This window comes from Prevotella sp. AM23-5 (assembly GCF_003473645.1).
Lineage (GTDB): Bacteria > Bacteroidota > Bacteroidia > Bacteroidales > Bacteroidaceae > Prevotella > Prevotella copri_A.
Window position 1 is genome coordinate 1 of record NZ_QUCG01000031.1, and the last position, 40,927, is coordinate 40,927.

Annotated in this window: 34 protein-coding genes, 1 tRNA gene and 1 pseudogene; 3 read left to right on the forward strand and 33 right to left on the reverse strand. The window is 47.7% G+C overall.

The window, feature by feature from the left end; translation table 11 throughout:
• The first annotated feature begins 215 nt into the window (after positions 1-215).
• A complete protein-coding gene (locus tag DW657_RS09035; RefSeq protein WP_118312269.1) occupies positions 216-1,946 on the forward strand; it encodes a glycoside hydrolase family 9 protein in 1,731 nt (576 codons plus the stop codon).
• Between the two features lie 225 nt (positions 1,947-2,171).
• Here the strand turns inward: DW657_RS09035 and DW657_RS09040 are convergent, their stop codons facing one another.
• The 26 genes and pseudogenes from DW657_RS09040 to lptB all read right to left on the reverse strand — a co-directional run bounded on the left by DW657_RS09040 (position 2,172) and on the right by lptB (position 32,997).
• Entirely contained in the window at positions 2,172-3,521 is a 1,350-nt protein-coding gene (locus DW657_RS09040) for an ATP-binding protein (protein ID WP_118312270.1), read from the reverse strand.
• 500 nt (positions 3,522-4,021) lie between these two features.
• Positions 4,022-4,165 (reverse strand): hypothetical protein, encoded by a 144-nt coding sequence (locus DW657_RS17755; RefSeq protein WP_158573456.1) that lies wholly within the window; start codon positions 4,163-4,165, stop codon positions 4,022-4,024.
• Between the two features lie 9 nt (positions 4,166-4,174).
• Positions 4,175-4,378 carry a hypothetical protein gene (locus DW657_RS09045; RefSeq protein WP_118312271.1) on the reverse strand — a complete coding sequence of 68 codons (204 nt, stop codon included), beginning with the start codon at positions 4,376-4,378 and terminating at the stop codon, positions 4,175-4,177.
• A gap of 42 nt (positions 4,379-4,420) precedes the next feature.
• Entirely contained in the window at positions 4,421-6,430 is a 2,010-nt protein-coding gene (locus tag DW657_RS09050; RefSeq protein ID WP_118312272.1) for a family 20 glycosylhydrolase, read from the reverse strand.
• Between the two features lie 80 nt (positions 6,431-6,510).
• Positions 6,511-7,059, reverse strand: a complete 549-nt coding sequence (locus DW657_RS09055) for a 2-oxoacid:acceptor oxidoreductase family protein (RefSeq protein ID WP_118312273.1) — start codon at positions 7,057-7,059, stop codon at positions 6,511-6,513.
• 5 nt (positions 7,060-7,064) lie between these two features.
• A complete protein-coding gene (locus DW657_RS09060) occupies positions 7,065-7,829 on the reverse strand; it encodes a thiamine pyrophosphate-dependent enzyme (RefSeq protein WP_118312274.1) in 765 nt (254 codons plus the stop codon).
• Positions 7,826-8,908 carry a 3-methyl-2-oxobutanoate dehydrogenase subunit VorB gene (locus DW657_RS09065; RefSeq protein WP_118312275.1) on the reverse strand — a complete coding sequence of 361 codons (1,083 nt, stop codon included), beginning with the start codon at positions 8,906-8,908 and terminating at the stop codon, positions 7,826-7,828. The genes DW657_RS09060 and DW657_RS09065 overlap by 4 nt, the downstream gene beginning before the upstream one ends.
• A gap of 3 nt (positions 8,909-8,911) precedes the next feature.
• The gene (locus tag DW657_RS09070; protein ID WP_089544973.1) at positions 8,912-9,142 is read right to left on the reverse strand and encodes a 4Fe-4S binding protein; all 231 of its coding nucleotides are present in this window, start codon (positions 9,140-9,142) and stop codon (positions 8,912-8,914) included.
• 77 nt (positions 9,143-9,219) lie between these two features.
• The gene (locus tag DW657_RS09075) at positions 9,220-9,399 is read right to left on the reverse strand and encodes a tetratricopeptide repeat protein (protein WP_089544974.1); all 180 of its coding nucleotides are present in this window, start codon (positions 9,397-9,399) and stop codon (positions 9,220-9,222) included.
• Between the two features lie 197 nt (positions 9,400-9,596).
• Positions 9,597-10,883 (reverse strand): annotated as a pseudogene (locus tag DW657_RS09080) (MATE family efflux transporter).
• Between the two features lie 26 nt (positions 10,884-10,909).
• Positions 10,910-11,995, reverse strand: a complete 1,086-nt coding sequence (gene trpS / locus DW657_RS09085) for a tryptophan--tRNA ligase (protein WP_089544976.1) — start codon at positions 11,993-11,995, stop codon at positions 10,910-10,912.
• Positions 11,996-12,168: 173 nt separating this feature from the next.
• Positions 12,169-13,596 (reverse strand): asparagine--tRNA ligase, encoded by a 1,428-nt coding sequence (asnS, locus tag DW657_RS09090; RefSeq protein WP_118312276.1) that lies wholly within the window; start codon positions 13,594-13,596, stop codon positions 12,169-12,171.
• Positions 13,597-13,662: 66 nt separating this feature from the next.
• The gene (locus DW657_RS09095; RefSeq protein ID WP_118312277.1) at positions 13,663-15,213 is read right to left on the reverse strand and encodes a pseudouridine synthase; all 1,551 of its coding nucleotides are present in this window, start codon (positions 15,211-15,213) and stop codon (positions 13,663-13,665) included.
• 117 nt (positions 15,214-15,330) lie between these two features.
• Positions 15,331-16,677, reverse strand: coding sequence for an adenylosuccinate lyase (gene purB / locus DW657_RS09100; RefSeq protein WP_117662344.1), 1,347 nt, complete (start codon positions 16,675-16,677; stop codon positions 15,331-15,333).
• Between the two features lie 129 nt (positions 16,678-16,806).
• Positions 16,807-16,884 (reverse strand) — tRNA-Val (locus tag DW657_RS09105).
• Between the two features lie 159 nt (positions 16,885-17,043).
• Positions 17,044-17,949 carry an OmpA family protein gene (locus DW657_RS09110; protein ID WP_118312278.1) on the reverse strand — a complete coding sequence of 302 codons (906 nt, stop codon included), beginning with the start codon at positions 17,947-17,949 and terminating at the stop codon, positions 17,044-17,046.
• A gap of 92 nt (positions 17,950-18,041) precedes the next feature.
• The gene (gene mutL, locus DW657_RS09115; protein WP_118312279.1) at positions 18,042-19,919 is read right to left on the reverse strand and encodes a DNA mismatch repair endonuclease MutL; all 1,878 of its coding nucleotides are present in this window, start codon (positions 19,917-19,919) and stop codon (positions 18,042-18,044) included.
• A gap of 14 nt (positions 19,920-19,933) precedes the next feature.
• Entirely contained in the window at positions 19,934-21,763 is a 1,830-nt protein-coding gene (locus DW657_RS09120; protein WP_118312280.1) for an OstA-like protein, read from the reverse strand.
• Positions 21,760-23,214: a peptidylprolyl isomerase gene (locus DW657_RS09125; protein ID WP_118312281.1), complete on the reverse strand. Its 1,455-nt coding sequence runs from the start codon at positions 23,212-23,214 to the stop codon at positions 21,760-21,762. The genes DW657_RS09120 and DW657_RS09125 overlap by 4 nt, the downstream gene beginning before the upstream one ends.
• Before the next feature lie 28 nt (positions 23,215-23,242).
• Complete coding sequence (locus DW657_RS09130) at positions 23,243-24,673, reverse strand: peptidylprolyl isomerase (protein WP_118312282.1); 1,431 nt, start codon at positions 24,671-24,673, stop codon at positions 23,243-23,245.
• Between the two features lie 16 nt (positions 24,674-24,689).
• Positions 24,690-26,174: an IMP dehydrogenase gene (guaB, locus tag DW657_RS09135; protein ID WP_117662332.1), complete on the reverse strand. Its 1,485-nt coding sequence runs from the start codon at positions 26,172-26,174 to the stop codon at positions 24,690-24,692.
• A gap of 103 nt (positions 26,175-26,277) precedes the next feature.
• Positions 26,278-28,461 (reverse strand): DNA helicase RecQ, encoded by a 2,184-nt coding sequence (recQ, locus tag DW657_RS09140; protein ID WP_089544986.1) that lies wholly within the window; start codon positions 28,459-28,461, stop codon positions 26,278-26,280.
• A gap of 109 nt (positions 28,462-28,570) precedes the next feature.
• Entirely contained in the window at positions 28,571-29,800 is a 1,230-nt protein-coding gene (gene clpX / locus DW657_RS09145; RefSeq protein WP_117662330.1) for an ATP-dependent Clp protease ATP-binding subunit ClpX, read from the reverse strand.
• A 59-nt stretch (positions 29,801-29,859) separates the two neighbouring features.
• Complete coding sequence (gene clpP, locus DW657_RS09150; protein ID WP_089544988.1) at positions 29,860-30,522, reverse strand: ATP-dependent Clp endopeptidase proteolytic subunit ClpP; 663 nt, start codon at positions 30,520-30,522, stop codon at positions 29,860-29,862.
• Positions 30,523-30,657: 135 nt separating this feature from the next.
• The gene (tig, locus tag DW657_RS09155; RefSeq protein ID WP_118312283.1) at positions 30,658-32,016 is read right to left on the reverse strand and encodes a trigger factor; all 1,359 of its coding nucleotides are present in this window, start codon (positions 32,014-32,016) and stop codon (positions 30,658-30,660) included.
• A gap of 162 nt (positions 32,017-32,178) precedes the next feature.
• Positions 32,179-32,997 (reverse strand): LPS export ABC transporter ATP-binding protein, encoded by an 819-nt coding sequence (lptB, locus tag DW657_RS09160; protein ID WP_089544990.1) that lies wholly within the window; start codon positions 32,995-32,997, stop codon positions 32,179-32,181.
• 132 nt (positions 32,998-33,129) lie between these two features.
• Here lptB and DW657_RS09165 point away from each other — a divergent pair, with 132 nt between their 5' ends.
• Both DW657_RS09165 and DW657_RS09170 read left to right on the forward strand, forming a co-directional pair.
• Positions 33,130-33,876, forward strand: a complete 747-nt coding sequence (locus tag DW657_RS09165) for an ABC transporter permease (protein WP_089544991.1) — start codon at positions 33,130-33,132, stop codon at positions 33,874-33,876.
• An 11-nt stretch (positions 33,877-33,887) separates the two neighbouring features.
• Entirely contained in the window at positions 33,888-34,655 is a 768-nt protein-coding gene (locus DW657_RS09170) for an ABC transporter ATP-binding protein (RefSeq protein ID WP_117662328.1), read from the forward strand.
• 257 nt (positions 34,656-34,912) lie between these two features.
• Here DW657_RS09170 and DW657_RS09175 read toward each other — a convergent pair whose 3' ends face one another.
• From DW657_RS09175 to DW657_RS09205, 7 genes are all read right to left on the reverse strand, one after another.
• On the reverse strand, positions 34,913-35,311 hold the full coding sequence (locus DW657_RS09175) for a hypothetical protein (protein ID WP_118312284.1): 399 nt from the start codon (positions 35,309-35,311) through the stop codon (positions 34,913-34,915).
• A 49-nt stretch (positions 35,312-35,360) separates the two neighbouring features.
• Positions 35,361-36,674: a ribosome biogenesis GTPase Der gene (gene der / locus DW657_RS09180; RefSeq protein ID WP_118312285.1), complete on the reverse strand. Its 1,314-nt coding sequence runs from the start codon at positions 36,672-36,674 to the stop codon at positions 35,361-35,363.
• A 149-nt stretch (positions 36,675-36,823) separates the two neighbouring features.
• Positions 36,824-37,705 carry a GTPase Era gene (era, locus tag DW657_RS09185; protein ID WP_089544995.1) on the reverse strand — a complete coding sequence of 294 codons (882 nt, stop codon included), beginning with the start codon at positions 37,703-37,705 and terminating at the stop codon, positions 36,824-36,826.
• Positions 37,706-37,826: 121 nt separating this feature from the next.
• Positions 37,827-38,840: a beta-ketoacyl-ACP synthase III gene (locus DW657_RS09190; RefSeq protein WP_089544996.1), complete on the reverse strand. Its 1,014-nt coding sequence runs from the start codon at positions 38,838-38,840 to the stop codon at positions 37,827-37,829.
• The gene (gene rpmF, locus DW657_RS09195; RefSeq protein ID WP_006848356.1) at positions 38,840-39,025 is read right to left on the reverse strand and encodes a 50S ribosomal protein L32; all 186 of its coding nucleotides are present in this window, start codon (positions 39,023-39,025) and stop codon (positions 38,840-38,842) included. Before rpmF ends, DW657_RS09190 begins: the two co-directional genes overlap by 1 nt.
• 29 nt (positions 39,026-39,054) lie before the next feature.
• Positions 39,055-39,573 carry a DUF177 domain-containing protein gene (locus DW657_RS09200; protein WP_089544997.1) on the reverse strand — a complete coding sequence of 173 codons (519 nt, stop codon included), beginning with the start codon at positions 39,571-39,573 and terminating at the stop codon, positions 39,055-39,057.
• A gap of 146 nt (positions 39,574-39,719) precedes the next feature.
• Positions 39,720-40,889 (reverse strand): HAMP domain-containing sensor histidine kinase, encoded by a 1,170-nt coding sequence (locus DW657_RS09205; protein ID WP_118312286.1) that lies wholly within the window; start codon positions 40,887-40,889, stop codon positions 39,720-39,722.
• Positions 40,890-40,927 lie beyond the last annotated feature (38 nt).

Sequence of the window (40,927 nt, forward strand, 5' to 3'; positions counted from 1 at the left end):
TAAATTATAGTGTTGCGGAATTAAGGGTTTTGTGAATCAGACTTCCTGTCACGATCATCTGCATCTGTTCGACATTTGCCTTGTTGAATTCGCGATCAAGGAAAAGTAACACGAAATGTTAAATCTTAAGAAAACAGAAACAATTTCCAACTAAAATAACTATCTTTGCAGACAATAAGCATAAAACAACAATAACACTTTAAAAACAAGGAAAAATGAAAAAAGTAATCTTAACCACTATGGCGCTGCTGACAGCATTAACGATGCCTGCTTCTTCTGAGAAGAATCCCATCAAGGTTAACCAGGTTGGCTATTTGACCCATGAAAGCAAGATAGCAACCATAGAGCCGGAGGCAAAGACCAAAAGCTTCCTCATCAGAGACCAAGAGGGTAAAACCGTCTGGCGCACAAAACATGCAACCACCAAGAAATCCCCATTCTCCAGCAAGATCCGCCAGGAGATAGACTTCTCCTCTATCACCAAGCCTGGCAGGTATACCCTGGTAGCAGGAAGACATCAACAAAGCTTCATCATTTCCAGCGATCCCTATACGGAAGCCTTGAAAGCATCCATCAAAGGCTACTACTATCAGCGTTCTGGGGAGAGCTTGGAAAGAAAGTATGCTGGCGAGTATGCACGCCCGGCAGCTCACCTGGACACTCATGTCATGGTGCATCCTTCGGCAGCAAGCCCTAAAAGACCGGCGGGAACCATCATATCCTCTCCCAAGGGATGGTACGATGCTGGCGACTATAACAAGTATATCGTCAATTCAGGATTTACCCTCGGACTGATTCTGCAGTCCTACCAGCTCCATCAGGATAGATTCAATTCTCTCAATCTTCAAATTCCGGAATCCGACAATAAGATACCGGATATCCTGGATGAGATGATGTATAACCTGGAGTGGATGCTCACCATGCAGGATCCAACCGATGGAGGAGTGTATCATAAACTCACCACCCCTAACTTTGAGGGATTCGTGATGCCAGAAGACTGCAAGCAGCAACGCTATGTGGTACAGAAAACCACCACCGCTACTCTCGACTTTGCTGCCACCATGGCACTGGCCGCCAGAATCTACCAAAAATTCCCTGAGTTCCAAAGCTTCTGCCAACAAGCCATAGAATCAGCAGAAAAAGCATACGCATGGGCTGTGAAACACCCCACGGTGTATTATGACCAGGATGGAAACAACAAGAAATTCTCTCCAACCATCCAAACGGGTGGTTATGGTGACAACCACACCGAAGACGAGTTCTTCTGGGCAGCTACAGAACTATACTTCACGACTTCTGAAACATCCTACCTGGAACAGGCAAAACAGTTTGTTCCAGATGAATTCAGCATTCCATCCTGGGGTAACGTGGCAGGTCTGGGCATCTTCCAATGGGTAAACCAGGAACTCCTTGGCACACCTGATGCCGGCAAGCTCCCTATGAAAGAGATCAAAGAATCTCTTAAGAAAAAATGTGATGAGGATATCCAAAAACTGGCTACCTCTTCATTCCACAGTATCTTCGGCAACAGCGCCCAAGACTTCCTCTGGGGAAGCAACTCTGAAAGCTGCCTGGGAAGAGGCATTGCCCAAATGTACGAGTATGCCCTGACAAAGGACAGCAAGTATAGGCAAGCCGCCCTTTCTACCTTAGATTATTTCTTTGGACGTAACGCCACAGGCTATTGCTACCTGACAGGCTTCGGCACCCAGAGGGTCATGAATATCCACCACCGTATCTCTGCAGCCGACAATATCAAGGAGCCAGTACCTGGTCTTGTGGCTGGAGGAGCCAACAAGGGACAGGAAGATGCCGAATTCGTACCAGCCTATGCTTCCAACATACCAGATGAATCCTACCAGGATAACGTCGGCAGCTATGCCTCAAACGAGATTGCCATCAACTGGAACGCCTATCTGGTGTCCCTGCTTGGATGGATAAACTAACAGAACATTGGAGATTATCCATATAAAGACCAAAAGGGGGAGATCTTCAAAGAACTACAACATGCAAAAGCGTAAGCCTAAGTAAAATCAGGTTTACGCTTTTAGTTTGTTGTCACCTTCCCCATCTACATCATCCCTACTCATCCATTCTTCAGTTGTTTCTTTCGTACCAATTCTCACAATCAAAAGGTACTCCAAAATTTAAAGGTTAGTTAAACCAACTCCTTAAACCAGTCCGCTTAAATCAAGGGTGTATTGGGTAGGAAGTTTCTGTTCATTCTTGATAAACATCAGCATATAAATAGGGAGATAAGTGATTTTTCCCACCTTCTTCACATTATCGTTACACAACACATAGGCTTTTGAAATCTGATAGGTTGTAGAGTTCATCACATTCGTAAGCGCTTTGTGACGCTCATAATCCTTGCCCGATTTAACCTCTAAAGGCAACACCTCACCATCTTGCTCTATCACAAAATCCAGTTCACCCTGCCGCTTGTTGTTATAATAATACAGCTGGAAACCTTGCGCCCAGAGTTCTTGTGCCACCGCATTCTCATATATCGAACCAAAGTTGATGGACGGTTCGTTATCCAAAATCTTCAGCTGAATGCCATCTGCATAAAGACATGCCAAAAGACCAATGTCAGCCATAAACAGTTTGAATAAGTTTCGGGAGCTCGACAAAATCAAAGGCACAGTAGGCTCCTCAACATTATATACCGGCAGAGCAACACCAGCATCCTTCAACCACAAGAAACTATTCCGATAACGTGAAAACTTGATGTTTTCATTCAGGTTCTTCAATATGAAACGCTTGTTCTTGGCATCAAGCTCAGCAGGAATCCTGTCAAAGATTTCTTGAATATACAATTTATGGTCAGGGTCATATTTCGCTATATCCTGCTTATAAAGACGTATGATAGCCTGCTGCTCTGCCATTACATCTTGCAGATTATTAGTAGTCAGATATTTATCAACAGCTGCAGGCATTCCACCTACAATAAGATAAAGGCGGAATACCTCCATCATCTTTTCATGGATGAATTCATCTACAGACGTCCCTTCTGTAAAATGTTTCCTCAAAACATCTATAATTCTATCGTTGATACCAACGGCAGTTGCAAACTCCTCCAAATCAAGCGGATACATATCTTTCACATCCATATATCCCACTGGAGCTGAACGGAGATTCTTAATTTCCACACCCAATAAGCTACCACTTAAAATATAGCGATAACTCCCCTCCTCCACCAAAAACTTGATGGCAGTTACAATTTCCGGGCATTCCTGCACTTCATCAAAAAACACAAGGGTATTACCCTTTATTAAATCCTGGCTGGTCACTGTGGAGAGACGCAATAAGATGTCTTGACAGTTCTTCGCCTTGCTGAAGACCTTTACCAAACCCGGATTTTCAATGAAATTGATTTCAACGAATCTTTCAAAATGTTCATGACCGAAACGACGGATAGAATATGTTTTTCCTATCTGTCTTGCTCCTGTCAACATCAACGCTTTCTTATGGGTATCGAAAAAGTCAGCTAAATATCTGTCTATCTTACGCTTAATCATTTTTTGTCCTCTTTTCTAATATTAAACGGATGCATTTTGTCCGTTTTTCCAAGACAAAAGTACTATATTCTGTCCGTTTTTCCAAGGAATTTACACATATTTTTGTCCGTTTTTCCAAGTTTTAACGCTTTTAACACACTTTTCATTCGCGCGAATTCCGCGAATTCAACAAGCAACTGCCAAATATCCTGCAGATCTCAGTGAATAAAGTCATCATCACCATTTTCTATATCCCAGTTTTTCCACTCATCTGTTGCTTCCCATCATCGCAAGGCATCACAATAACGGTTAAACTGCTCATCTGTCAATACCCAATAATTCAGGCCATATTTTGTATAAAAAAGTATTTTCAAAACGCTATTTGAAATCCCAAACGTCACTTAACTGATCAAACAAAACAAAAAAAAGAGAGAAACCAAGGAGCATAAGCTACTCGATTTCTCTCTGGAGATTCTATTTTGCAGTTGTGATTTAAAGAGGCAACATTCGTAGACGTTGTCCTACAACTCCTTGAGCATAAATATAGTGGTGGCGGTATGTCCTGAGTCACCAAGGCGCAGAGGAATATGCCTGAAGCCATGACGTTCATACATGGCAGCCAACTGTTGCTGGTCCTTCTCTTCAATATGTCTAATCTCAATCATATCAATTTCCTAAATTACATAGTCCACTTCTGAATCAGTCAGAAGATGCTGCATGAAATAAACAATCTGCTTGCGCCACCAAGCCCAGTCATGGTCAATGTCATGTCCCCAGTAGTCTACCCAGGCAGGGACATTCTTCTCCTTGAGCAAGGCATCCATCTGACGGGTACTGTAGAGCAGTTCTTCCTCCCAGGCTCCCTGACCTACACACATGATGACTTTCCCTTCGGCCGGTGACCGTTGGTTCAGGGCGTATTATTTCACGATAATCTCATCAACAAACAGCCAGCCGCCGAAGCTGCTTGGCTTCGCCTGAACACGGATGTAGCGGGCTGTCTTGCCGCCCTTCCAGGTAAGCGTCTTGAAATTCAGAATCGGCTCCTTGCTCGACTCATACTTCTTGTCGAATACCTGGGTGAAGTTCTTGCCATCCTCACTAACTGATACCGTATATTGAGATGGATAGAAAATCTCAGGACCGCTGCTCTGCATGAAATCGGTGCCCACGCTGCTGATCTTGGTAGATTTACCGAGGTCAATGGTTACATCGAAGCAATCCTTGCCGATAAAGCCCTGCCAGCGTCCATCGCCATGAGCCCATCCGCCCATATTGCCATCCACCAGCGTCTTTTCGCCAGCCGCCGGATAGTAGCGGTTGTAAGCATGGTTATAGGTAACCTTGGCACCCACAGCCTTGTGCTGCACCGGCTTCATCTTCTCCTTGCGCTCACCAATCTCCTTCTTCAACTCGAATGGGTTCACGCCTTCAGCCTTCAGATGTTCTATCTGCGCCAGGGCACGGGTCTTGAACTCAGGATAGTTCTTGGTCTTGGTTCCGTTCCAGCCAATCTCTGCCAGAGCCAAGGCACGAGGATAAAGCATGTACTCGGCATACTCTGGAGTAGGAATATGCTCGGTCCAGAGGTTTGCCTGCACACCGGTAATCATATTGCGCTCCGCCTCAGGAAGATCGCTTCCCGGCACGTAGCTATACACCTTCTCGGTAGGAATGAAACCGCCATTTGCCACAGGCTGGGTGCCCGGCGCATCCTGATACATATCGAAGTAGCAGTAAGCTCCCGGCGACATCACCACATCGTAGCCATGCTTGATGGCCTCGTGTGCCAGTTCGGTGCCACGCCAAACCATCACGGTGGTATTCTTGGAGAGATTTCCGGCAATCACCTCGTCCCAACCCACGAGCTGTCTGCCATGCTCGTTCAGGAACTTGCCCATGTGGGAAATGAGATGAGCCTGCAATCCATCCACATGGTCTATGCCCAGCTCCTTCATCTTCTTCTGGCAAAGTGCACAACTGCCCCATGACTTCTTCGCAGCCTCATCGCCACCCACATGGATGTAATGAGACGGGAAGATATCCATCACCTCTTTCAAGACATTCTCCAGGAAATCGTAGGTTCCGATGTTGCCCGGACAGAAATCTGCCTGCTTGTAAGGCTCATGGGTACAGGATAACTCTGGATATGCGGTAAGCACCTCCTCAGAATGACCCGGCATTTCGATTTCCGGAACAATGGTGATGCCACGCTCGGCAGCATATTTCACCAGGTCGCGGAGTTCATCCTGGGTGTAGTAACCACCCTCGGCACCCTCGCTGCCCTGCTCCAGATACTTGTTGCCATTGGCATTCCAGTCTTTCCATAACTTACCCGAACGCCAGGCGGCGAAATTGTTGAGTCTAGGATAACGCTTGATTTCGATGCGCCATCCGGCTGCATCGGTCAGATGGATATGGAGACGGTTGAACTTATATTCCGACATCACATCAATCTGCTTCTTGAGGAAGGAGATTGGGAAGTAATGACGGGAAACATCGAGCATCAAACCGCGCCACTTGTAGGCAGGTGCATCCACGATGTCGCAGCATGCAATGCCTTTCTTGGTGGTAAGCTGCTCCATGGTCTGCCAGGCACGGAGGAAGCCTTCGCTGCTGGCGGCACTGATTTCAATGGCATCAGGTGCCACATGAAGCCGGTATGCCTCTGGCGAAGATGCATTGGCGAGTGGAGTAAACTTCACCACTCGCTTGGCTGCATCATTCACCTTGACATTCCATGCCTTGGTATAGATATTCTCGGCATCAGCGCCTACTTGGTTTTCTACTTTCACACCGTCGCTGGTGTTAAAAACGCCCTTGCCCATCGTAACCTGCTGCGGTTTTGGCAGCAGACTCTGGGCCTGGAGCGGCGAGGTTAGTAAGAGTGCCCCGAAAAGGGACAATAGATTGTTGGATTTTTTAGTCATACGGCTTATCTATAAAAAATTAATATCAGTCCGCTAAGCTATCGACCTATTGTCTCTAACTTAGCGTACTATTTTAAAACTTATCGTTCTACTTTCTCGATAATTTTCATTCCCTCTTCCACTGCCTGCATATTCAATGGAATCAGGTTATGATGGCGCTCTGGCAACGACTTGAAGAGTGCCTTGTTCAAACCGTCGGTGCTCACCACAGGGCAAACCTTCAGCAGTCCACCCAATACAATCATATTGAACACCTTTGAATTCTTCATCTCGGCAGCTTTGTCCATCGCATCAATGCGATAGATGGTGATGTCCTTGCGCTGAGGTGGATTCATGATGCCATAACCATCATAAATCAGGATGCCGCCTGGCTTGATCTTCGGCTCAAACTTATCGAGCGATGGCTGATTGAGCACAATGGCAACATCGTAATGGCTCAGGATAGGCGAAGAGATGCGGCTGTCGCTCACGATGACCGTTACATTGGCTGTACCACCACGCTGCTCCGGACCATAAGCAGGCATCCAGGTCACCTCCTTGTCCTCCATCAGTCCTGAGTAAGCCAGGATCTTTCCCATCGAAAGGACGCCCTGACCACCAAAACCGGATATAATGATTTCTGTCTTCATTGTTCTTACAAATTTGTTGTATCCTTCAGGTCGCCCTTAGGATACTGCTTAAACATGTTCTCTTCCATCCACTTGTTTGCCTCAACAGGTGAGAGCTTCCAGCCGCTGTTGCAGGTAGAAACAATCTCTACCAGGCTGGAACCCTTGCCCTGCATACTTGCCTCGAAAGCCTTGCGGATGGCCTTCTTCGCCTTGCGGATGCTTGCCACGGTCTCCACACTCTGGCGGGTTACGTAGCAGGTACCCTGCAGATGGCTGGCAAGTTCGGTGATGTTCAGTGGATAACCATGAAGATCAGCCTCTCGTCCGTAAGGACAGGTAGCGGTCTTCTGACCCAACAGGGTGGTTGGAGCCATCTGTCCACCCGTCATACCATAGATGGCATTATTGATGAAGATGATGGCGATATGCTCGCCACGGTTCAGGGCGTGGATGGTCTCGCAGGTACCGATGCACGCCAGGTCGCCATCACCCTGATAGGTGAAGACGAGACGGTCTGGCCACATACGCTTGATACCCGTAGCTACAGCAGGGGCACGGCCATGGGCAGCCTCCTGCCAGTCGATATCCAAATAGCGGTAAGCGAAGACGGCACAGCCCACCGGACAAACGCCCACAGTCTTATCCTCCATGCCCATCTCCTCGATGACCTCGGCAACGAGCTTATGAACTACGCCATGCGAACAGCCCGGGCAGTAGTGCATCGGGGTATCGTTCATCAGCGTAGGCTTCTTATATACCAGATTCTCTGGTGAAATTATATCATTCATTTTATTAACTTCTTTAATGCTTCAACGATTTCCTCCGGCTCCGGCACAATGCCGCCCAGGCGACCGAAGTGCTCTACTGGAGCCTGTCCATTCACAGCCAGGCGCACATCCTGAACCATCTGACCGGCATTGATCTCAACAACCAGAATGCCCTTCTTCGTCTTTGCCAGCTCATGGAGTTCCTTCTCAGGGAAAGGCCAGAGGGTGATAGGACGGAAGAGACCCACCTTGATGCCCTGCTCTCGGGCATTCTCGATGCTCTTCTCGGCGATACGTGCCGCACTACCGAAGGCTACGATTACATAGTCGGCATCCTCCATCTGCTCCATCTCATATCTTACTTCGTTGTCACGAATCTTCTGATACTTCTCCTGGAGGGCAAGATTGCGCTCCTCCATCACCTCCGGTTTGAGTTCCAGAGAGGTCATGATGTTGACCGGGCGACTCTTTGGACGACCGATGGTAGCCCAAGGACACTCCCTGGCAATCTCCTCCTCGGTACGACGAGGTTTCATAGGTGGCAAAACCACCTTCTCCATCATCTGTCCGATTACGCCATCGCTTAAGATCATCGCCGGATTACGATACTTGAAGGCGAGGGTGAAGGCAAGATCCACAAAGTCTGCCATCTCCTGAACAGAAGCAGGAGCCAGCACAATGACGTTGTAGTCGCCGTTACCACCGCCGCGGGTAGCCTGGAAATAATCACTCTGAGATGGCTGGATGGTACCCAGTCCCGGACCGCCACGCTGCACGTTGACGATGACACCCGGAATCTCTGCACCTGCCATATAGGAGATACCCTCCTGCATCAAAGCCACACCCGGACTGGATGAGGTAGTGATGACACGCTTACCGGCGCCGGCGCCACCATATACCATATTGATAGCCGCCACCTCACTCTCTGCCTGGAGAACCACCATACCCGATGTCTCCCAAGGCTTGAGCAGAGCCAGCGTCTCTATAATCTCACTCTGAGGTGTGATAGGATAGCCGAAGAAGCCATCCGCACCACATCTGATACAGGCATGGGCTATCGCCTCATTGCCTTTCATTAATGTTACTTCTTGATTTGCCATTGTTTAGTCCTCCTTCTTACGATAAACAGTGATACAGCCGTCAGGGCAGACGATGGCGCACGAGGTACACCCCACACACGCATCGGCATTGACAGCCTCAACATAGCGATAGCCATGCACATTGACCTTCTTCAGAGCCAATGCGATGACATCTTGAGGACAAGCTTCTACACAGAGTGCGCATCCTTTGCAACGCTCCGTATCGACCACAATGGCCCCTTTAATTTTGCTCATATTCTATATATTTTCTTTTTCTTATATTATCATTCTTCACTGGAGTAACCAAAACTGCTACTGTCCACAACAGATTGCTATGGATTGTAGTAGTCTTTGCAATAAAAGCTCATGATATCATCCAGCATCTCCTTGGCTGCCACGGCAGGACTCTCCGGATCGAGAGCTATCGCCTCCATATAGCTGTCGAGGGCACGCTTGAAGTCGCCTTGCTTTCGCCAGGCATTTCCTTCCTGATAATACTCTTCTGCTGTCATTTTACTCTATATATTTTTTAATTTTATTCTGCGAAAGTACGAAAATTATGCTAAGAAAAAGAATAAAAGCGTAAGTTTTAAACTAAATTAATGTAGTTTTTCCATAAAATGCGCACACAATATTTCAAGTGTGCAATTTTTCGAGAAGAATGTGCATTATTTCTATTATTATATTCTATTAAAACACAATTCGTCATTTACCGCAGTTTTCTACGGTAAATGACGAATAATACGATACCCCTCAAAACGAGGTAGAGAATAAAGGCAAGCCATAGGGCGTGATTGCCCAACAAAGAATGAAGGGCGAAATACATTCCGAAGAATGAAGCAGAAGCTACAGCGGTGGAACAAAGCATAGACTTCGACTGGGTGATGCCCACAAAGATGCCATCGAAGACAAATGCCGACATACCTGCCAGCGGAATAAGCACCGCCCATCCCAGATACGCTCCCGCTGCCGCCACCACCTGCCTGTCGCTGGTCAGCAAAGAGAGAAAGTTTTCTCCACCCACTATATATAATAAGGTGAAAAGAATCGCCACCACGACGCCGAAACCCATCGTCCGCTTTACCACTTCCCGGAACGTCTCCCTGTTCCCGGCTCCATAATACTTGCCGCTCAACGCCTCTGCCGCATACGCAAAACCATCCATGAAATAAGAGAAGATGGTAAAGAGCGTCATCAGCAGGGTATTCACTGCCAGCACCAGCGTACTCTCTCTGGAACCGGCTGCCGTAAAGAAGAGGTTTACAGCCACCAGACATACGGTACGGAGAAAGATGTCTCTGTTCAAGGAGAAAAACCGCTTCAGCGGTTCGGAATCAAAGAGATGCTGGCGATAATCATACTTGCCCAGCCGGCGATAGTAGAGCCGATAGAGCACGCATGCCATCAGGAATCCCCACCATTGGGCGATGACCGTTCCGAGCGCCACACCTTCTACCGTCATCCTGCAGACGAAGACGAGCACCAGAGAGGCTACGATATTCACCACATTCTGAGAGAGCGATACCACCATCGGAATGCGCGTGTTCTGCATACCGATATACCAGCCCGTGAATCCATAGAGTCCGAGCACGGCGGGAGCTCCCCAGATGCAGACATAGCAGTATCTGCGAGCCAGTTCCACGACATCAGTTTCCGGCGACATAGCCCACAATCCACATCCGATGAGTCATCTCTGAAAGATAAAGAACAGCAGTCCTATCCCCACGCCAATGCCCAGGGAGCGAATCAGGAGTCTCACCACCTCGGCAAAGTCTCTCCTGCCCAATGCCTGCGAAGTCATTCCGCTGGTTCCCATCCTCAGAAATCCGAAGAGCCAGTAGATGACATTGAAGAGCATCGAGCCCACGGCAATGGCTCCGATATACGCTGCATCGCCGATATGTCCGACGATGGCGACATCTACCAAACCCAAAAGCGGTACCGTGATATTGGATATTATCGACGGTACCGCTAATTGTAATATTCGTTTATTCACTTATTCCAGTGTTTAAGTGACAAGTATTAAATTCTATACTTCGCAGCCTGCTCCTCAATATAGGCAGCATCGCTGAAGTAGTCGATGCGCATAGCCTTGCGAACCTCATCCATAGTCTGGGCTGCAAACTCGCGGGCATCCTCGCTACCCTTCTTCAGGATATTGAATACCTCAGGAATATCCTGCTCAAACTCATGACGGCGGGCACGGATTGGGTCGAGCATCTTGTTGATGACGCTGTTCAGGAACTTCTTGCAGGTGCCATCACCGATACCACCCTTCACATACTGCTCCTTCAACTCGTCCAAAGTCTTGAACTCTGGCCAGAACTCAGCGAAATCCTCAGGAGTAGAGAATGCCTCCAGATAAGTGAACACGGCATTGCCCTCCAGATGTCCTGGCTCTTCCATGCTCATGCGTGGCTCACCGTTAGACATCTTCTTCACCTTCTTCCAGACAGTCTTCTCGTCATCGCTCATATAGATGCAGTTGCCGAGACTCTTGCTCATCTTCTCCTTACCATCAGTTCCTGGAAGACGACGGCAGCAGGCAATCTCTGGAAGCAGGATCTCTGGCTCTACCAATACAGGCGCATAAGTCTGGTTGAAACGGCGAACCAACTCGCGGGTTACCTCCAGCATAGGCTCCTGGTCCTCACCGGCAGGCACAGTTGTAGCCTTGAAAGCGGTGATGTCGGCAGCCTGGCTCACAGGATAGCAGAAGAAACCGAGCGGAATGTTTGCCTCGAAGTTACGCATCTTGATCTCAGTCTTCACGGTTGGGTTACGCTGAACACGAGATACAGAGATGAGGTTCATCAGGTAGGTAGTCAACTCAGCCAACTCCGGAATCATACTCTGGATATAGAGTGTACACTTCTGTGGATCGAGACCCGCAGAAAGATAATCGAGTGCTACCTCTGTAATGTTCTGGCGAATCTTCTCAGGATTGTCAGCGTTATCTGTCAAAGCCTGAACGTCTGCCATGAATACGAACATTCTGTCAAAGTCACCAGCATTCTGAAGCTGTACTCGGCGCTGCAAGGAACCGATGTAATGACCCAGGTGAAGTTTACCTGTTGGACGGTCGCCCGTCAATATAATCTTTCCCATTTTCTTACGATTTTATATTTTTAGGTGCAAAGGTACAATAAAATAATGAGAATGAGGAAGAAAAGATGTAAAAATAAGCAAAACCCAGAGCTTAGTTGGCAAAATAAAAGCGAGACCTCCGAAAAAGAAGCCTCGCTTATCCTATATTCTGTTTTCGTTGATATCAACGAAAATTAGAACTCTGCATTCTTTGGTGTACGTGGGAATGGAATCACGTCACGGATGTTCTGCATACCGGTTACGAAGAGGATCAGACGCTCGAAACCGAGACCGAAACCTGCGTGTGGGCATGAACCATACTTACGGGTATCAAGATACCAGCTCATATCCTTCATAGGAATATTGCGAGCCTCAATCTCACCCATCAGCTTGTCATAGCTCTCCTCACGGACAGAACCACCGATGATTTCACCAATCTGTGGGAACAGTACGTCGGTACCCTGAACGGTCTGACCGCTCTTGCCGCCGAAGCCGCTCTCCTCCTCGTCTATCTTCATATAGAATGCCTTGATAGCCTTTGGATAGTTGGTCATGATGACTGGGCGCTTGAAGTGCTCCTCTACGAGGAAGCGCTCGTGCTCTGAAGCCAGGTCATCACCCCACTCACATGGGAACTCAAACTTCTTGCCGTTGGCGATAGCCTCCTGCAGGATGCGGATACCCTCTGTATATGGAAGATGAACGAAGTCTGAATTCAATACGCCCTCCAGACGAGCGAGCAAGCCCTTGTCGATCATCTTGTTCAAGAAAGCAAGGTCGTCCTTGCAGTGCTCCAGTGCCCAACGGATACAATACTTGATGAAGTCTTCCTCCAACTCCATCAAACCATCCATATCCAGGAAAGCAACCTCTGGCTCAACCATCCAGAACTCAGCCAGGTGGCGAGGAGTGTTACTGTTCTCTGCACGGAAAGTAGGACCGAAGGTATAGATGGCACCGAGTGCTGTGGCACCCAGCTCACCCTCCAACTGACCAGAAACAGTCAATGAAGTCTGCTTGCCGAAGAAATCATCAGAATAATCGATCTTACCATCCTCTGTCTTCTTCAAGTTGTAGAGGTTCTTGGTTGTTACCTGGAACATCTGACCTGCGCCCTCACAGTCGCTGGCTGTGATGAGAGGAGTATTGAAGTAGAAATATCCATGCTCGTGGAAGTAGGTGTGGATAGCCATCGCCATGTTGTGGCGGATACGCATCACGGCACCAAAGGTATTGGTACGGAGACGGAGGTGAGCATACTGACGCATGTACTCGAAGCTCTGTCCCTTCTTCTGCATTGGATAGTCGTTGCCGCAAAGACCGTAGATTTCGATGCTTTCGCACTGAATCTCAACGCTCTGACCGGCACCCTGGCTCTCTACCAAGGTACCTACTACGCTGATGCAGGCACCAGTGGTAATCTGGCGGAGCTGATTCTCATCGACCTTTGATGGGTCGACTACTATCTGAATATTATTAATAGTAGAACCATCGTTAAGAGCGATAAAATCGACTGCTTTGCTACTACGATGGGTACGAACCCATCCCTTAACATTCACGATTGAGTCGTAGGCTGTGCTCTTGAGCAAGTCAACGACTTTAGTTCTTTTTACTTTTTCCATTGTTAATTAATAGGTTAAAAAGGAGACTAAACAGATAGTCTCCTTTCTTATTATATCTTATTATCCTTATTCAAAAGCACCCATGCGGAGCATATCTACTTCCTTCTCAGTAAGGAAGCGCCAGTCACCGCGACGGAGATTCTTCTTGGTCAAACCTGCAAACTGAACACGGTCGAGCTTGGTTACACGATAGCCGAGGCTCTCGAAGATACGGCGAACGATACGGTTCTTACCGCTGTGAATTTCGATACCTACCTGTGACTTGTCACGCTCGTCAGCATAAGCAACTGCATCTGCCTTGATCTCGCCATCTTCCAAAGTGATACCCTCGCTGATCTGCTGCATATCGTGAGCAGTGAGGTTCTTGTCAAGGTGTACGTGATATACCTTCTTCTTCAAGAACTTAGGGTGAGTCAGCTTAGAAGCCAGGTCACCATCGTTGGTCAACAGGAGTACACCTGTTGTGTTACGGTCGAGACGACCTACAGGATAGATACGCTCAGGGCATACATCCTTTACGAGGTCCATCACAGTCTTGCGCTGCTGAGGATCGTCGCTGGTTGTCACGTAATCCTTTGGCTTGTTGAGCAATACATATACCTTCTTCTCCGAAGATACTACAGCATCATGGAACTTCACCTCGTCGGTGCGAAGAATCTTGGTACCCAACTCGGTAACTACCTGACCATTGACAGTTACCAGACCAGCCTGGATGAACTCATCAGCCTCACGGCGAGAGCAGACACCAGCATTGGCAAGGAACTTATTCAAGCGCAATGGCTCTGTTGGGTCGATATTCTCCTCCTTGTATTCGATACGTTTCTTCATGCTATACTTAGCATTTGGATCGTATCCTGGAGTGTGCTGACGGAAGCCACCACCACGGTTGTTGCCATAGCCACCACCCTGTGGACGACCATAGCCGCCACCACGGTTGCTATTGTAACCACCCTGCTGAGGACGGCCATAACCACCACCACGGTTGCTGTTGTAGCCACCATGCTGAGGACGGCTGTTGTAACCGCCATGCTGAGGACGGCTGCCATAGCCACCCTGCTGAGGACGACCATTGTAACCACCCTGCTGACGTGGCTGATAGCCACCAGTTGATGGATGCTGATCGTCACCTTCTGCGTTATTATTGAAACGAGGACGGCTGTTGTAGCCACCCTGCTGTGGACGGCTGCCATAGCCACCCTGCTGAGGACGACCATTGTAACCACCCTGCTGACGTGGCTGATAGCCACCAGTTGATGGATGCTGATCGTCACCTTCTGCGTTATTATTGAAACGAGGACGGCTGTTGTAGCCACCCTGCTGTGGACGGCTGCCATAGCTGCCACGGCTGCTACCATAGCTACGCTGTGGACGCTCGCTGCTAGAGCTGGTAGAACTGCTCTGCAAGCCAGCACCGAAGCCTTCCGGACGGAAGCCACCCTCGCTACTGCTGCTACTTCTATCGCTGTTGAATGATGGGCGATGACTGTTAATACGTGGACGCTGTGTGCGACCTACACTACGATAACTCTTCTGATAACCGCCTGCGTTGAAGCCCTCTCGGGTGTTCTCGCTCTCAGACGATTGACTCTGTGGTTTGTTTTCGAACTCTGAATCCATAATTTATTCAATATAAAAGCCTCACGGCCGGGTTAATAAATCTATTATTATTAATTATGTTATATATGATATGTCTTGATATATCCTTGGCTGCCCGTTAGGGAAACTGCTTTTTGATTAAATACCGGTGTAATTGCTAGGAGTGATAGCCATCAGTTCGGCCTTCACGCTATCGCTTACATTCAATCCCTTGATAAACTCATGAATGGTCTCCTCTGTCATATGGGTATTGGTGCGGGTGAGCGCCTTCAAAGCCTCGTATGGATGTGGATAAGCCTCACGACGAAGGATGGTCTGGATAGCCTCAGCTACTACAGCCCAGGTATTATTCAAATCTTCCTGCAACTTCTCCTCATGGAGGATGAGCTTACGCAAGCCCTTCAATGTGCTCTGGATGGCGATGACGCTATGACCGAGAGGCACACCGATGTTACGGAGTACGGTACTGTCGGTAAGGTCACGCTGCAAGCGGCTAACCGGGAGCTTCTGTGCCAGGAACTGGAGGATGGCATTGGCAATACCGAGATTACCCTCACTGTTCTCGTAATCAATAGGGTTCACCTTGTGTGGCATGGCGCTGGAACCAACCTCACCGGCCTTGATTTTCTGCTTGAAGTAATCCATAGAGATGTACATCCAGAAGTCACGGTCCAAGTCAATGATAATGGTGTTGATTCTGCGGATGGCATCAAAGATGGAACCCAGATGATCATAGTTGCTGATCTGAGTAGTATATTGCTCACGCTCCAAGCCCAGCTTCTCGCTGACGAACTTGTTACCGAAAGCCTTCCAGTCATACTCAGGATAAGCTACATGATGAGCATTGTAGTTACCGGTAGCACCACCAAACTTAGCAGTAAACTTGCAAGCCTTCAAAGAATCAAGCTGCTCGGTAAGACGATATACATAAACCATGATTTCCTTGCCCAAACGGGTAGGAGAAGCAGGCTGACCATGAGTCTTAGCCAGCATAGGTACATCCTTCCACTCATCAGCATAAGTCTGAAGCTGGGCAATCAGCTCTTCAACCTGAGGGTAGAAGCACTCCTCCAGAGCTTCCTTCACTGAAAGAGGCACACTGGTGTTGTTGATGTCCTGAGATGTCAAGCCGAAGTGGATAAACTCCTTGTAGGCATCCAAGCCACCAATCTTGTCAAACTCTTCCTTGATGAAATACTCAACAGCTTTCACATCGTGGTTGGTAACCTTCTCAATGTCTTTCACACGCTGAGCATCGTTCTCGTTGAAATGACGATAGATGTCACGCAAACGCTCAAACAGCGACTGATCGAAAGAAGCCAGCTGTGGCAATGGTAACTCACATAAAGTAATGAAATACTCTATCTCTACTCGAACACGATAACGGATGAGAGCATACTCTGAAAAGTAGTTAGCGAGTTGCTCTGTTTTTCCCCTGTAACGACCATCTATAGGTGATATGGCAGTCAATAAATCTAAATTCATAACAATACGTATTATTTATATAGGGTGCAAAGTTAATGAATTCCTACGAGAAAACAGAAAAACTGAGAATTATTTAGCTTTAATTAAAACAAAAAGGTCTTTCAACGATTGTTGAAAGACCTTTTAACTTGGTGGGCGCTGACGGATTCGAACCGCCGACCCTCTGCTTGTAAGGCAGATGCTCTAAACCAGCTGAGCTAAGCGCCCTAACTTTTCGTAAGCGGTTGCAAAGGTACTACAAATATTTGATTCCACCAAACTTTTTCCTACTTTTTTTTCATTTTCGTTGAAAAAACATGAAAAAAGGCATTTTCCACGGGGAAAAATGCCCTTTATATAGGATGATTTGGCGCTTTTTGCCAAAACTTACTGTTCCACAGAATCTGCAGGAGCATCTCCAGAATCAGCTGGAATATCTACGGAATCTGCAGGAGCTACGTCGATAGCATGCTCTGTCTCCTTCTCTCCAGCCTGCTTTTTCTCCAAAAGTCCTCTCAAACGCTCGGTTTCTGCATTGGCATCTTCCAAAGCAGCATTCAGGGCATCCAGTTCTGACTGGTGAAGCGTATCAACAATATCCATATCCGGAGCCTTTCTCCAACGGGAAGAGCCCAAATTGTAGGTAATACCTAGTTCGAAATAGTAATTCTTGCATCGGCGGGTCCAAGACTGGTCGGCACTTCCTGCACAATTATCAATGTTATGATCGAAGGTATTCAGACCAGCCTCAGCAAAAAGCTGAACCTTTTCTGCCACCTTCCATGCCGAATGAAGACCCAGACTGTAATTCATGGCATAGTTGTCGTGAGTCATCGAGCGGCCCACACCGGCACCGGCAAACGCCATCATGTTCCAGACGCGCTCTTCCTTATAACCCTTGAAAAGGTTGGTCAGGTTGAACATCACCTGCTCATTGGCTACCCAATACTTGTTACCATTGCCCTCGTTGGTATCCTCGTTCCAGTCGGCATCCACCTTCTTTCCCCAAAATCCCTGAATCTTGGTACGAAGACCGATACCTGGCGTAAACCACTTACCGAAAGCCAGGGAGATGCCCGGATTGCTGCGGAACTTCTTGAAAGGACTTTTCGACAGATCGTGTCCTCTCTCTTCGGCAGAATACCATGCATTCCAGTCCAAGCCAGCCTGCACAAACCAATTACTGAAAAAAGAATTGGTGGCAATACTATATTTTTCTTCAGGAACCACATCCTGAGCAAAACTACCCATAGAAACACTGGCCAAAGCCAGCAAAGCAAATATCTTTTTCATACCTATCTATTTTAAACTTTCAGTTTAACTACACCTTATTATATATAGCAATCTTCGATATTATATATAGCATTCTTTGATGATGGAAGCCTCTACCCCAGAAGATGCTCTATCTCCTGCTGCTGGAGGATGCAGAGCACCGACTTGCCATCAGGAGTATAGTTCACATTCTCGCAGGCGAAAAGTCCATTGACCAATCCTTCCATCTCCTCATTGCTCAACACCTGTCCGTGCGGTATCGCTGCTTGACGGGCAAGCGAAAGAGCCAGGGCTTGGTTGATTTCATCCATGGCAGAGACTCCTTTCTCCACAGCACTGGATACCATATCCTGCACCAGTCTTACCGGATTCATACCTTCCAGACCGGCAGGTACGGAGTTGACGGCATAGCTGCCACCTCCCAGATCTTCCAATTCAAATCCCATCCCGTTCATTTCCGGCAAGATCTTTTCGAAGATTACCTTCTCCGACATCGGGAACTGCACTACTTCCGGGAAGAGAACCTTCTGGGAATGGAAGGTGCGCTCGGCAAGCTGCTTGAGATACTGTTCGAACAGGATACGCACATGGGCACGATGCTGGTCGATGATCATCAATCCCGATTTCACGGCGGTCATGATATACTTGCCTTTATACTGATAATGGGATGGCGACTTCTCTGCAATGATACTGCTGGCCGTAGTACCTGCAGCAGTAGCCTGCTCGGGCTCATCAAAGAGTTCCATCGTATGCTGCTGTTCATCCTGGTCTTTCAACCCCTCGTAAAGCTGTTCCCAGTTCTGGTCTATCTCCGGTTTGGTACTGGAAGGACCAGGAAAACCGGCTCCAACAGGCTTCGCCGTAGTGGCAGGACGAGTCTTAAAAGGATTATATCCCGGATTGACGCTGATCTTCGGAGCCGATGCCGAAGGAATCTCTTCCGGATTGAACATCGGGATTTCCGGCTTATCCTCGGTATCGAAGTCGATGGTAGGTACATCATTAAACATACCGATGCTCTCCTTCACGGCAGCCGAGAGAATCTGCCAGATAGCCTGCTCATTCTCAAACTTGATTTCGGTCTTGGTAGGATGGATGTTCACGTCGATGTCCTTAGGATCCACCTCGAAATAGAGGAAGTAAGGCACCTGCTCTCCTACCGGAATCAGACGGTCGTAAGCCGCCATCACCGCCTTGTTGAAATAAGGATGCTTCATGTATCTGCCGTTCACAAAGAAGAACTGATGCACTCCCTTCTTGCGGGCAGCCTCCGGTTTGCCGGCAAATCCGGAAACCTTGCACATGGTTGTCTCTACATTGACGGGCAAGAGATCATGATTGAACTTCTTGCCAAACACATCCAGGATACGCTGGCGCAGATTGGCAGCACGAAGATTGAACACTTCCGTGCCATTGCTGTGCAGGGTAAACGAAATCTGCGGATTCACCAAGGCAATGCGCTCAAAAGCGGTAAGGATGTTATTGAGCTCGGTAGAATTCGATTTCAGGAATTTACGGCGGGCAGGAACATTGTAGAAGATATTGCTCACAGAAAAGTTGGTTCCCACAGGACAGGCACAAGGTTCCTGACGCTCATACCGGGAACCCGATATGGCTACGAGGGTACCTATCTCGTCAGATTCCTGACGGGTCTTGAGTTCCACCTGTGCCACGGCAGCGATAGAAGCCAAAGCCTCTCCTCGGAATCCCATCGTACGGAGGGCAAAGAGATCGTCTGCCTTACGGATCTTAGAGGTGGAATGGCGCTCAAAGGCAAGGCGGGCATCCGTCTCCGACATTCCCTTGCCATCATCAATGACCTGGATGTTGGTGCGACCCGCATCCACCACGACCACCTGAATATTCCTGGCGCCGGCATCAACAGCATTCTCCACCAGCTCCTTGATGACAGAAGCTGGTCGCTGTATCACTTCTCCTGCTGCTATCTGATTGGCAACAGAATCTGGTAAAAGTTGGATGACATCACTCATCGTCGTTTCTTTTTTTATTTACGTTTGTTTTTCTTGGTAACTTTTGGCGCTACCTTTGAGGTTTTTCTGGAAGCTGCACGAACAGTTTTCTTAGGAGCTGTATTGGATGCACTCTTGGATGCCTTCTTGTCTGTTTTCCCAGATGCAGTCTCAGCTTCAGCCTTCTCCTTATCCTCCTTGAGCGGTTCCTTCTTCAGGGACTGCAAAGGTGCCTCATGGCGCTTGATGGATTTCAACTCCGTGCCACTCGACTTGCCACGCCATACAAAAATATCATTCTTATCCGTTGGTCGGAGGTCCTCAAACCACGCAAAGTTAGGTAACTTATACTTGGCTGGCGGAACCTGTGTAATCGGATACATAGTACTGGTGAACTTATTGGTCCAGATCTTATCCAACTTTCTGGCTGCTCCCAGATACATACGCATGGTATCGGTCTCCAGATAGTTGAGTCCCACCAGGGAACTGTCCTTGTCGTTGGTCATATAATAGACCGTCTGCACATTGCCGATCGCTTCCGTCATCTTCATTTCTCCTTTTTCGAAATAGGATTTCATTTCAGAAGAAGTAATCTGATTATAATGTACGCTGTCCGGCATCTGTTCGATAGAGAGAGCCTGACCGATAACATGGGCAAAGCGGATGGTGGAGTCTGCCATATAAGCTCTGATTTCCTCACCGAGCATCTGTCGGTTGGCATTCCAGATAACAGGATCCTTATACATCGTCATACAGGAATCCTTGGAATTGAAGACCAGGGAATCGCAGATAGCCTGCATATCGTTGCGGAAAGCACGGACATGCGGATAGGCATGCACCTTGCGATATACCGAATCTGTATTGATATTGAAAGTATAGATGCGCATGGTATCTGAGTGCATCCACAACGTATCTTTTTGAGAATAGTCGATGGCTACAGGTCGCTTGGTAGCGAATCCCATTCCCGTCTTCTCATTATAACGGAGATAGTTGCAGGTAAGAGAATTCTTATTCTTCTTATCCACATACACCACATTGCCATAACCCGTACTCTCGCCATTCTTGACATAGTAGAGACTGTCACCCGTAATCGACTTATCCTTATCCACCAAGGTAGAACGGCCGAAGAGCTTAGCCTTATCGGTCTTGGTATCATAATAACCATCTGCCGTATGCACCACGCTGGAACCGGAAACAATCTTGGAAGGTCCCACCATGTGGGCGGTAGAGGTTGGAACGTCATAATACAAGGTATCGGTGGTAACCACATCCTTACCACTGCGCAACTTCACATTGAAGACGAACTTTGCCTCTCGGGTCTCGGTATGATATTCTCCCCAGTCGGAAACCAGTCGGTCCTTACCGTCGATAAGCGTACCTCCGTCAAAGAAGTTCGCCATGTTATACAGGCGGTCGAAATCCAGACTGTCCGTCTTCAGGGTCTGTCTGCGATGGTGCAGTACCACATTTCTGCGGGCATGCATCATCTGCATCATACCATCATATTCAGCCCTCTCGCAGGTAAGCGACAAGGTATCACCCTGACGGTAATGCACATGACCGAAAGCCTTCACAGAGTTGGTACCCTGATAGAAATAGGCACTGTCGCAGGTGAGATGACCTCCCTGGTGCATGAACGAAACCTTGCCCTTTACAATCTGGGCATCAGGGTTTCTGCCAAACATATCATAGCGCAGCTCATCGGCGTGAAGAAGATAGACTCTCTCACCCTCCGGGCGCTTCTTGTGTTTCTTCCTAGGTGCCTGCATAGCCTGCACCAGACAAAACCCAAATAGGCATAGAATCAATATGAAAAAGATTCTATGCCCGTTCTTGTTAATATTATGTTGCTTGTTATTGATCATTTAACCCAACCTTGATATTCAAAATTGCAATTCTTGTAGCGATCGTTCATACGAACGTAGGTCTTCTTAATCTTGTCAACCACCCAGTCATGCAACGTTTTTTCTCTTTCCTTGGCAAGTACGACATCCTTCATTACCTGGAAATCTTCAGTAATGGTAGCTCTATGACCCTCTACCCTGCTCACCAACTTGATCAGGGCGCAGGTAGTCTTGCCCTTGCTGTTGACCATGGTAAAAGGTGCAGAAATCTGACCTACCTTCATGGTATCTACCACACGTGCCACCTCTGTAGGAAGATCCTTCATCTGGAACTTAGAGGTACGGTTGTCTGCCTGGGCTGTATTTGCCATCAATCCCTTGTTGTTACGGGTATCCTTGTCATCAGACAATGCCTCTACGGCTGCCTCGAAGGTAAACTTCTTGGCACGGATATCATTACCGATGGAATCCAGACGACCGATTGACTTGTCGATAGCCTCCTGTGAAACCTTTGGCTTGAGCAGGATATGACGGCACTTGATCTTGTCACCTCGCTTATCAATCAACTGGATGATGTGATAACCGAACTCAGACTCCACAATCTTGGAAATCTTCTTTGGGTCGGTCAGGTTGAATGCTACATTGGCAAATGCAGGATCCAACATACCACGTCCGATATAATCCATCTCACCACCCATTCGGGCTGAACCCGGGTCTTCACTGTACATACGAGCCAAAGTAGCGAAAGTAGTCTCACCCTTGTTCACGCGGTCGGTGAAGTCACGCAACTGGTTCTTCACACGGCTGATTTCTTCCATCGGAATACGAGGCTGCATGGTCAGGATCTCTACCTCCACCTCTGTAGGAACGAATGGAATACTATCCGTAGGCAAGTTGTTGAAATACTTACGTACCTGCGCAGGAGAAACCTTGATATTCTTTACCAGTTCCTGCTTCATCTTCTGGATGAGCTGGCGGTTCTTGAAATCATCATGCATCTGCTGGCGCATCTGGGTGATGCTCTGCTTACGGTATTCCTCCAGCTTCTCACGGGATCCAATCATGGAAACCCAGTAGTTGATCTGGTCGTCGATGCCCTGCATGACTTCCGACTCAGACACTTCGATACTGTCGATGGCAGCCTGATGCAGGAAAAGTTTCTGCACGGCAATCTGCTCAGGAATAGAACAGTCTGGATCGCCGACGAACTTGATGCCATCTGCCTCCGACTGCAAGCGGGTAACCTCGACGTCAGACTTGAGGATAGCCTCATCTCCAACTACCCAGATCACCTCGTCAACAATACTTCCCGGGTCGATTGACTGCGAGTCGTTCACCGCTTCCAACTTTGCCGAATCACTGTCGGCAACCGAAGCATGGCGACTCATGCCCATACGTGAGGCGCTTGCGCTCATGCCCATGATAAGGAGCAATGCGATAAACGCCAGACTCATTTTATATCCAGTCTTCATAGATCTGTATTCTGCTTGAATTTTATATTTAATGTTTGTTTACCGTGGCTAATACCTCAGGGTACACCACAAACTGATATTTCTTTCTTAATGTTGCCACCCATTCCTTCTCCAGCTGGTCCTGATAGTCGGCTATCACCCAGGCTTTCACATCCGTGTATTCCTTAGGTCCCTTCTTGAGAATTTTTCCGAATGTAGCATCGTAAGGATAACCTTTAACCTTCTCTACCTTGGCGCTTGTCTTGAACACCAGTGAATCCACTACAGGATGATCTCCCTTTTTGAAGATTCCTTCCTCCACCTGGACACGCACCACCGAATCGGCATTAAACTTCCTTCGAAGCAACTCTGCCCATTGGCTGAAAGGCTTACCCTTTACGCATTTCTTGACCGCTGCCACATCGGCAGCATCCTTTGTATGGTAAGCGATACCCTTGAAGCGGGGATGCTCCCATCTGTATTTCTTCTTGTTCTTGGCAAAATAAGCAGCTTGTGCCTGTTCATCATTCGCCGCTTTCTCCCATACCATCCGGTTGCTGATTTCATAGAGCAGCAATCCGTCGTGATACTCCTGCATGAGATATTTCAGATTCTTGTCGTGAGCCGACAATTCTGAAGCTTTCTGATCCAAGACGGTTTCACGGTCACTTCCCGCAGGCAACGTTCTGGCAATGGAATCCAACTTTTCGTTGATGATTCTTTCTCTGATTCCCTTGGCATCGATGAAACGAAGGATATCGTTCTTCACCGAATCATAAGGATAGAAGTCCTGCTTTCCCATCAGCTTGATGATGTGATAGCCAAACTCCGAGAGGATTGGCTTGCTGATTTCTCCCACCTTGAGTGAGAACGCAGCATCCTCAAAAGTCTTCACCGTCTGCCCTCTTGATATCCAGGAGATGTCTCCCCCCTTGACGGCAGAACCCTGGTCATCAGAATACTTTCTGGCATATCCGGCGAAATCGCCCCCTTTGCATAGAGCCTGATAGATAGATTGAGCCTTCTGTCGCGCCGTTTCCTGGTCTGCAGCAGAGGCTTTCTGTCCCAAACGGATCAATATGTGGGCAGGATGAACCATTCCGCCCGACTTACTGACACGTTGTTTCGCTTCTTCGTAAATTTTCTGCGCTTCCGCCTCCACATCTCCCGAACTGATCATCGCCGGACGCACCTGCTGGTCACGATACTGCAGAAACTCCTGTTTGAAAGAAGCCGTAGTATCGATATGGGCATCCAATGCCGCCAAAACCTTAAGTTTGTAATTAACAAATAGGTCAACATACTCATTGACTGTCTTCTTGTCAATCACGCCCTCGGAATTGTTTTTGTTATAAGAATATTCAAATTCCGAACGACTGACAGGCTGACCATTGATAGTCATGATAGTAGGGTCGTCGTTTTGAGCAAAAGCTATGCTCCCCGAAAGGAGCATAGCTGCAAAAAGCGCATAAAATCTCATATTACTTTTCAAATAATTATTCTGGGCGGCTGTAATTAGGAGCCTCACTGGTGATAGTGATATCATGTGGGTGGCTCTCCAATACACCGGCATTTGTAATGCGGGCAAACTTAGCGTTGTGCAAGTTCTCGATAGTAGCAGCACCACAGTAACCCATACCAGAACGCAAACCACCAATCAACTGGTAGATAACCTCCTGTACAGTTCCCTTGTAAGGAACACGACCTGCGATACCCTCTGGTACAAGCTTCTTGGCATCCTTGGTATCACCCTGGAAGTAACGGTCCTTAGAACCATTCTTCTGCTCCATAGCCTCGAGAGAACCCATACCGCGGTAGCTCTTGAACTTACGGCCGTTGAAGATGATAGTATCGCCAGGGCTCTCCTCAGTACCAGCTACCAATGAACCGATCATTACGCAGCTACCACCAGCAGCCAGAGCCTTCACTACGTCACCAGAATAGCGCAAACCGCCATCGGCAATCAAAGGAACGCCTGTACCCTTCAAGGCAGAATATACATCATAAACAGCACTCAACTGAGGCACACCTACACCGGCAACGACACGGGTAGTACAGATAGAACCAGGACCGATACCTACCTTTACGCCATCAGCGCCATTCTCTACCAAATACTTGGCAGCCTCGCCAGTAGCAACATTACCTACTACTACATCTACCTGTGGGAAGGCAGCCTTAACCTGCTTGAGCTTCTCAACAACACCCTTAGAGTGACCATGAGCAGTATCAATAACGATGGCATCAGCACCAGCCTCAACCAGAGCCTTGGCACGGTCCAAGGTATCAACTGTAACACCAACACCGGCAGCCACGCGAAGGCGACCCTTGGCATCCTTGCAAGCCATTGGCTTGTCCTTAGCCTTGGTGATGTCCTTGTAAGTGATCAAACCTACCAAGCGATTCTCATTATCAACTACAGGGAGCTTCTCAATCTTGTTCTCCTGTAAGATGGAAGCTGCGGCAACCAAGTCGGTCTGGATGTGAGTGGTAACCAGGTTCTCGCTGGTCATTACCTCATCAATCTTCTTGTCCATGTGACGCTCGAAACGAAGGTCACGGTTGGTCACGATACCAACGAGATGATTCTCGTCATCCACCACTGGAATACCACCGATATGATAGTCGTGCATCATATCCAGCGCATCCTTCACTGTACTGCCACGACGGATGGTGACAGGGTCATAAATCATACCATTCTCAGCACGCTTCACGATAGCCACCTGACGAGCTTGCTCCTCGATGGTCATGTTCTTGTGGATGACACCAATACCACCTTCGCGGGCGATAGCAATCGCCATTGAAGCCTCGGTAACGGTGTCCATCGCTGCTGTAACGAATGGAACGTTCAACTCGATGTTACGAGAGAACTTGGTTTTCAACTCTACCTGTTTTGGTAGTACCTCTGAATAAGCAGGGATCAGAAGGACGTCGTCGTAAGTAAGACCGTCCATTACAATTTTATCTGCAACAAATGATGACATATTGTAACCTTTAAAAATTTATTGCGTGCAAATTTAGCAATAATTTCTCAGATAGAGTTCGCTTTTTACGAAAATCTTACCTTATTAATGCTATTTAACGTGATTAGTTGGCTTGTTCGGACAAAAACTTGATTCTAATCAGTCGAATGTCCTCTTCTGTGTAGTCTTCATCCAACTCATCGAGTGCCGCATCCAAGTCGTCTGTTTCGCTCTCCATGAAGTAGTCATAGATGTCGTCGATCTTGTCGTCATCCATCCTGTCTTCGATGAAATAATCGATATTCAACTTGGTTCCGCTATACACGATTGCCTCGATTTCGTCCAGAAGATCAGCGAACTCCAAACCTTTGGCGCTGGCAAGGTCTTCGAGGTCGATCTGTCGGTCGATGCTCTGGATGATATTCACCTTGAGCAATGACTTCTTGGCAACGGTCTTCACGCGCAACTCCTCTGGTCGCTCGATTTCATTTTCTACACAATAGTTCTGGATCAGCTTACAGAATTCCTTGCCATAACGCTTTGCCTTACCGGCTCCCACGCCCTGGATGTTCTGCAACTCCTGCAAGTCGTGCGGATACATGGTAGCCATCTGCTCCAGAGATACATCCTGGAAGATGACGTATGGTGGCAACTTGCGCTTTTTCGCCACACTCTTGCGCAGGTCTTTCAACATGGCGAAGAGAGTTGGATCCAGTGCTTCTCCGTTGTTACTGCCTTCGTGAGCACTCTCTACATAATCGTCCTTAAACTCCTTGTCGGCAACGATCATGAAAGAGGTTGGATTCTTCAGATAGCGCTTGCCGGCGGCAGTCAACTTCAAGAGTCCGTAGTTCTCTACATCCTTCTTGAGATAACCGGCTATCAATGCCTGGCGGATTACCGGATTCCATACCTTAGCATCCATATCCTCACCGGCACCAAACTCTTCCAGGTTGTCGTGCTTGTGGGAAACGATGTCGTCGGTGGCACGGCCTTTCACGAAATCGATGATGTACTCCTGACGGAAGTTTTCCTTCACGGCAGCCACAGCCTCCAAAACCACAACCAGGGCATCCTTAGCCTCAAACTTCACGGAAGGATGCAGACAGTTGTCGCAATTGTGGCAGTTTTCCACATCATATTCTTCTCCGAAATAATGGAGCAGCATCTTGCGGCGGCAGACAGATGATTCAGCGTATGCGGCAGTCTCCTGCAGGAGCTGTCGGCCGATATCCTGTTCAGCCACAGGCTTGTTCTCCATGAATTTCTCCAGTTTTCTCAAATCCTTGCGTGCATAGAAAGCGATGCAGATACCTTCTCCTCCATCGCGTCCGGCACGACCGGTCTCCTGATAGTAACCTTCCAGACTCTTTGGAATATCATAGTGGATGACAAATCTTACATCCGGCTTGTCAATACCCATACCGAAGGCGATAGTCGCCACGATGACATCGATACGCTCCATCAGGAAGTCGTCCTGAGTCTGCGATCGGGTTGCAGAATCCAGACCTGCATGATAAGGAGCAGCCTTGATATCGTTTGCCTTGAGTACTTCAGCCAGTTCTTCCACCTTTTTTCTGGACAGACAATAGATGATGCCACTCTTACCTGGATGCTGACGGATAAACATGATAATCTGGCGATCGATGTCGTTGGTTTTCTGGCGCACCTCGTAGAAGAGATTCGCACGGTTGAAGGAACTCTTGAATTCCCTGGCATCCACGATGCCGAGGTTTTTCTTGATGTCTGTACGCACCTTGTCGGTAGCCGTTGCCGTAAGGGCAATGACCGGTGCCTTGCCTATTTCGTTGATGATAGGGCGTATGCGTCGGTACTCTGGGCGGAAATCATGTCCCCACTCAGAGATACAGTGTGCCTCATCCACGGCATAGAAAGAGATTTTGATGGTCTTCAAGAACTCTACATTATCTTCCTTGGTCAGAGATTCCGGTGCCACATAGAGGAGCTTGGTCTTGCCACTCAATATGTCGCCCTTCACCTTCTCAATGGCCGATTTGTTCAGAGATGAATTCAGATAGTGAGCCACGCCATCGTCTTCGCTCAGTCCATTGATCACATCCACCTGATTCTTCATCAGGGCAATCAGTGGTGAGATAACAATAGCTGTTCCATCCATGATCAAGGATGGAAGCTGATAACACAAGCTCTTGCCACCACCAGTAGGCATCAACACAAACGTATCGTTGCCTTCCATCAGGTTCCTGATGATAGATTCCTGCTCGCCTTTAAACGAATCGAAACCGAAATAATGTTTCAACTGTTCTGTAAGATTTACCTGTTCCGTCATATCCAACTTTAATTTTATATGTCTTTATATGGTATATAGAAATCAGCCGGGATTCTCTCCCAACTGATTTGATGATATTTACAAAGAATGATGCTTGCCGGAATCCTCCTTACGCAGACTCCAGCTGTCCAAGATGAGCCTTGTCGAGCTGTCCCTTGGCATAATCCAATGTCACTTCAAACTTCTTGATCTTCTTGGATGGTACCTCAAACATCGCATCGGTCATCACTGCCTCTACGATAGAACGAAGTCCACGGGCTCCCAACTTATACTCCACGGCCTTATCTACCATGAAGTCGAGTGCTTCCTCTGTAAAGCTGAGCTTGATGCCATCCATCTCGAAGAGCTTCATATACTGCTTCACGATAGAGTTCTTTGGCTCTACCAGAATCTTGCGCAGCGCATCTCTATCCAATGGGTTGAGATAGGTGAGCACAGGCAGACGGCCGATGATCTCAGGGATCAGACCGAATGACTTCAGATCCTGTGGCAGGATGTACTTCATCAGATCCTTCTTATCTACCTTGGCAACATTCTGTACTGAGTTGTAGCCTACCACGTGGGTGTTCAGGCGCTGGGCAATCTTGCGCTCGATACCGTCGAAGGCACCACCGCAGATAAAGAGGATATTCTTGGTATCCACATGGATGTAATCCTGATCAGGATGCTTGCGGCCACCCTTTGGCGGTACGTTCACCATGGTTCCCTCCAGGAGTTTCAAAAGTCCCTGCTGTACACCCTCTCCACTTACGTCGCGGGTGATAGAAGGGTTGTCGCTCTTGCGGGCAATCTTGTCAATCTCGTCGATAAAGACGATACCACGCTGGGCAGCCTCCACATTATAGTCGGCTACCTGGAGCAGACGGGAGAGGATACTCTCCACATCCTCACCAACATAACCAGCCTCGGTAAATACCGTAGCATCCACGATGGTGAAAGGCACATCGAGCAACTTGGCAATGGTACGTGCCAGCAATGTCTTACCGGTACCGGTACTACCCACCATGATGATGTTGCTCTTTTCGATTTCCACGCCTTCCTTATCCTCAGGCTGCTGCAGACGCTTATAGTGATTATAGACAGCAACGGCAAGATGACGCTTGGCCTGTTCCTGTCCGATGATATATTCATCGAGATATTCCTTGATTTCCATAGGCTTTGGCACCTGCTTCAAGGCAAACTTCGCGTCATCGCCCTTTGGATTCAATACGCCAGTCTGCTGCACTATCTCAAATGCCTGCTTGGCGCACTCCTCACAGATAAAGCCATTGATACCCGTGATCAACAACTTCACTTCATTCTCGCTTCTTCCACAGAAGCTACATGCTTTCTTTGGCATAATGTCTTTTCCTTTTTCTTCTTTATACCTTATTATATATATAGCAATCTTGAAATCCGTTACTTACGTACCAGGATATTATCAATCATACCATACTCCTTTGCTTCCTCGGCAGTCATCCAGTAGTTACGGTCGCTATCAGCATAAACCTTGTCGTATGGAGTATGAGAATGCTCAGAGATGATGGTATAGAGTTCCTTCTTCATCTTCAGGATCTCACGAGCCTCGATCTCGATATCAGAAGCCTGACCCTGAACACCACCCAATGGCTGGTGAATCATCACACGGCTATGTGGCAAGGCAGAACGCTTGCCTTCCTGACCTGAAACGAGCAATACGGCAGCCATGGAAGCAGCCATACCTGTACAGATGGTAGCTACATCACTGGTAATAAACTGCATAGTATCATAGATACCCAGACCGGCAGTAACACTACCGCCAGGACTGTTCAGATAGATGGAAATATCCTTGCCGCTATCTACAGAGTCGAGATAGAGCAGCTGTGCCTGCAAGGTGTTGGCAGTATAATCATCAATTTCTGTACCCAGGAAGATGATGCGGTCCATCATCAAGCGAGAGAACACGTCCATCTGGGTAACGTTCAACTGACGCTCCTCCAAGATATAAGGGTTCAAATACTTAGCCTGCGACTTCATCACGTCGTCAAGCACCATCCCATTCATACCAAGATGCTTGGTAGCATATTTTCTAAAATCGTTCATATCTAAATTACTTTTTTCTTCAAAATAAGGAACAAAAAACGAGGTTATCGACCTCATTATCTCATTCGGTGGAACAAAGATAATAAAAAAAGTCGATAACCTCGTAATTATTTGAAGTTTTTTTTCAAAAAAGTGTTATTCCTGCATCATCTTGTTGAAATCCTCTACAGAAATCTCCTTTTCGTTGAGCTTAACAGCACCCTTGAGGGCTGCAGCCAACTTGCGGTCGATAGAGCGATCTACCAATGCGTCAACAGAGTCACCCTTCTTGAGAATCTCGTTAGCATAGTTCTCGATATACTCCTCTGGGATGTTTGTCATACCATACTGAGCGAACTGAGCACGAGCTGCCTCCTTAGCGGTCTCCTTGATATCCTCGTCGTTCACCTTGATATCCTGAGCCTTGATGAGCTGCTCCTTGATGAGGTGCCATGTCAACTCCTTGATGCTCTGCTCGTAGTTCTTCTCTACGAACTCCTCACCCTTATCCTTGTTGTTAGCCAACATGATGCGCTTCAAGAGTGCATCTGGGAATGTCAACTCGCCAACCTTCTTCTCGCAGTGCTCGCGTACGTCGAGGATGAACTTGTAGTCAGAGTCGTTAACCAACTGCTCCTGCAAGCCCTCAGCGATCTTAGCACGGAAAGCAGCCTCGTCCTTCACGTCAGTATCCTCACCGAATACCTGCTTGAAGAGCTCCTCGTTTACCTCGTGCTTCTTGAAACGCTGGATCTCTGTGATCTGGAAGCTGAACTCAGACTCCAAGTCAGCAACAGCCTCACGCTCGATCTTCAAGAGAGAAGAAACCTCAGTATCGTTCTCTGGGTAAGCCTTCTTAGGGTTGAAAGTGATTACATCACCCACCTTAGCGTCATTGAAGAGATTCTTCTGCTCCTCTACCTTGATGTAGCTAGGCATCAGGATAGCACCCTCAACAGTGATACCACCTTCCTTGGTGTTACCGTTCTCGTCGAGCTCACGGATATCACCCTTCAAAAGGTCGTTCTCCTCATACTTCTCGCCCTTCTCGTAGCTGCCTGCACGCTGAGCGTACATCTCTACCTGCTGGTCGAGGATCTTATCGTCAACCTTGATGTTATAGTAATCAACCTTGTCGCGACCGTTGAGAGTTACCTTGAACTCAGGTGCAACAGCGATGTCGAACATGAATGTGAAGGTTGTATCCTTCTCCAGGTCAGCTTGCTCCTGCTTCTCTGATGGGAGAGGCTCGCCGAGCATCTGGATATTGTTGTCCTGTACATACTTGTAAATCTCCTGGCCAACGAGCTTGTTGATGGCCTCCATCTTTACAGATGCACCGAACTGGCGCTTAATCATACCCATAGGAGCCTGACCAGGACGGAAACCTGGAACGTTAGCCTTCTTACGGTAATCTTTCAATGTCTTCTCGACTTCGTTCTTATAGTCTGCCTCCTCTACAACGAGAGTCATAAGACCATTAATCTTGTCAGGATTTTCAAATGAAACTTTCATCTTGATTTTTTATTTTTATTATTATTAATATTATCTTGTTCAATCGGTTCAGGCTCTCCCTGACGCTCCAGGATAAGCCTTTTACACAATCGGCTTGCAAAATTACGCATTTTTAGCCGATATACCTAATATATAAGAGAAAAATTTGTTTTTTTAACCTAATTACTCCTTATCTCTTGCTTTTTTCTGCTCATCCAGCAGCTGGAAGTCCTTCTTTCTAAGCACAAAGCTGGTTGTAAGGTACTTCTCCTTCACTGTCTTGTTTTCTGCCAGCTCCTCCGGAGTTCCCTGGAAAAGGATGCGGCCTTCGAAGAGCAGATAGGCTCTGTCGGTGATGGTAAGTGTCTCATCCACATTGTGGTCGGTGATGAGGATTCCGATGTTGCGGTACTTCAGTTTCCATACGATATGCTGGATTTCCTCTACCTGGATAGGATCGACTCCGGCGAATGGCTCATCGAGCATGATGAACTTAGGATCGTTGGCAAGACAACGGGCGATTTCCACTCTTCGGCGCTCACCTCCGGAAAGCTGGTCGCCCAGGTTCTTGCGCACCTTCTGCAGGTCGAAGTCCTTGATCAGGCTCTCCAGTTTCTCAAGCTGATAGGCTCTTGGCTTGCCGGTCATCTCAAGCACCGACATGATATTGTCTTCCACACTCATCTTGCGGAATACGCTCGCTTCCTGTGGCAGATAGCCGATTCCGGCACGGGCACGCTTATACACAGGAAACTTGGTAATTTCCTGATCACCCAGATAGACATGTCCCTCATTAGGTACCACCAGTCCGGTGGTCATATAGAATGAAGTAGTCTTACCCGCACCATTCGGTCCGAGCAAGCCCACAATCTCACCTTGCTTTACATTGATGGTTACGCCATTGGCAACGGTTCGCTTGCCATAGCGCTTTACCAGTCCTTCTGTTCGCAGCACCAATCTGCCGTCAGAAGACTGCTGCTCTGAATTCATTATTTCGTCCATAATTAGCTAATTTGACTGCAAAAATAATAAAAAACGGGGAAATATCACCTTAAAAAACTAAAACTATTCATAATATTGCAGTTTTTTAGAGGATTTTGCGTAATTTTGCAGCAAAATTCATAGAATATTGACATGATAATAGAAAAATGGCTTACCACCTTCGGTAAATATTTGATATTGATGGGCCGCTCGTTCTCGCGACCAGAACGTATGCGCATGTTCCTCAAGCAATATATCAAGGAAATGTCTCAGCTGGGAGTCGATTCCATCGGCATCGTGCTCCTCATCTCATTCTTCATCGGTGCAGTTATCTGTATCCAGATGAAACTGAACATCCAGAGTCCATGGATGCCTCGATGGGTTTCGGGTTATACCACCCGAGAAATTATGCTGCTGGAGTTCTCTTCCAGTATCATGTGTCTCATCCTCGCCGGAAAGGTGGGTTCCAACATCGCTTCCGAGCTGGGTACCATGCGAGTAACCCAGCAGATCGATGCACTCGACATCATGGGTGTCAACTCTGCATGCTATCTAGTGCTGCCAAAGATTCTCGGTCTGGTCACCATCATGCCTTTCCTCGTCATCTTCTCATCTCTGATGGGTATCATCGGTGCATACGGTACGGCATTCATCGGACATATTCTCCCGCCGGATGACCTTACCCTGGGACTCCAGCATTCCTTCAACCAGTGGTTTGTGTGGATGAGTATCATCAAGAGTCTCTTCTTCGCATTCATCATCTCCAGTGTTTCCTCCTACTTTGGATACACCGTGGAAGGTGGTTCGGTAGAGGTAGGTAAAGCTTCCACCGATGCCGTGGTTTGCTCCAGCGTTCTCATCCTCTTCTCGGATGTGTTCCTTACTCAATTACTCTCTTAAAGACTCTGGCTATGATAGAAGTTCAAAATCTTACAAAAGCTTTCGGCGACAAGACCGTACTCGATAATATCAGTGTGAAATTTGAAACGGGAAAGACCAACCTCATCATCGGACAGAGTGGTTCGGGAAAGACCGTGTTGATGAAGAACCTCGTCGGACTCCTCGAACCTACCAGCGGAAAGGTACTCTACGACGGCCGCGACTTCGTGCAGATGAGCAAGAAGGAGAAGGTGATGATGCGACGCGAGATGGGTATGATCTTCCAGAGCGCAGCCCTCTTCGACTCGCTCAATGTGCTGGAGAACGTGATGTTCCCCCTCGATATGTTCTCGAACATGAATTACAGGGAACGTGTGAAGAGAGCACAGGAATGTCTCGACCGTGTCAACCTGATTGATGCCCAGCAGAAATACCCTGGCGAAATCTCAGGTGGTATGCAGAAACGTGTTGCCATCGCCCGTGCCATCGTGATGAATCCGAAATACCTCTTCTGCGATGAACCGAACTCTGGTCTCGACCCAAAGACTTCGCTCGTCATCGACGAACTCCTCTCGGGCATCACCAAGGATTACAATATGACAACCATCATCAATACCCACGATATGAACTCTGTGATGGGTATCGGTGAGAACATCTGCTTCATCTGCAAGGGTCACAAGGAATGGCAGGGCAACAAGGACCAGGTAATGTCTTCTACCAACGAACAGCTCAACGACCTCGTCTTCGCTTCCGACCTCTTCAGAAAGGTGAAGGAAGTGGAAATGAAAGGGAAGAAATAAAGAGGGGGTGTCATTAGTCACAGCCAATACGCCCTGAAAGGGCAGAAGCTCCTAGCCCAGGGCATCACCCTGGGTTTTAGAACAAATACAAAAAAGTCGCCCTGAAAGGGCAAAAGCTTTCAATTTCAAAGCTTTTGCCCTTTCAGGGCGACTTTACTTTTTGCCAACATTACCCAGGGCGATGCCCTGGGCTAGGAGCTTTTGGGCTTTCAGCCCGACTTCGGCTGCCATCATCTAAACTTATGACACCCCTCTACTTATCTCATTTTCCATTCACCTTTCACCTCTACCATCGGAACCACGATCTGTTCCTTGGTACTGTCACCATAAGCCACTTGCAGGAAGACATCAGCCACATGGCGGGCGGTATCAGCCTTGGCATTCAGCACATCAATCTTCTTCATGCCAGCATGCTCTTTCTGCTGCTGCTCCACATACATTTCCGCATTGAGCACCAGCTGTTCGTGATAGCCTTTCGGAATACGATAAGGTTGGTTGAAACCAGCCACATACTCCTCATACTTTCCTTCCAGGAGCAGGTCGTAATATCCCTTGGCTGCGATACCTGCCAAATAGCCAGGGTCAGGACTCTCCTCCTTGCAGGAAGAAAGTCCCAACCCCATGCTGAATATCATAAAAAACAAAAGTTTCTTCATTTTATAGATGCTTTTGCCCTTTCAGGGCGTCCTATCCATTACGCTTCAATTACTTCTGACGGATGAAGACATTGATTGGACAACCATGCAATGACCAGTTCTCACGGATCTTGTTCTCCAGGAAGCGGCGATAGTTCTCCTTTACATACTGTGGCAGGTTGGCATAGAACACAAACGATGGAATCGTAGTGTTAGGCAACTGTGTACAGTACTTGATCTTGATATACTTACCCTTCACGCTCTGTGGTGGATAAGCCTCGATGATAGGCAACATCACCTCATTGAGCTTGGAAGTACCGATATGAGCCTTGCGGTTCTGGTAAACCTCCTTGGCAGTCTCAAGTACACGGAAGATACGCTGCTTGGTCAATGCAGAAGCAAAGATGATAGGGAAATCCACGAATGGAGCCATACGGTTGCGGATGGCATTCTCGAAGGTATCGATCACCTTCTGGTTCTTCTCCTCTACCAGGTCCCACTTGTTGACTACCACCACCAGACTCTTGTTGTTCTTCTGGATCAGCTGGAAGATGTTCATATCCTGTGTCTCGATACCACGGGTGGCATCCAGCATCAGGATGCAGACATCACTGTTTTCGATGGCACGGATGGAGCGCATCACGGAATAGAATTCCAGGTCCTCGCTCACCTTGTTCTTTCTGCGGATACCGGCAGTATCTACCAGGTAGAAGTCAAAGCCGAACTTATCGTAACGGGTATAGATACTGTCACGGGTAGTACCGGCAATCTCGGTAACGATGTTTCTATCCTCACCGATGAAGGCATTGATGATACTACTCTTGCCTGCGTTAGGACGACCTACCACAGCGAAACGAGGAATATCCTCCTCGATAGCTTCCTCAGGATTGTCCTGAAGCTTGTCCAATATGATGTCGAGCAAGTCACCCGTACCACCACCTGTTGCAGCACTGATACACTGAGGATCACCCAAGCCCAGCTTGTAGAACTCGGCAGCCTCATAATACTCAGCACTGTTATCCACCTTGTTGGCAACAAGGATTACAGGCAGTTTGGCACGACGCAAGATGAGAGCAACATCCTCATCCCAGTCGGTCAAACCGGTGTTTACATCTACCAGGAAGAGCACCAGGTCGGCCTCTTCTGTAGCTACCAACACCTGCTTGCGGATAGCATCCTCGAAAATGTCATCTGATTTAACGACCCAACCACCGGTATCCACTACAGAGAATTCTCTGCCGTTCCAGCTGCACTTGCCATACTGACGGTCGCGGGTAGTACCAGCCGTATCACTAACGATAGCGCGACGAGATTGAGTCAAACGATTGAATAAAGTAGATTTACCCACGTTAGGGCGACCTACGATTGCTACTAAATTTGCCATAAATAGTCATTCGCCTCCTTCCTTTCAGGAGGTATCATGGATGTGGTCTCTGCATCCAAGTTAATAATTTGCCGAAGCTGACCTTGCTCCGGCCCTCGCCCCTGTGGCGAGAGTCACTCCCTCGATTACATTCAGGGAGGAGAAAGTTGTTATTCCGGATTATATCCGAAGGCATCGAGTTCTCGCTGAGAACTGCGCCAATCCTTATCAACCTTTACGAAGGTTTCCAGGAATATCTTCTTGCCGAAGAACTTTTCCAATGCCTTTCTACTCTCGGTGTTCACCTTCTTCAGAGCCACGCCCTGATGACCGATGATGATTCCCTTCTGAGAGTCACGCTCTACATAGATCACGGCATTGATGTGGATGCGGGTATCATCCTCCTTGAACCGCTCCACTCTCACCTCTACAGCGTAAGGAATCTCCTTGTCGTAGTAGAGGAGAATCTTCTCACGGATAATCTCCGATACGAAGAAACGGGCTGGCTTGTCGGTCAACTGGTCCTTGTCAAAGAACGCAGGCGACTCAGGCAGCAGCTCCTTGATACGCTTCAGGAGCATATCCACGCCAAACTTGTTTTTCGCAGAAATAGGAAGAATCTCGGCATTCGGCAACAGCGAGTGCCATTTTTCCACGATATCTCCCAACTTCTTCGGGTCGCTCTGGTCAATCTTGTTGATGAGCAGGAGCACCGGAATCTTCATCTTCTTCACCTTCTCCAGGAATTCGATGTTCTTCTCAGGATTCTCTATCACATCAGTAACATAAAGCAGCACATCGGCATCTGCCAATGCACTCTCCGAGAAGGCAAGCATCATCTCCTGCATCTTGTAGTTTGGCTTCAAGACGCCAGGGGTATCCGAAAACACGATTTGCATATCATCGGTATTCACGATACCCATGATACGATGACGAGTGGTCTGCGCCTTGAAGGTAGCGATGCTGATACGCTCGCCCACCAGTTGATTCATCAGCGTACTCTTACCCACATTAGGGTTACCCACGATATTTACAAAACCTGCTTTATGCATACGATAAAAATTGATTTTAAGCTAAAGAAACGCATCCTTGCTTATTCATTATATTATAGATGAAGTAAGAAAGATGCGTTTCCTTATATAGATAATTATTCTATCCTATTTTTGATATGTCTTACTTGCCGCAAGCAGCACCATCGTATGCCCACTTATAGAAAGAGGCACCATGTACGAAACCTGCACCGAAGGCTGTGAAGATGATGTTGTCACCCTTCTTCAACTGGCTTTCAGCATCCCAGAGTGCCAATGGAATTGTAGCAGCACTGGTATTTCCGTAACGTTCGATGTTTACTACCACCTTGTCAAGTGGAATTCCTGCACGCTTGGTCACTGCCTCGATGATTCGGAGGTTCGCCTCGTGAGGAATCACCCAGTTCACATCATCAGCCTTCAGATTGTTCATCTCCAGGATCTTCATCACGTCGTTGCTCATATCGGTTACTGCGTAACGGAATACGGTACGACCTTCCTGATAAAGATAATGCAGACGATGATCTACGGTGAAGTGTGAAGGAGGGCAGACAGAACCACCAGCCTTCATGTGGAGGAAAGGCAAGCCTTGTCCATCGGTACGAAGGTATGAGTTCTGAACACCTACATTCTCTTCTTCTGTAGCCTCTACAAGAACTGCGCCGGCACCGTCGCCGAAGAGCACACAGGTAGCACGGTCGGTATAGTCAACCAGTGAAGACATCTTGTCTGCACCGATGACGATGATCTTCTTGTATCTTCCACTCTGGATCATGCTTGCCGCAACATCGAGAGTGTAGAGGAATCCACAGCAAGCTGCAGAGAAGTCGAATGCGAAAGCGTTCTTCAATCCGAGCTTACCGAGGACGATAGATGCTGTAGAAGGGAACTTGTAGTCAGGTGTTGTGGTTGTCACAATCAAAGCATCGATTGTGTCTGGATCCACGCCAGTCTTCTGAATCAACTGCTTAGCAGCTTTACGTGCCAAGTAGCTGGTTCCGAGACCTTCCTCTGTAAGGATGTGGCGCTCTTTGATACCCACACGGGTGGTAATCCACTCGTCTGTAGTATCAACCATGCGAGACAACTCCTCGTTGTTGAGGATGTAGTCTGGCACGTATCCACCCACACCTGTAATTACAGCATTGATTTTACCCATTATTCAGCTGCTTCCTTAACGATAGCTACCTTGCCTCTGTAGTATCCGCAAGTTGGGCAAACAGTGTGGTAAACATAATATGCACCACAGTTAGGGCAAACTGCCAATGTAGGAGCTACTGCCTTATCATGAGTTCTTCTCTTAAGTGTACGTGTCTTTGACTGTCTTCTTTTAGGATGTGCCATAATTTTTTAAATGTTTTAATTTTTGAATTTTACTTTTTTAATTTTAAAAGAGCTGCCCATCGTGGATCTACAGATTCTTCGTCTTCCTCACCGCTTCGGGCGGCAGAATGCTGTTGGAGCATTTCAATCATAGCAGGATTGCATTTTCCAGGTGCATGCACGTGCTTGATGGGAATGTTAAGATCTATAAATTCATAGATGAACCACGAGATATCGAGCATTCCTTCGTTCTCGGCCACAATCACGAGGTCATCTTCTTCTGAGTAGTCGTCTCCGAACTTGACCATGAGTCTGTCATCGGTCTCAATGGACTGGTCCATATCATCCAGACAGATGTCACATGGTATGTGTACCACTCCCTCTGTGTGAAAATTGAGCTCGAAGAAGTCGTCCGTCCTGTTGATGGACAGACTACTCTGCAACTCGCCTCTCTGAATATCAGGAGCATCTATTGCCTGAAAGTATTCATCGTCTAGCTTAAACTCCAAGTTTGTTACCCCTTGAGGCAAAGCTTTCAAATCAATCTTAAAAGACTCTATATTACACATAATTCAATATATACCATATTGGTTTCGGGCTGCAAAGTTACAAATAATTTTTGAGATAAAATAATTTTTTATGTAAAAATCACTAAAATCTCTCATTATTAACCGATTATTCTCGGATAATTTGCCGTTTTCTGGTTTTTTCAGGCTCAGGATTCCATCTTGAGTTCGATTCTGAAGGTTGTACCCTTGCCTGGTTCGCTGTTTTTTATCCATATCTTGCCATGATGGTATTCTTCTACGATTCGCTTCGCCAGCGACAGTCCCAGTCCCCAGCCACGCTGCTTCGTCGTAAAACCAGGCCGGAATACATGCTTCATATCCTTCTTTCTGATTCCCTTACCTGTATCTTCTACTTCAATGATGGCACGATATGAAGCTTCCATCAAACGGAGGGTAATCCGTCCGCCTCCTGCTCCCATCGCATCAACGGCATTCTTGCAGAGGTTTTCTATCACCCATTCAAAGAGGGAAGCATTCATCCTGACGATGACTTTATGAGAAGGCATTTCCTTCACCAGCTGCACCTTCCGGGAGGTTCGACGGTCCATATACGCTATGACATGCTCCAGCACTTCGTTCAGACTGGCTGGTACCGGTTCCGGCAGCGAACCGATCTTGGAGAATCGGTCAGCTATCAACTGTAGCCGCTTGACATCCTGGCTCATCTCAGGAATCAGTTCATCATCGGGATAATTCATGCGGAGGATTTCAATCCATGCCATCAGACTGGAGATAGGGGTACCCAACTGGTGAGCGGTTTCCTTCGACAGTCCCACCCAAACCTTATTCTGTTCCGCCTTTTTGGAAATAAGCAGAGCAAAGATAGCGATGACCACAAAGAGCAGCACTACCCCTAATTGTATATAGGGATAAACAGAAAGCCTGCGAATCATCACCGATTCATCATAGCACACCTGCAGATAATCATGAGCAGAGTCATCGAGTTCTATCTTGATATTCTTGCCCTGAGCCAGCAGTCGCTGTCCGATAAGCGAAGCCTGATAGAGGGAATCCTGTTCATTCCTCCCCTCGATATCCACATTTCTGAAAGTTTGAGCCCGATTCTGGTCATCGAGCACGATGACAGGGATACTATGATTTTCATTGATTACCTTGAGCACCAGACTCAGATCGGTATTTTCATCAGCCTTATTGAGAGTGCGCATAGCTTCCGCCCACACCTCCATCCTATTCCGTTCCTCCAGAGCCAGATCCCGCACCAGGAAATGAGACACGAGCAAAGAGGCGACAGCAATCAAAACTGCTGCTATCACCCAGTAAATCTTCACCTGTCGTATCCTATCTGTCCAATTCATGCTGCAAAAATACAAAAAAGCCTCAGAAATCTTTCGAA

Coding starts and splice junctions, on each gene's coding strand:
- DW657_RS09035 (WP_118312269.1), top strand. CDS start 216: ATGAAAAAAGTAATCTTAACCACTATGGCGCTGCTGACAGCATTAACG.
- DW657_RS09040 (WP_118312270.1), bottom strand. CDS start 3,521: ATGATTAAGCGTAAGATAGACAGATATTTAGCTGACTTTTTCGATACC.
- DW657_RS17755 (WP_158573456.1), bottom strand. CDS start 4,165: ATGATTGAGATTAGACATATTGAAGAGAAGGACCAGCAACAGTTGGCT.
- DW657_RS09045 (WP_118312271.1), bottom strand. CDS start 4,378: ATGTGTGTAGGTCAGGGAGCCTGGGAGGAAGAACTGCTCTACAGTACC.
- DW657_RS09050 (WP_118312272.1), bottom strand. CDS start 6,430: ATGACTAAAAAATCCAACAATCTATTGTCCCTTTTCGGGGCACTCTTA.
- DW657_RS09055 (WP_118312273.1), bottom strand. CDS start 7,059: ATGAAGACAGAAATCATTATATCCGGTTTTGGTGGTCAGGGCGTCCTT.
- DW657_RS09060 (WP_118312274.1), bottom strand. CDS start 7,829: ATGAATGATATAATTTCACCAGAGAATCTGGTATATAAGAAGCCTACG.
- DW657_RS09065 (WP_118312275.1), bottom strand. CDS start 8,908: ATGGCAAATCAAGAAGTAACATTAATGAAAGGCAATGAGGCGATAGCC.
- DW657_RS09070 (WP_089544973.1), bottom strand. CDS start 9,142: ATGAGCAAAATTAAAGGGGCCATTGTGGTCGATACGGAGCGTTGCAAA.
- DW657_RS09075 (WP_089544974.1), bottom strand. CDS start 9,399: ATGACAGCAGAAGAGTATTATCAGGAAGGAAATGCCTGGCGAAAGCAA.
- trpS (WP_089544976.1), bottom strand. CDS start 11,995: ATGGGAAAGATTATATTGACGGGCGACCGTCCAACAGGTAAACTTCAC.
- asnS (WP_118312276.1), bottom strand. CDS start 13,596: ATGGAAAAAGTAAAAAGAACTAAAGTCGTTGACTTGCTCAAGAGCACA.
- DW657_RS09095 (WP_118312277.1), bottom strand. CDS start 15,213: ATGGATTCAGAGTTCGAAAACAAACCACAGAGTCAATCGTCTGAGAGC.
- purB (WP_117662344.1), bottom strand. CDS start 16,677: ATGAATTTAGATTTATTGACTGCCATATCACCTATAGATGGTCGTTAC.
- DW657_RS09110 (WP_118312278.1), bottom strand. CDS start 17,949: ATGAAAAAGATATTTGCTTTGCTGGCTTTGGCCAGTGTTTCTATGGGT.
- mutL (WP_118312279.1), bottom strand. CDS start 19,919: ATGAGTGATGTCATCCAACTTTTACCAGATTCTGTTGCCAATCAGATA.
- DW657_RS09120 (WP_118312280.1), bottom strand. CDS start 21,763: ATGATCAATAACAAGCAACATAATATTAACAAGAACGGGCATAGAATC.
- DW657_RS09125 (WP_118312281.1), bottom strand. CDS start 23,214: ATGAAGACTGGATATAAAATGAGTCTGGCGTTTATCGCATTGCTCCTT.
- DW657_RS09130 (WP_118312282.1), bottom strand. CDS start 24,673: ATGAGATTTTATGCGCTTTTTGCAGCTATGCTCCTTTCGGGGAGCATA.
- guaB (WP_117662332.1), bottom strand. CDS start 26,174: ATGTCATCATTTGTTGCAGATAAAATTGTAATGGACGGTCTTACTTAC.
- recQ (WP_089544986.1), bottom strand. CDS start 28,461: ATGACGGAACAGGTAAATCTTACAGAACAGTTGAAACATTATTTCGGT.
- clpX (WP_117662330.1), bottom strand. CDS start 29,800: ATGCCAAAGAAAGCATGTAGCTTCTGTGGAAGAAGCGAGAATGAAGTG.
- clpP (WP_089544988.1), bottom strand. CDS start 30,522: ATGAACGATTTTAGAAAATATGCTACCAAGCATCTTGGTATGAATGGG.
- tig (WP_118312283.1), bottom strand. CDS start 32,016: ATGAAAGTTTCATTTGAAAATCCTGACAAGATTAATGGTCTTATGACT.
- lptB (WP_089544990.1), bottom strand. CDS start 32,997: ATGGACGAAATAATGAATTCAGAGCAGCAGTCTTCTGACGGCAGATTG.
- DW657_RS09165 (WP_089544991.1), top strand. CDS start 33,130: ATGATAATAGAAAAATGGCTTACCACCTTCGGTAAATATTTGATATTG.
- DW657_RS09170 (WP_117662328.1), top strand. CDS start 33,888: ATGATAGAAGTTCAAAATCTTACAAAAGCTTTCGGCGACAAGACCGTA.
- DW657_RS09175 (WP_118312284.1), bottom strand. CDS start 35,311: ATGAAGAAACTTTTGTTTTTTATGATATTCAGCATGGGGTTGGGACTT.
- der (WP_118312285.1), bottom strand. CDS start 36,674: ATGGCAAATTTAGTAGCAATCGTAGGTCGCCCTAACGTGGGTAAATCT.
- era (WP_089544995.1), bottom strand. CDS start 37,705: ATGCATAAAGCAGGTTTTGTAAATATCGTGGGTAACCCTAATGTGGGT.
- DW657_RS09190 (WP_089544996.1), bottom strand. CDS start 38,840: ATGGGTAAAATCAATGCTGTAATTACAGGTGTGGGTGGATACGTGCCA.
- rpmF (WP_006848356.1), bottom strand. CDS start 39,025: ATGGCACATCCTAAAAGAAGACAGTCAAAGACACGTACACTTAAGAGA.
- DW657_RS09200 (WP_089544997.1), bottom strand. CDS start 39,573: ATGTGTAATATAGAGTCTTTTAAGATTGATTTGAAAGCTTTGCCTCAA.
- DW657_RS09205 (WP_118312286.1), bottom strand. CDS start 40,889: ATGAATTGGACAGATAGGATACGACAGGTGAAGATTTACTGGGTGATA.